Below are 55,913 nucleotides of genomic sequence, written 5' to 3'. Positions count from 1 at the left end.
GTACGGGTAGTACTCGACCCACTTCGGCCGGCTGTTGCCCCAGCCGAAGTTGTACGGGCCGGTCTTCAGGGTCTGGTCGAAGGAGACGTACTGGCGGTTCTCCGCGATGTAGTACTGCCCGTAGTCCTTGGTGTAGCTGCCGGCGAAGCGGGTGAAGCCCTTGGCCACCCAGCCGTTGTCACCGTTCTCGACGTCGTCGCTGAAGACCGTCGAACCGTCGGCGGTCACCGAGATGTCGTCGACGGCGAAGCCGCGGTAGTGCAGGCCACCGTCGGTGGTGTTGTGGAAGCGGACCTTGACGGCCTTGCCGGCGTAGGCGTCCAGCGAGAAGGACACGTCGCCCCAGGCGGCGGTGAGACCGGTGAGGGCCGCGCGGCCGCCGGCGTCCTTCGTGATCGGCTTGCCGTTCCAGGTGCCGTCCAGGGCGGTCCAGTTGGTGCCGCCGTCGGTGGAGACCTCGGCGAAGGCGTAGTCGAAGTTCGCCTCCAGCTCGTACCAGGCCTTGGCGTTCAGGCTGGCCTTGGTCTTGCCGGTCAGGTCGATGTCACGGGTGAGCGTGACGTTCAGGTTGTCGTCGCTGCCGCTCCACCACTCGCTCTTGCCCGAAGCGGGCTTGTTGATGTCGGTGGGGATGGTCTTCTTCGGCAGCTCGACGACCAGGGCCTGCGGGAGGCTGCTGTTGTACTCGACCGGGCCGATGTGGTGGGTCGACTCGGTGCCGGCCTTGGCCTTGTCGAACTTCAGCCAGCCGAGCTTGAGCTTGCTCCAGGCGTCGAGGTCGTTCGGCATGTCGCCGATGGCGCCCTTGCCCTCGCCGAGCCAGGAACCGGAGGACATCAGCGACCAGAAGCCGACCGAGTTGTCGATGCCGGTGCCGGCGGTGTCGTAGAGGTCCGGCAGACCGAGGTCGTGGCCGTACTCGTGGGCGAAGACGCCGAGGCCGCCGTTCTCCGGCTGCATCGTGTAGTCGCCGATCCAGAAGCCGGAGTCGCCGACCTGGACGCCGCCGAGCTTGTTGTCGGCCGGGCCCGCCTGGCCGTTCAGGTTGCCGTAGGCGTACGCGCGGTGGGCCCACAGGGCCTTGCTGCCCTGCTTGCCGCCGCCGGCCGACTTGTCCTCGCCGGCGTGCACGATCTGGAAGTGGTCGATGTACCCGTCGGGCTGGTTGAAGTTCCCGTCGTTGTGGGAGCCGTAGCGGTCCCACTGGTCGTACGACGCCAGGGTGGCCTTGAGCTGCTCCTTGGTCTGCCCCTTGGCCAGCTGGTCCTTGTACCAGATGTCCACGGCGTCGCGGATCAGGTCCTGGGCGCTGTCGCAGACGTTGGAGCCGCAGTAGTCCGAGCCGTACCGGGCCTCGTTCCACGGCACCCGCACCCAGTCCGAGACCACGCCGTCGACCGAGTAGCGGCCCGAGGACTGCTTCTCGTAGAAGGTCTTCAGCGAGGGCTTGTCCTTGGAGAAGTACAGCTCCTGGAAGTGCTGCTGGTTGTAGTCGGCCTGCCAGGCGGTCGAGTTGTCGTTGGCGCGGTCCGGCTTCTCGATCTCGTTGTGCTTCGGGCCGGGCTCACCGCCGTACATGACCTTGCCGTCTTCGGTCTTGGTGGTGTTGTCCACCTGGTCGCCGAAGTCGACGAGGATGGTGAAGATCTTGTCCGTGCGCTCGCGACCGAGCTCCACGTACTTGTCCTTGCCCAGCTTGATGCTGCTGCTGCCGTTGTGCTGCTCGACCTGGGCGGTGCCCGCGATCAGCTGCTCGGTGGCGGCCTTCTGCTCGGCCTCGACCTTCTCGGTCAGCGGGCCCGGCAGGTTGTGCTCGATGTTGGCGGACTGGACGGCGTCGGCCGGGTCCCTGGGTGCGGGAGCCGAGCCCGCGGCGACGGCGGTGGCCGGGAACAGGCCCGCGCCGAGCGTGACTATGACCGCTGCGGCCGTGGCAGCCGCAGCGGATCTCCTGATGTTCTTCAACGTTCTGACGTCCTCCCCGACCGGGGCCAGCTCTTGGCCAAAGCCCGGCAAACCAAAATGAAAGACAGGTGGACGTCATTTGATACAAGCGTGGACAGAAAAGATAGCCCTTGACCATGACATGGCCACGGCGCTATCCTGCGCAACTTCCGATCAGCTGACCATATGTCAACCGTATGTCCGTTAAAGCTTACTGAGAAATCGGACGCACCCGCACCAGCCCGCCGCGAGGCCATCCGCCCTCGTCCACGGGCGCCCCCGGTCCGGCCGGCCGGAACGCGCCGAGCCCCCGGCGCGGACGCCGGGGGCTCGGTAGCTGTGAAGTTGTCTGTTAAATGTTGCTACTTCGTCAGGTCCGGGCCGGACGAGGCGACCGCGGCCGGGGTGTCCGCGACGGCCGACTTCTCCTCACCGCGGAAGGTGAACTTGGCCTCCTTGCCCTCACCCTCGACACCGACGACCACGATGTGGCCGGCCCGCAGCTCGCCGAAGAGGATCTTCTCGGAGAGGTGGTCCTCGATCTCGCGCTGGATGGTGCGGCGCAGCGGCCGGGCGCCCAGGATCGGGTCGTAGCCGCGCTTGGCCAGCAGCTTCTTGGCCTCGACGCTGAGCTCCAGGCCCATGTCCTTGTCCTTGAGGCGGCCGTCCACCTTCTCGATCATCAGGTCGACGATCTGGATGATGTCTTCCTCGGACAGCTGGTGGAACACCACGATGTCGTCGACGCGGTTCAGGAACTCGGGGCGGAAGTGCTGCTTGAGCTCCTCGCCGACCTTCGCCTTCATCCGCTCGTACCCGGTCGTGGAGTCACCCGTGGCCGCGAAGCCCAGGTTGAAGCCCTTGGAGATGTCCCGGGTGCCGAGGTTGGTCGTCATGATGATGACGGTGTTCTTGAAGTCGACCACGCGGCCCTGGGAGTCGGTCAGGCGACCGTCCTCCAGGATCTGCAGCAGCGAGTTGAAGATGTCCGGGTGGGCCTTCTCGACCTCGTCGAAGAGGACGACGGAGAACGGCTTGCGGCGGACCTTCTCGGTCAGCTGGCCGCCCTCCTCGTAGCCCACGTACCCGGGGGGCGAACCGAAGAGCCGGGAGACGGTGTGCTTCTCGGAGAACTCGGACATGTCGAGAGCGATCAGCGCGTCCTCGTCGCCGAAGAGGAACTCGGCGAGCGTCTTGGACAGCTCGGTCTTACCGACGCCGGACGGGCCGGCGAAGATGAACGAGCCGCCGGGGCGCTTCGGGTCCTTGAGGCCCGCACGGGTGCGCCGGATGGCCTGGGAGAGCGCCTTGATGGCGTCCTTCTGGCCGATGACGCGCTTGTGCAGCTCGTCCTCCATGCGCAGCAGCCGCGAGGTCTCCTCCTCGGTCAGCTTGAAGACCGGGATGCCGGTGGCGGTGGCCAGGACCTCGGCGATGAGCTCCTCGTTGACCTCCGCGACGACGTCCATGTCGCCGGCCTTCCACTCCTTCTCGCGCTTGGCCTTGGCCTGAAGGAGCTGCTTCTCGTCGTCGCGCAGGGACGCGGCCTTCTCGAAGTCCTGCGCGTCGATCGCGCTCTCCTTCTCGCGGCGCACGTCGGCGATCTTCTCGTCGAACTCGCGCAGGTCCGGCGGCGCGGTCATCCGGCGGATGCGCATTCGGGAGCCGGCCTCGTCGATCAGGTCGATCGCCTTGTCCGGCAGGAAGCGGTCCGAGATGTAGCGGTCGGCCAGGGTGGCGGCGGCGACCAGCGCGGAGTCCGTGATGGAGACCCGGTGGTGGGCCTCGTAGCGGTCGCGCAGACCCTTGAGGATCTCGATGGTGTGCGGCAGCGACGGCTCGGCGACCTGGATCGGCTGGAAGCGGCGCTCCAGCGCGGCGTCCTTCTCCAGGTGCTTGCGGTACTCGTCCAGGGTGGTCGCACCGATGGTCTGCAGCTCGCCGCGGGCCAGCATCGGCTTGAGGATGCTGGCGGCGTCGATGGCGCCCTCGGCGGCGCCCGCGCCGACCAGGGTGTGCAGCTCGTCGATGAACAGGATGATGTCGCCGCGGGTGCGGATCTCCTTGAGCACCTTCTTCAGGCGCTCCTCGAAGTCACCGCGGTAGCGCGAGCCGGCCACCAGGGCGCCCAGGTCCAGCGTGTAGAGCTGCTTGTCCTTGAGCGTCTCCGGGACCTCGCCCTTGACGATCGCCTGCGCCAGGCCCTCGACCACGGCGGTCTTGCCCACGCCGGGCTCGCCGATCAGGACCGGGTTGTTCTTGGTGCGGCGGGACAGCACCTGCATGACCCGCTCGATCTCCTTCTCGCGCCCGATGACCGGGTCGAGCTTGGCCTCGCGGGCGGCCTGGGTGAGGTTGCGGCCGAACTGGTCCAGGACCAGCGAGGTCGACGGGGTGCCCTCGGCGGGCCCGCCGGCCGTGGCCGACTCCTTGCCGCCGCCGGTCTGGTAGCCGGAGAGCAGCTGGATGACCTGCTGGCGCACCCGGTTGAGGTCGGCGCCCAGCTTGACCAGGACCTGGGCGGCGACGCCCTCGCCCTCGCGGATCAGACCGAGCAGGATGTGCTCGGTGCCGATGTAGTTGTGGCCGAGCTGCAGCGCCTCCCGGAGCGACAGCTCCAGGACCTTCTTCGCCCGCGGGGTGAAGGGAATGTGGCCGGACGGGGCCTGCTGCCCCTGGCCGATGATCTCCTCGACCTGCTGGCGCACGGCCTCAAGGGAAATCCCGAGGCTCTCCAGGGCCTTGGCGGCGACGCCCTCGCCCTCGTGGATCAGACCCAGGAGGATGTGCTCGGTGCCGATGTAGTTGTGGTTGAGCATCCGGGCTTCTTCCTGAGCCAGGACGACAACCCGCCGCGCGCGGTCGGTGAACCTCTCGAACATCGTTTATCGCTCCTCAGAGCGGTCGGGCAGTTCGGGGTCGGTCCCCGCCCTGTCCTTCCGCATGCTAGTCCCGCTCAGCGGCGCGGCCCACGGATTCACTCCCCGGTACGGGAGCGAGATGCTGCGCGACCAGCCGACACCAATCCCAACCTGATGCTGGGAAACGGTGTTCCCACAGGTGGCCCGGATGCACCGGATACCGCTACGCCATCGGCGAACAAGAGCCGCCGGGGCGGAGCCGGGCCGTCTCCGGCCGGTCACGCATACTGCCCCTGGACGGGTCGAAGAACCCGTCCACCTGCATTCATACCCGGTATCGGGGCGCTTCTCGCGCAGTTTCCGCGGTGGCGGTGTTCGCCTGGCGAGAAGTCGCGTCGCGGCGACGGCGGTTCGGCACGGCCGGTGCGGCAGGCACGCCGCCCGGTGGTGCCGGCGTTACCGCTTCGCCCTTACAGCGTTGCACAGCTCGTGATTGTTCCGCCGCCCGAACCCGCGCCCCGGACGCCCCCCGGTACCGGTGGCCCTGCGGCCCCCGGGGTGCGCGCCGCGGGGCGCGGAGGAGAGTCCTCCGCGCCCCGCGCGTGTGTCGTCGGCGCCGTGTGCGGCCGCCGGGGCCCCGCATCCGCTCCGGCGTTCCGGCGGCGCCGGGGTCAGGACGCGTTGGCCTTGTCGTAGGCCTCGCGGACGGTGCTCGGCACCCGGCCGCGGTCGTTGACCTCCATGCCCTGCTCCTTGGCCCACGCGCGGATCTTCGCGGTGTCCGGCGCGCTGCCGGAGGGGCGCGGCGCGGTGCCGCGACCCGGGCGCCGCGGGCCGGCGAGCCGGCCGCTCTGCTTGCGGCCCTTCTCCACGTACGGCGCCAGCAGACCGCGCAGCTTGTCCGCGTTGACGCTCTTCAGGTCGATCTCGTAGGCAACGCCGTCGAGCGCGAACGTCACCGTCTCGTCCGCCGAACCACCGTCGAGATCGTCTTCAAGAATGACCTGCACCCTCTGTGCCACGGGCTTCCCTTTCCGCTAAACGACCCATTGCCTAAGGAAAGGAAAGCGCCTTTCTCCGGAAAACACAAACCCTTGACCGGCGCGGAGCCGCTCAGAGGTGCAGCAGCATGCGCGAGTTGCCCAGTGTGTTGGGCTTCACCCGCTCCAGGTCAAGGAACTCCGCGACACCTTCATCGTACGAGCGGAGAAGTTCTTCATAGACATCCGTAGCGATCGCCGCCGGGTCTGTCGTACCATCATCGGTTTCCTGAAGCTCTCCGATCTCGACGAAACCGTGTTTCGCGAAGAACGGAACCTCGAACGTCAAGCAGAAAATCCGACGGACGCCGAGCCAGCGCGCGGTCTGCAGCAGCTTCTCCAGCAGCAGATGTCCGACCCCGAAGCCCCGGCAGGACGGATCGACGGCGAGCGTGCGGACCTCGGCCAGGTCCTCCCACATCACGTGCAGGGCGCCGCAGGCCACCACCGCACCGGTGTCGTCGCGTTCGGCGACCCAGAACTCCTGGACGGATTCGAACAGTGTGACTGTGGGCTTGTCGAGCAGAATGCCGTCGCGCGAGTAGGCGTCGATGAGCCCGCGTACGGTCCGCACGTCCGTGGTCCGCGCACGGCGGATGGTGACCTCCATGGCCGGGACGTTATCGTGTCGCGCCCGGCGGGGTCTCCCCGGTATCCGGTCCCGGCTCCGCGGATTCGGCGGGGGGCGGATCCGGCGGGAACAGAGCGGTGACCCGCAAGGCGTCCCGCAGCGCCTCGCGCTGCCCGGGCGACATCAGGCCGAAGAAGTGCACCAGGGCCGCGGCCGGATTGTCACTGGTGGCCCACGCGTCGTTCATCAGCGCCGCGGTGTACGCCTCGCGGGACGAGACCGGTTCATATCGATAGGCCCGGCCGACCCGCTCGCGGCGCAGCCAGCCCTTTCTGTGGAGCTTGTCCAGGACGGTCATCACCGTGGTGTACGCGATTTCGCGTTCCGACTGCAGATCCAGGAGAACCTCGCGAACCGTCACCGGCCGGTTCCACTGCCACACCCGGGTCATGATGGCGTTCTCAAGTTCACCGAGTTGCCGGACCATAGTGCGGCCAGGATAGGGAGTGAATGGGGCAAATCTTGTGAAGTGCGCCAAACCGGCGCGCCGCCACCCCCGGAATCGGGAATGGCGGCGCGCCGGTGGTTCGGCGGCTGACGGTGTCAGTCGCGGGTTCGCTCGCGGGTCAGTCGAGGTCTTCCTTGGCCTTCTGGGCTCCGCCCTGGCTGCGGATGATGGCCCGCACCAGGAATCCGAAGCCGATCGCCATGACCAGCGGCGGCACGATCGCGCTGACGTAGTCCATCAGTCACTCCTCCTCGGTCTTCTCCGCCGTCGCGGCGGAAGCCTTCGCCTCCGGCTTCACCAACGGGAAGAGCACGGTCTCCCGGATGTTCTTGCCGGTCAGCAGCATGATCAGGCGGTCCACCCCGAGGCCGAGGCCGCCGGTCGGCGGCATCGCGTACTCCAGGGCCCGCAGGAAGTCCTCGTCGATCTGCATCGCCTCGACGTCGCCGCCGGCCGCCAGCAGGGACTGCGCGGTCAGGCGGGCGCGCTGCTCGACCGGGTCGACCAGCTCGGAGTAGGCGGTGCCGATCTCGGTACCGAAGATCACCAGGTCCCACTTCTCGGCCACGCCCGGCACCGAGCGGTGCTGGCGGGTCAGCGGGGAGACCTCGGTCGGGTAGTCCTTGATGAAGGTCGGCCGGACGGCGTTCTCCTCCAGCAGGCGCTCGACCATCTCCAGCACGATCTGACCGTGGCCCCAGTCCTTGTCGAACGGGATGCCGTGGTCGAAGGCCAGCTTGCGCAGCTCCTCGACGCCGGTCTCCGGGGTGACCTCGACGCCCAGGCGGGCGGAGATGCCCGGGTAGACGGAGACCTCCTCCCACGGCTCGGCCAGGTCGATCTCGTGCTCCACGCCGTGCGCGTCCAGGCCCTTGATCACCGTGGTGCCCAGCGCGTCCCGGGCCGCGTTGACGATCGTCTCGCGGATCAGCTCGGCCTGGGTGTCGTAGTCGCCGTACGCCTCGTACGACTCCAGCGAGGTGAACTCCGGGTTGTGGGTGGAGTCCGCGCCCTCGTTGCGGAAGTTGCGGTTGATCTCGAAGACCTTCTCGGCGCCGCCGACCACCAGCCGCTTGAGGTACAGCTCGGGGGCGATGCGCATGTAGAGGTCGATGTCGTACGCGTTGATGTGCGTCTTGAACGGGCGGGCGTTGGCGCCGCCGTGCACCGGCTGCAGCATCGGGGTCTCGACCTCGATGTAGCCGCGGTCCTCGTAGGTGCGGCGGATCGAGCGGACCACCTTGCTGCGCAGGTGCAGGATCTCGCGGGCCTCGGGGTTGACGATCAGGTCGACGTACCGCTGGCGGACCCGGGCCTCCGGGTCGGTCAGGCCCTTGTGCTTGTCCGGCAGCGGGCGCAGGCACTTGGCGGTGAGCTCCCAGCGGTCCACCATCACGGACAGCTCGCCGCGCTTGGAGGTGATCACCTCGCCCTCGACGCCGACCTGGTCGCCCAGGTCGATGTCCGTCTTCCAGGCCGCCAGCCGCTCCGCTCCCAGCTTGTCCAGGGAGAACATCACCTGGAGGTCGCCGGTGCCGTCGCGCAGCGTGGCGAAGCAGAGCTTGCCGCCGGTGCGGGAGAGGATCACCCGGCCGGTGACGCCGGCCCGCTCACCGGTCGCGGTGTCGGGTTCCAGGTCCGGATGCTTGGCGCGCAGGTCCGCGATGGTGCTGGTGCGGGGGAAGCCGACCGGGTAGGGGTCGACACCGGCCGCCCGGAGCCGGTCCAGCTTCTCGCGCCGGACGCGCATCTGCTCGGGAAGGTCGTCGGTCGCGGGGATGGGGCTCTGATCGCTCACCCCACAAGGGTAGCCAGCCACACACCGTGCTCCGCCACGGGATAACGCAGGAGGGGGGCCGCGTCGGCGGTCCCCCTCCTCGGGTGCGGGCGGCTCAGCCGGTGCCGGTGGCGAGTTCGATCTCGTCCGGGTCCGGCGCGGCCGGGGGCGCGGGGTGGGCGGGGGGCTTGGGGCGGCGCCCGAAGAGTTCGGCCGGGGTGGGCATCCGGTGCGGGCGGGGCGGGTTCTGGGGGGCGGTGGGCCGCTCGGCGGGGGAGTCGGTGCTGCTCATCGTGATCCGTCCTCCAACAGGGGTGGGGAGACTGCTCGGGGGTGCGGCGGGGCTCGGTACGACGACGAGGTGGCGGGGCTGCCCGGTGGTGAGGGCGAGCCGCTCGCGGACGGCGGCCTCGGCCAGCGCGTGGCAGCGGCCGGCCAGCCGGGAGCGGCGGGCGCGTTCGCCGTGGCCGCACGGCTGGCGGGTCAGCCCGCGCAGCGCGGTGAGGTCCTCCGGGCCGGGCAGGTAGCCGTCGGTCACGGCTTCCTCCAGGCGTTCCAGGTAGCCGGGGGCGCTGCCGGGCAGGGCCGCCCGGTAGCGCCCGAGGTCGGCGAGCAGGAAGGCGCGCAGCCGGCCGCCCTCCTGGACGGCCTCGTCGATCGCCTCGGTCAGACGCAGCGCGTCCTGGACGTCCTCCGCCCACAGCTCGGCGCCCGGGCCGGCGAACACCGGACGGTCGGGGAGCTGGAGGTGGACGGGGACGGCGGGGTGCAGGGCTTGGGCGAGGGCGCGGCGCAGCACGCGGACTTCGTCGGCGCTGAAGGCCATGCCGCCGCGCGATCCGTGTGGCGTAGGCATGGGCTGACACTACGTGAGGAATATCCGATTTGTCGGTAGCGTCGCGCCGACGCCCCACGTTCGGCCCGGCGGAATCGGCCGCGGGAGTGGGGGAGGACGCGCGTCGGCGCCCCCCGGACGGACCGGGGGCGCCGACGGGGGGCCCCGGGGGCCGGTCAGGCCGGGCGGTTGCGCTCGAAGACCAGGCGCAGGCCGATCAGGGTGAGCCAGGGCTCGTGGACGTCGATGGTGGAGGCCTCGCCGAGGACCAGGGGGGCCAGGCCGCCGGTGGCGATCACCTGGACGTCGTCCGGGTCCTTGGACAGCTCCTTGGCCATCCGGTCGACCAGGCCGTCGACCTGGCCCGCGAAGCCGTACAGGATGCCGGACTGCATGCCCTCGACGGTGTTCTTGCCGATCACGTTGCGGGGCCGGGCCAACTCGATCTTGCGCAGCTGGGCGCCGCGGACACCGAGCGCCTCCACCGAGATCTCGATGCCGGGGGCGATCGCGCCGCCCACGTAGTCGCCGCGGGCGTTGACGGCGTCGAAGGTGGTGGCGGTGCCGAAGTCGACCACGATGCACGGGCCGCCGTACAGGTGGTTGGCGGCCAGGGCGTTGACGATCCGGTCGGCGCCGACCTCCTTGGGGTTGTCCATCAGGACGTGCACCCCGGTCTTCACGCCGGGCTCCACGATCACCGCGGGGACGTCGCCGTAGTAGCGGCGGGTCACCTCACGGAGCTCGTGGAGCACGGCGGGAACGGACGAGCAGATCGCCAGGCCCTCCACCGTGGCCTCCCGGACCGCGGTGTGGTTGCCCATCAACCCCTGTAGCAGCACTGCCAGTTCATCGGCCGTGCGGCGCGAATCGGTCGAGATCCGCCAATGTTCCACCACGTCCTCGCCGTCGAACAGGCCGAGCGTGGTCTGGGTGTTGCCGACGTCGATGGTGAGGAGCATGGGGCGCTTTCTGCGAGTCGGGACGAGAGGTCAGGCGCGCAGGTCGAGGCCGATGTCCAGGATCGGCGAGGAGTGGGTGAGCGCGCCCACTGCCAGGTAGTCGACACCAGTCTGGGCGACCTCGCGCGCGGTGGCCAGGGTCAGGCCGCCGGAGGCCTCCAGCTTCGCCCGGCCGGCCACCAGCTCGACGGCCTCCTTCAGCTGCGGGACGGTGAAGTTGTCCAGCAGGATCAGGTCGGCCCCGGCCGCCAGTACCGGCGGGATCTGCTCCAGGGTGTCGACCTCGATCTCGACCGGCAGGTCGGGGTAGGCGGCCTTGACGGCCCGGAAGGCCTCGGCGACGCCGCCGGCCGCGACCACGTGGTTGTCCTTGACCAGGGCGGCGTCGGACAGGGCCATCCGGTGGTTGGCGCCGCCGCCGCAGCGCACCGCGAACTTCTCCAGCGCGCGCAGGCCCGGGGTGGTCTTGCGGGTGTCCCGGACGACGGCGCCGGTGCCCTCCAGGGCGTCGGCCCAGGCGCGGGTCGCGGTGGCGATGCCGGACAGGTGGCAGAGCAGGTTGAGCGCGCTGCGCTCGGCGGTGAGCAGGTCGCGGGTGCGGGAGCGGACCGACAGCAGGACCTGGCCGGCCTCGACCCGGTCGCCGTCCTGGACGTGCCGCTCGACCTCGAACTCCTCCTCGCAGATCAGCGAGACGACCGCCTCGGCGATCCGCAGGCCGGCCACCACGCCGGCCTGGCGGGCGGTGAAGTCGGCGGTGGCGACGGCCTCGGCGGGCACGGTGGCCACCGAGGTGACGTCCTCGCCGCCGGCCAGGTCCTCGGCCAGTGCCAGGGTGGCGATGTCCTCGACCTCGATCGGGTCCAGTCCGGCCTGCTCCAGCAGCTCGGCCAGCTGCGGGTCCAGGCCGGTCTCGTAGCCCTCGCCGTCCCCGCAGGCGCAGCCGTCGCCGCAGCCGCCCTGGGCGTCGGCCAGGGGGAGTTCCTCGTGGGAGTGGGTCATGGTTCTACTGCTCCTCAGGGGTGCTGACGGGGCCGCCGGAGGCGGTGAGGGTGGTGATCAGGTGGCGCCGCCAGTGGGCGTCGTCGCGCTCGGGGAAGTCCTCGCGCCAGTGGCAGCCGCGGGTCTCCTCGCGCTGCGCGGCGGCCGCGACCAGCGCGGTGGCGACCAGCAGCAGGTTGGCGGCCTCCCAGGTCTCCACCCGCGGGTCGGCGGGCTTCTCCTCGGCGACGTGCGCGTGGGCCTGCTCGGTGAGCAGGGCCAGCCCGGCGGCGGTGCCGGCCATCGTGGCGGCCGAGCGCAGCACGCCCGCGCCGCGCGACATCAGCCGCTGGATCTCGGCGCGCGACTCGGGGGCGGGCAGCGGCACCGGCCGTGCGGCGCGGGCGGCGGCGACGTCCACGGCGCGCTCGGGCAGTGCGCCGCGGCGGTGCCGGTCGGCGAGGTCGGCGGCGATCCGCTCGGCGAAGACCAGGCCCTCCAGCAGCGAGTTGGAGGCCAGCCGGTTGGCGCCGTGCACCCCGGTGCAGGCGACCTCGCCGCAGGCGTACAGGCCGGGGACGCTGGTGCGGCCGTGCCGGTCGGTGCGGATGCCGCCGGAGGCGTAGTGCGCGGCCGGGGCGACCGGGATCGGCTCGGTGACCGGGTCGATGCCGTGCGCGCGGCAGGAGGCGAAGATGGTCGGGAAGCGCTGCTGCCACATCTCGGCGCCGAAGTGCCGCCCGTCCAGGTACATGTGCTCGGCGCCCTGCTCCTGCATGCGCCGGGTGATCGCCTTGGCGACGATGTCGCGCGGGGCCAGTTCGGCCAGCTCGTGCTGCCCGAGCATGAAGCGGGTGCCGTGCGCGTCCACCAGGTGGGCGCCCTCGCCGCGGACCGCCTCGGAGACCAGCGGCTGCTGGCCCTCGGCCTCCGGGCCGAGCCAGAGCACGGTCGGGTGGAACTGGACGAACTCCAGGTCGGTGACGGCGGCGCCGGCCCGCAGGGCGAGCGCCACGCCGTCACCGGTGGAGACCGCCGGGTTGGTGGTGGCGGAGAAGACCTGGCCCATGCCGCCGGTGGCGAGGACCACCGCGCGGGCCCGGACGGCGCCGACGCCGTCGCGCTGGCCCTCGCCCATCACGTGCAGGGTGAGGCCGGCGGCGTGCCCGTCGGCGTCGGTGAGCAGGTCGAGGACGAGGGCGTGCTCGATCAGCTCGACGCCGGGGTCGTTGCGGACGGCTTCCACCAGGGCGCGCGATATCTCGGCGCCGGTGGCGTCCCCGCCGGCGTGCGCGATCCGGCGGCGGTGGTGGCCGCCCTCGCGGGTGAGCAGGATCTCGCCGTCGGCGCCGCGGTCGAAGGCGGCGCCGACGGCGATCAGCCGGCGGACGGCGTCCGGGCCCTCGGTGACCAGGGTGCGCACGGCCTCCTCGTCACAGATCCCGGCGCCGGCCACCAGGGTGTCGTCCAGGTGCTGCTCGGGGGTGTCGCCCTCGCCCAGGGCGGCTGCGATGCCGCCCTGGGCCCAGCGGGTGGAGCCGTCGTCCAGCATCGCCTTGGTGACCACCATGGTCCGCAGGCCGGCCTTGCGGGCGTTGAGGGCGACGGTGAGGCCGGCCACCCCGGAGCCGACCACGACCACGTCGGTGGTGGCGGTCCAGCCGGGGGCCGGGGCGGTGAGGCGGTGCGTGGCGGACATGGCGTCAGTGGCTCCTTCAGCGCGCGGCGGTCGGGGCCGCGCCGTTGCCGTCACCGTACGCCTCGTCGCCGCGGAGCAGTCCGGTGCCCTCCGGGGCCTCGGCGGGGTCGCCGCCCAGGCCGGTGATCCGGTTCCGCTCGTCCACGAAGACGATGCTCGGTTCGTAGCCCTTGGCCTCGGCCGTGTCCATCTGCCCGTAGGCGATGAGTATGACCAGGTCGCCGGGGTGGACCAGGCGAGCGGCGGCGCCGTTGATGCCGATCACGCCGGAGCCGCGCGGGCCGGCGATGGTGTAGGTCTCCAGCCGGGCCCCGTTGTCGATGTCGACGATGTGGACCAGCTCGCCGGGGAGCAGGTCGGCGGCGTCGAGCAGGTCCTCGTCCACCGTGACGGAGCCGACGTAGTGCAGGTCGGCCTGGGTCACGGTGGCCCGGTGGATCTTGGACTTGAGCATGGTGCGGAGCATTGCGGGTCACGCCTCCTGTGAGTGCATGCCTGAAAGGGGAGCTCTTGCCGAACGGTTCCGTGCCGGGTGGCCGGTTGCCTAGCGGCAGATGACGTGGACGTTGTCGATCAGGCGGGTGGAACCCACCTTCGCGGCGACGGCCAGCACCGCCGCGCCCTGGAAGTCGTCCGCCGCTTCGCTGAAGTCGTGCGGGTCGATCAGGGCGAGGTAGTCGAGGGTGATGCCTTCGGCCGCGTCCAGGACGGCCGAGGCGGCCTCGCGGACGGCCTTCGGGCCCTGGGCGGCGGCGTCCCGGCCGGCGAACAGCGCCTTGGAGAGGGCGAGGGCCTGCTCGCGCTCGTCGGTGGAGAGGTAGCGGTTGCGCGAGGAGCGCGCCAGCCCGTCCTCCTCGCGGGCGGTCGGCACCCCGACCACCTCGACGTCGAAGTCCAGGTCGGCGACCATCCGCTGGATGATCGCGAGCTGCTGCGCGTCCTTCTCGCCGAAGAACGCGAAGTCCGGGTCGGTGATGTGCAGCAGCTTGGCGACGACGGTCAGCACGCCGTCGAAGTGGCCGGGGCGGGTGGCGCCCTCGAAGCGCTCGCCCATCGGGCCGGCCGACAGGCGCACCTGCGGCCGGCCGTTCGGGTACACCTCGTCGACGGAGGGCGCGAACACCACGTCGGCGCCGTTCTCCTCGGCCAGCTTCACGTCCTCGTCCAGGCTGCGCGGGTAGCGCTCCAGGTCCTCGGCCGGGCCGAACTGCAGCGGGTTGACGAAGACCGTCACCGCCACCCGGCCCTCCTGGCCGACCTGCTTGCGGGCGGCCCGGATCAGCGCGGCGTGGCCCTCGTGCAGCGCGCCCATGGTCATCACGACGGCGTTGTCGACCGGGCGCTCGTCCGGCCAGAACGCGGCCTCGAAGTCGTCCACGGTGCGGGTGACGACGGCCCGGTGGACCTTCGGCGCCCGCTGGGTCCTGACCGGCTGCTTTCCGCGTGCCATTAGCGATTCTCCTCGTTCAGTACGTCCAGCAGCGCCGCCGCCGACGCTTCGTCGATCGTCCCGTTGGCGAGCGCCCGCTGCGCGGTGGCGCGGGCCATCGCCCGGTAGGCCGCCGGGATGTCCGGGGACACCGTACTGAGCTGCGCCAGGTGGCGCCGCACGGTGCCCGCGTCGCCCCGGGCGACCGGGCCGGTGAGGGCCGCGTCGCCGGAGCGCAGGCTGTTGTCCAGGGCGGCGCCGAGCAGCGGGCCGAGCAGCCGGCCGGGCTCGGCGACGCCGGCCGTGCGCAGCAGGTCCATCGCCTGCGCGACCAGGGTGACCAGGTGGTTCGCGCCGTGCGCGAGGGCCGTGTGGTAGAGCGGGCGGACCTGCTCCGGCACCCACTCCGGCTCGCCGCCCATCTCCACCACCAGCGCCTCGGCGACCGGCCGCAGCTCCTCGGGGGCGGTCACCCCGAACGGGCAGCCGGCCAGCCGGTCCAGGTCGACGGAGGTGCCGGTGAAGGTCATCGCCGGGTGCAGCGCCAGCGGCAGTGCCCCGGCCAGGGTGGCGGGCTCCAGGATGCCGACGCCGTGCGCGCCGGAGGTGTGCACCAGCAGCTGCCCGGGGCGGACGGCGCCGGTCGCGACGAGGCCGGCCACCAGGTCGGCCAGCGTGTCGTCCGGCACGGTGAGCAGCACCAGGTCGGCGGCGGCCAGCACCTGCGGCGGGGTGACGATCCGCACCCCCGGCAGCAGCGCCTCGGCGCGGCGGCGGGAGGTGGCGGACACCCCGGAGGCGGCGACCACGGTGTGCCCGGCGAGTTGCAGGGCGGCGCCCAGCGCCGGGCCGACCCGGCCGGTGCCGACCACGCCGACGGCCAGCCGGGCCGGGCGGTTGCCGGGGTCGGTCGGGTCGTCGGCGTAGCCCGGGTAGCTCGGGTCGTTCAGGTGGCTCGGATCGCCGAAGCCGTCGGCGAGCGGGGCGAACCCGCCGTCGGCGGCGTGGTCGGCACTGTCGGACGTGTTCACGGCCCGGCCCTCGTCCTTAGCTCCTCGTTCCGGTCCTCTTCGGGTACCGGACGTACCGGCCCATTCTACGGGCGCTCAGCCGGTCCTCCACGGGGTGCTCCACGGGATGCCCGGGGATGCCCGGGGATGCCCGGGGGCGCTCAGTCCGTCGCCCCGGCCCGGATCAGCCCGGCCTCGTAGGCGAGCACCACGGCCTGGACCCGGTCGCGCAGGCCGAGCTTGGCGAGGATCCGGCCGACGTGGGTCTTCACGGTGGCTTCGGAGAGCACCAGCCGGGCCGCGATCTCGCCGTTCGACAGCCCCTGGGCGACCAGCAGGAACACCTCCCGCTCCCGCTCGGTCAGCGGCCCGAGGGCGTCCGCGCCGGGCGCGCTCTGCGGAGTCGGCAGCACCTCGGCGAAGCGGTCGATCATGCGGCGGGTGGTGGTCGGCGCGACCACCGCGTCCCCGCCGTGCACGGCGCGGATCGCGGCCACCAGCTCGGTCGGCGGGACGTCCTTGAGCAGGAAGCCGCTGGCGCCGGCCTTGAGCGCGGCGAAGGCGTACTCGTCCAGGTCGAAGGTGGTCAGGATGAGCACGTGCGGGGCGTTGGGCACGGGGCTGCCGTCCTCGGCCAGGCAGATCCGGCGGGTGGTCTGCACCCCGTCCAGGCGCGGCATCCGCACGTCCATCAGGATCACGTCCACCTCGGTGTGCCGCAGCTGCTCCAGGGCCCGGGCGCCGTCGCCGGCCTCGGCGACGATCTCGATGTCGCCCTGCGACTGCAGGATCATCCGGAAACCGGTGCGCAGCAGTTCCTGGTCGTCGACCAGCATCACGCGGATGGTCAAGGTGGCTCCTTCAGGGGGCGTCGGGGGGACCGGGGGGTTAGTGGGCCGCCTTGAGCGGCAGGATGGCGCGGATCCGGAAGCCGCCGCCGGGGCGGGGGCCCACGTCGAGGCTGCCGCTGACCATGCCGACCCGCTCGCGCATGCCGATCAGGCCGTGGCCGAGGCCGTCCGTGCCGCCGGTGGCCAGTTGCTCGTCGGTGCTGCCGCGGCCGTCGTCCTCGACGAGGACGGCCAGCTCGCGCTCGCCGAAGTCGACCGCGACCCGGGCGTGCACGTCGGGGCCGCCGTGCTTGCGGACGTTGGTCAGCGCCTCCTGGACGATCCGGTAGACCGTCAGCTCGACGCCGCGCGGCAGCTCGCGCGGATGCCCGGAGGTCGCGTAGTCCACCTGAAGCCCGGCCGTGCGGACCTGCTCCAGCAGCTCCGGCAGTTCCTCGACGCCCGGCTGCGGCACGTACTCCTCGGCGGTGTCGGCGGTGCGCAGCACGCCCAGCAGGCGGCGCATCTCGACCAGCGCCTGCCGGCCGGTGGACGCGATCGTGCCGAGCGCCTCCTTCGCCTGCTGCGGCGAGTTGTCGAGCACGTACGCGGCGCCGTCGGCCTGGACGATCATCACCGAGACGTTGTGCGCGACCACGTCGTGCAGCTCGCGGGCGATCCGGGCGCGCTCGGCGGCCACCGCCACCTTGGACTGGGCGTCCCGCTCGCGCTCCAGCCGGGCGGCACGGTCCTCCAGCTCGGTCAGGTAGGCCCGGCGCACCCTGGTCAGCCGCCCCCACGCCCAGCACAGGATGAACGGGGTGCTCATCAGCAGCGTGATCAGCGCCGCCTCGCCGAAGGAGTACGGGCGGGTGTGGAAGTCCCCGGCGCCGTTGGAGACCGTCTTCAGCGGGTGGAGCTGCCAGAACACCAGGGGCCCGGCGGCCAGCCCGGCGACCAGCGCCAGCCGGGACGTCCACTTCTGGCCGAAGGCGGCGCCGGTGTACGCGAACACCAGGTAGGCGATGGAGGAGGCGGCCGGGAGGACGTCGGCGGCCACCTGGCCGAGGCCCAGGCCGGTGGCGGCGGCCACGGTGACGTCGGGGAAGCGTCGGCGGAAGACCATGAGCGCGGGCAGCAGCACCGCGATCAGGATCTGTGCGTCGAAGCGCCAGCCGTCGCTGGAACTGTCGTTCGGCAGCAGGCTGGCGAAGAGCACCATCGCAGCCCAGGCGGCGTCGACCACCACGGGGTGACGGCGGAGCCAGGCGTTGAGTCGATGCACGTCTCCAGCCTAGGCAGTCACCTGGCGTGTTCAGGTCCGCCGGTAGGGCGATCCGTCCTACTCCGTAGGTCGGAGACGCACCGTACCGGTGGGGAGGGCGCGCCCGGCTCCGGGTAGCGTCCCGCGCTATGACTTGGATGCGGTGGGCGCCCGCCATGGAGCAGGCCCTGTACGACCCGGACGGCGGCTTCTACCGCAGGCCGGAGGGCCCCGCCGGGCACTTCCGCACCTCGGTGCACGCCTCGCCGAGGTTCGCCCGCGCGGTGGCCCGGCTGCTACTGGAGGTTGACGCCGCCCTGGGCCGTCCGGAGGAGCTGGCCCTCGTCGACGTCGGGGCCGGACGCGGCGAACTGCTCACCGGGGTGCTGGCCGAACTGCCCGGCGAGGTGCTGGCGCGGCTGCGCCCGTACGGCGTGGAGATCGCGCGGCGCCCGGCGGGCCTGCCGTCCACAGCCCTGTGGACGGACGAGGTGCCGCGCGGCCTCACCGGGCTGCTGTTCGCCAACGAATGGCTGGACAACGTGCCGCTGGACGTCGGCGAGGTCGACGAGGACGGGGTGCTGCGCTACTGGGAGGTGGACACCGCGACCGGCGGGGAACGGCTCGGCGGGCCCGCCTCGGCGGCCGACGCGGCCTGGGCCGAGCGCTGGTGGCCGGTCGGGCACCCCGGGGACTTCGTGGAGTTCGGCGGCCCCCGGGACGCCGCCTGGGCGCGGGCCGTCGCCGGGCTGGAGCGCGGCCTGGCCGTCGCCGTCGACTACGGGCACACCGCCGACCGGCGCCCGCTGTTCGGCACCCTCACCGGCTTCCGGGGCGGCCGCGAGGTGTCGCCGGTGCCGGACGGCTCCTGCGACGTCACCGCGCACGTCGCCCTGGACTCCGCGGCGGCGCCCGGCCTCCACAGCCTGTGGACAACCCAGCGGGACGCCCTGCGCGCCCTCGGCGTGAGCGGCGCCCGGCCGCCGCTCGCGCTCGCCTCCACCGACCCGGCCGGCTACCTGCGGGCGCTCGGCGGGGCCGGCGAGGGCGCCGAACTGACCGACCCGGCCGGGCTCGGCGCCTTCGGCTGGCTCGCCCAGGCCGTCCGCATGCCGGTACCGGAGGCCCTGGCCGCCCTGCCGGGGTGGCAGACTCTGACCTCATGAGGGAGACCACGGTCGGCATCGGGGCGGGAGCCGAGAACTTCACCGGCGAGGCGGGCACCACCGACATGGTGCTCAACATCGGCCCGCAGCACCCCGCCACGCACGGCGTGCTGCGACTGCGGCTGGTGCTCGACGGCGAGCGGATCATCACCGCCGAGCCGGTGATCGGATACATGCACCGGGGCGCGGAGAAGCTGTTCGAGGCCCGCGACTACCGGCAGATCATCATGCTGGCCAACCGGCACGACTGGCTCTCCGCCTTCGGCAACGAGCTCGGCGTCGTCCTCGGCGTCGAGCGGATGCTCGGCATGGAGGTGCCCGAGCGGGCGGTGTGGATCCGCACCCTGCTCGCCGAACTCAACCGGGTGCTCAACCACCTGATGTTCCTCGGCTCCTACCCGCTGGAACTCGGCGGCATCACCCCGATCTTCCACGCCTTCACCGCCCGCGAGGACCTCCAGCACGTCCTGGAGGAGGCCTCCGGCGGGCGCATGCACTACATGTTCAACCGGGTCGGCGGCCTCAAGGAGGACATCCCGGCCGGCTGGCTCGGCCGCGTCCGCACCGCCGTCGCCACCGTCCGCTCCCAGCTGCCGGTCTTCGAGGACCTCGTCCTCGGCAACGAGATCTTCCGTGCCCGCACCGCCGGCGTCGGCGCCCTCACCCGGGCCCAGGCCGAGGCGTACGGCGTCAGCGGGCCGATCGCCCGCGCCAGCGGCCTCGATTTCGACCTGCGCCGCGACGAGCCCTACCTCGCGTACGGCTCCGACGAACTGCGGCAGGTGCTCACCGTGGTCACCCGCGAGGAGGGCGACTGCCTGGCCCGGTTCGAGTGCCTGCTGGAGCAGACCCTCAACTCGCTGGACCTCGCCGACGCCTGCCTCGACAAGATCGCCACCCTGCCGCCCGGCCCGGTCAACCAGCGGCTGCCCAAGGTGCTCAAGGCCCCCGAGGGCAGCACCTACTCCTGGACCGAGAACCCGCTCGGCATCAACGGCTACTACCTGGTCTCGCGCGGCGACAAGACGCCGTGGCGGCTCAAGCTGCGCTCGGCGTCCTTCAACAACGTCCAGGCGCTGACCGAGCTGCTGCCCGGGACGCTGGTCGCGGACATGGTGGCGATCCTCGGGTCGATGTTCTTCGTCGTCGGGGACATCGACAAGTAGGGCCCGGCCCTTCGCGGGCCGGGCCCGCGCGGGCCCGGTGCTTCCCGGGCTCAGCCCTTCTTCGGCCGCTTGGCCGGGTCGGCCGGGTGCGGGGCCACCTTGCGGTCGCCCTTGGTGGCGATCCGCTCCGCGCACAGGCCGGCCAGCACGTCGTACGCCGCCCTGCCCATCAGCTCGGTCAGCTCGGGGCGGTAGCTGACGTACACCGGGTCCGGCCCCTGGTGCGCCGCCGGGCTGCCCGTGCACCACCAGTGCAGGTCGTGGCCGCCCGGGCCCCAGCCGCGGCGGTCGTACTCGCCGATCGAGACCTGGAGGTAGCGGGTGTCGTCCGGCCGGTCGATCCAGTCGTAGGTGCGGCGGACCGGCAGCTGCCAGCAGACGTCCGGCTTCGTCTCCAGCGGCTCCCGGCCCTCCTTGAGCGCCAGCGCGTGCAGCGCGCAGCCGGCGCCGCCCGCGAAGCCGGGGCTGTTCACGAAGATGCAGGCCCCGTTCACCCGGCGGGTCTGGCGGTCGCCGTCCTCGTCGAGCATGGTGACGCCGCCGTCGGACGTGATCCGGCCCGCGGCGTCGGTGCCGTGCGCGAAGTTCTCCCACAGCTCGGGCGTCAGCCGCTTCGCGTGGCCGAGGACGCGCTTCTCGTCGTCCTCGTCCGAGTAGTGCGCGCCCAGCGTGCAGCAGCCGTCCGACTCGCCGCGGCCCTCGCGGATGCCGTGGCAGCCCTGGCCGAAGACGCAACCCCAGCGGGAGGTCAGCCAGGTGAGGTCGCAGCGGAACACCTGCTCCTCGTCGTCGGGGTCGGCGAACTCGACCCAGGCGCGCGGGAAGTCGAGCGGGACCTCGTCACGGGGGATCCCGCCGAGCGGGGCCTCGCCGCGCAGGGTCGGCATCGCCAGGTCGACGGGGGCGGGGGAGGCCTTGGACTTCTTCTTGGACGTTTCTGCTGGTGCCACCCGGCAAGGGTAGAGCCTTCGGGGCGGCCTGCCCGGACCCGTCCGGGTGATCCGGGGTGCGCCGCGGCGCCGGTGGCGGCCGGCCGACCGCAGGCTGGAGGGAACCGGGCGGCACTGTCGGGTTGTCAGATCAGTTTGATGATCTCGCGTTGACCCGTATTGGATGCCCTGGAACACCCCGGATCACCACTGGAGCACCGAGCCGTGACCGCCTCGCCCCGCGCCGCCCAGACGGCCGTCCTCGCCGCCCTCGCGGTCCTGGCCGCCGGGTGCGCCTCCGCGCCCGCGCTGCGGGCCCGGTCGGCCGCCGCCGCTCCGCTGTGCGACGCCCCGGTGGTGATCGGCCACCGGGGCGCCCCGCGCAACGCCCCCGAGAACACCATGGCCTCCTTCGAGACCGCCCTCGACCAGGGCGCCGACTGGCTGGAGACCGACGTCCAGACCACCAGGGACGGCGTCCCGGTGCTGATGCACGACCCCACGGTGGACCGCACCACCAACGGCAAGGGCGCCATCGCCGACCTGACCGCCGCCCAGATCGCCGCCCTGCGGGTGACCGTCGGCCCCGGCCCCACCGAGCCCGTCCCCACCCTCCAGGAACTGCTCAAGCGCCTCTCCGACAGCAACGCCACCCTGCTGATGGAGATCAAGTGGCAGCGCGCCGAGGACGTCACCCGGATCGCCCGGATCGCCGCAGCCAGCGGTGCCCGGGTCGTCCTCTACTCGTTCTCGGCGGAGCACCTGCGCCAGGCCCACGCCGCCGCGCCCGCCCTGCCGGTCGTGCTGATCCAGGGCTCCGCCATCGCCGAGGACCCGGGTGACCTGCCGCTGCGCGGCATCGCCCTGGACGCGGCGCTGGCCAGCGCCTCCCGGATCGCCGCCGAGCGCAAGGCGGGCCGCGAGGTGTACGTCTGGACGCTCGACGACGAGGAGTCCTGGCAGCTGATGTCGGCCCGGGACGCCGACGGCCTGATCACCGACACCCCGGGCCGGGCCCGCCGCTGGGTGGACACCAACTGCCGCCCCGAGCGCCGGGCCGGACCGCGCGGCCACTGACGCGTCCGGTCGCCGGAGGCGGGGTACGGCCGGGACCGGTGTGAAGACGGTCGAGACCGGTTTCGCCCGGGGCCGGATCGCGTAGCGTGGAGAGTTATGCGACTCGGTGTACTCGACGTAGGTTCCAACACCGTCCACTTCCTCGTGGTGGACGCCCATCCGGGTGCCGCCCCGCTGCCCGCGTACTCGCACAAGGCCGAACTGCGGCTGGCCGAACTGCTCGACGGCGACGGCGCGATAAGCGAGGCAGGCGTCGAGCGGCTGGTCGGCCACATCGCCTCGTCGCTGCGGGTCGCGGAGGACAAGGGCGTCGTCGACATCCTGCCGTTCGCCACCTCCGCCGTCCGGGAGGCCGCCAACGGCGAGGAGGTGCTGCGCCGGGTCGCCACGGAGACCGGGGTGGAGCTGCGGGTGCTGTCCGGGCAGGACGAGGCCCGGCTCACGTTCCTGGCCGTCCGGCGCTGGTTCGGCTGGTCCTCGGGCCGACTGCTCAACCTGGACATCGGCGGCGGCTCGCTGGAGATCGCCTGCGGCCTGGACGAGCAGCCCGACGTCGCCTGCTCGCTGCCGCTGGGCGCCGGCCGGCTCACCGCCCGCTGGCTGCCCGGCGACGTCGCCGACCCGGACGGGCTGCGCGGGCTGAGACGCCACATCCGGGCCGAGATGGCCACCGTCGCGGGCGAGGTCGCCCGGCTCGGCGCGCCGCAGCACGCCGTCGCCACCTCCAAGACCTTCAAGCAGCTGGCCCGGATGACCGGCGCCGCCCCCGCCGACGCCGGCCCGTACGCCGACCGTCGGCTCACCCGCAGCGGGCTGTCCGCCTGGCTGCCGCGACTGTCCTCGATGACCGTCGAGGAGCGGGCGCGGATCCCCGGCGTCTCCGAGGGCCGCGCCAAGCAGTTGCTGGCCGGGGCGCTGGTCGCGGACGCCGCGATGGACCTGTTCGGCCTCGACGAGCTGGACGTCTGCCCGTGGGCGCTGCGCGAGGGCATCATCCTGCGCCGCCTGGACGCCATGGACGGCTCCGCCGACCGCCGCCGCCCGGCCCTCACCCCGTAGGGCCCCCGCGCCGCAGGGCTCCACACCGTCGGCCCCATGGCCCGTCCGGCGGCTCCCGCCGGGGCCGGCCGGGGATCCGGTCCCGTTCGGAGCGCGGTCCGCTTACGCTGTCTCCCGTGGCGCAACCAGCGGGCGAGGACGGAACGCGGGAGGGCCGCGCTCCCGGGGACGGGCAGCCGCGGCCGGACGGCCCGCGCCGCAAACTCGGCAAGGCCGTCAAGGGCGCCACCGGGGCGCAGGCCGCGAAGGCCGTCGAGGCGGCCCGGCGCACCGGGCGCAAGAGCGCCGCGCGCAAGGCCACCGAGAAGCCGTCCGCGCCCGAGGCGAAGCAGCCCGCGGGAGGCGCGTCCGAGGCGAAGACGCCCGCCGGGACGAAGTCTGTCGGGACGAAGTCCGAAGTGAGCAAGCCCGCCGGGACGAAGCCCGCGGGGACGAAGCCCGAAGCGAGGAAGTCCGGAACGCGGAAGGCCGCCGCGACCGCCGCCCCCCGGGAGACCCGCACCGCCCGGGCCGCCGGCGCCGCCAAGGCCGCCGTCCAGTCTGTGCGCTCGGTCAAGGCCGCCCGCCGCGACGCCGCCCGCCCGCCGCTGCTGCGCACCACCGACCGGCTGGTGCTGCCCTCGCACCCGGCCCTGCACATTCCCGACACCAAGGTGGTCCTGTCCACCGCGTCGGTGTACCCGGCGGGCACCGCCGTCGCCTTCGAGCTGGCCGCCAAGCTCGGCTACGACGGGGTCGAGGTGATGGTCTGGAACGACCCGGTCAGCCAGGACATCGAGGCCCTGCGCCGTCTCTCCGACGCCCACCAACTGCCGATCCTGGCCGTGCACGCGCCGTGCCTGCTGATCACCCAGCGGGTGTGGACCACCGACCCGTGGACCAAGCTGGTCCGGGCCCGGGCGGCGGCCGAGAAGCTCGGTGCGAGCGCCGTCGTGGTCCACCCGCCGTTCCGCTGGCAGCGCCAGTACGCCCGGGACTTCGTGACGGGCATCAACCGGATGGCGGGCGAGACCGACGTCCGCTTCGCGGTGGAGAACATGTACCCGTGGCGCTACCGCGACCGCGAGGTGCTGGCCTACGCCCCGGGCTGGGACGTCACCGACGAGGAGTACCGGCACTTCACCATCGACCTCTCGCACGTCGCCACCTCCCGGATCGACGCGTTCGCCATGGTCGAGCGGATGGGCGACCGGCTCGCCCACATCCACCTCGCCGACGGCAGCGGCTCCGGCAAGGACGAGCACCTGATCCCGGGCCGCGGCAAGCAGCCCTGCGCCGAACTGCTGGAGCACCTGGCCCGTACCGGTTTCGACGGCCACGTGGTGCTGGAGGTCAACACCCGCCGCTCCGCGTCCCCCGCCGAACGCGAGGCCGACCTGGCCGAGGCGCTCGCCTTCACCCGCTTGCACCTGGCCACCCCCTCGCGCGTACGCTGAGGAGCCGCGCCCGGCTGGGTGCGAACTTCCTTGCGTAAGGGGAGAGATGACGGATCAACAGGACTTCCGGGAGATCGCCGAGAGCTTCGGCGGGGTCGCCGCCGAGTACGACCGGGCCCGCCCCGGCTACCCGGACGGGCTGTTCGAGGCGCTGGAGCGGTTGTCCGGTCGCAGCCTCAAGGGGGCCCGGGTGCTGGACGTCGGCGCCGGCACCGGCATCGCCACCCGGCTGCTGGCCGCGCGCGGCGCCGACGTCGTCGCGGTGGAGCCCAACGCGGGCATGGCCGCCCAGTTCCTGGCCTCCTCGGCGGGCCTGCCGCTGGTCAGGGCCGGCGGTGACGAACTGCCGTTCCACGACGACTCCGCGGATCTGATCAGCTACGCCCAGTCCTTCCACTGGACCCGCACCGAACGGGCCATCCCCGAGGCGATCCGGGTGCTGCGGCCCGGCGGCGCCCTCGCCGTCTGGTGGAACGTGCACGACGAGACCGTGCCCTGGGTCCGGGCCCGGGTGGAGCGGCTGAGCGCCGCGCTGCCCAACTACCACGGCTACGGCCGGATCGCCGAGTTCACCGCCCTGCTGGCCCCGGCCGGGCTGAGGGTCGAACGCGCGGTGCTGCGCTGGGAGCGGCGGATCACCGTCGACCACGTGCTCGACGACCTGGTCTCCCGCTCGTTCATGGCCGCGCTCTCCCCCGCCGAGCGCGAACCGGTGCTGGCCGTCGAGCGGCAGGCGATGATCGCCGAGTTCCCGGACGGCCGGGTGGTCGAGCCCTACGTCCTGGAACTGGCGGTGGGGATCACCCCGGCCTGACCTGCACCTCGGCCTGACCCGCGCCCGGACGGCCCGCCCGCGTGACCGCATCGCGGACGGACCGTCCGCCGCCTGGACGGCGGGCGTAGGCTCGGTAGCCACAGCGGCCCCCGCATCCTCCTACCGGCGGGGCGCCGGCGAGAGCCCCGAAGGAGTGGAGCACAGTGCCCGAGCTGAAGTCCCGTACGGTCACCCACGGTCGCAACATGGCAGGCGCCCGGGCGCTTCTCCGGGCCGCCGGCGTAGCCCGCGAGGACTTCGGCAAGCCGATCATCGCGGTCGCCAACTCCTTCACCGAGTTCGTCCCGGGCCACACCCACCTCCAGCCGGTCGGCCGGATCGTCTCCGAGGCGATCAAGCAGGCGGGCGGCATCCCGCGCGAGTTCAACACCATCGCCGTGGACGACGGCATCGCGATGGGCCACGGCGGCATGCTCTACTCGCTGCCCTCGCGCGACCTGATCGCCGACTCGGTCGAGTACATGGTCAACGCGCACTGCGCCGACGCGCTGATCTGCATCTCCAACTGCGACAAGATCACCCCGGGCATGCTGATGGCCGCGCTGCGCCTGAACATCCCGACCGTCTTCGTCTCCGGCGGCCCGATGGAGGCCGGCAAGGCCACCCTCGTCGACGGCACCGTGCGCAGGCTCGACCTGATCGACGCGATCTCCCAGGCGGCCAACGAGAACGTCTCCGACGAGGACATCGCGATCATCGAGGAGAACGCCTGCCCCACCTGCGGCTCGTGCTCCGGCATGTTCACCGCCAACTCGATGAACTGCCTCACCGAGGCCATCGGCCTCTCGCTGCCCGGCAACGGCTCCGTCCTCGCCACCCACACCGCCCGCAAGGCCCTGTACGAGCGGGCCGGGCGGACGGTCGTCGAGATCGCCGACCGCCACTACGGCCAGGACGACGCCTCGGTGCTGCCCCGCGCGATCGCCACCCGCGCCGCCTTCGAGAACGCCATGGCCCTGGACATCGCCATGGGCGGCTCGACCAACACCATCCTGCACCTGCTCGCCGCCGCCCAGGAGGCCGAGCTGGACTTCGACCTGCGGGCCATCGACGCCGTCTCCCGCCGGGTCCCCTGCCTGTCCAAGGTCGCGCCCAACGGCTCGTACTACATGGAGGACGTGCACCGGGCCGGCGGCATCCCCGCCATCCTCGGCGAGCTGTACCGCGGCGGAATGCTCAACGAGGACGTCCACACCGTCCACTCCGACTCGCTCGCCGAGTGGCTCAAGACCTGGGACGTGCGCGGCGGTTCGCCCTCCGCCGAGGCCGTCGAACTGTGGCACGCCGCCCCCGGCTGCGTCCGCTCCGCCGAGGCCTTCTCCCAGTCGGAGCGCTGGGAGTCGCTGGACACCGACGCCGCCGGGGGCTGCATCCGCAGCGTCGAGCACGCCTACTCGATCGAGGGCGGCCTCGCCGTCCTGCACGGCAACCTCGCCGAGGACGGCTGCATCGTGAAGACCGCCGGCGTCGACGAGTCGATCTGGACCTTCAGCGGCCCGGCCGTGGTCGTCGAGTCCCAGGACGACGCCGTCGAGGCGATCCTCGCCAAGCGGGTCAAGGAGGGCGACGTCGTCGTCATCCGCTACGAGGGCCCCAAGGGCGGCCCGGGCATGCAGGAGATGCTCTACCCGACGTCCTTCCTCAAGGGCCGCGGCCTCGGCAAGGCCTGCGCGCTGGTCACCGACGGCCGCTTCTCCGGCGGCACCTCCGGCCTGTCCATCGGCCACGCCTCCCCGGAGGCCGCCTCCGGCGGCACCATCGCCCTGGTCGAGGACGGCGACACCATCGCCATCGACATCCCGGGCCGGAGCATCTCCCTGGAGGTGCCCGACGAGGTCCTGGCCGAGCGCCGCCGCGCCCTGGAGGCCGCGGGCGGCTACCGCCCGAAGAACCGCGACCGCCAGGTCAGCCAGGCCCTGCGCGCGTACGCCGCGATGGCCACCTCCGCCGACAAGGGCGCCGTCCGCGACGTCACCAAGCTCGGCTGAGTCCCGCAGCACCGCAGGAGCCGTCCCGCAGGCCGGGGCGGCTCCTCGCGCGTTGGGTGATAATCGACCCCGTGAGCGAGCAGCCCCCCACCCCCGCACCCAAGCCCGCCGGCGCCCCCGAGCCGGAGCCGATCCGCTGGTTCGGCACCAGCTGGGTGAACCGGGACAACGGCTACTGGCTGCGCCGCGTCGCCGTGTCGGCCGGCGCGCTGGTCACGACCGCCGCCGCCGTCCTGCTGCTGCGCTTCGGCGTCGAGGGCGTCGCCCTCTCCGACGGCGGCGGCTTCCTGAACGGGCTGCTGACGGCCGCGATCGCGGTCTGCTCGATGATGTGCGTCATGCGCACCTGGAAGGTCCTCACCGAGGGCAAGGACCAGTTGAGCGGCTGGATGGCCGAGGACAAGTCGCTCGGCGCGGTCTGGCTTATCGGCGGCGCCGGCAGCCTGGCCGCCTACTTCGCCCGCAGCCTGGTCGAGGCCCCCGGTGAGGCGGTCAGGCGCTCCTCGTACGAGCGGGCCGTCGCCCAGTACGAGAAGCGCCAGGCGGGCCGCAGCGGCCGGCCCGGCGCCAAGGCGCCGGGCCGGGGCAAGCGCCGGGGCTGAGCCTCAGAGGCGGCTGGCCGCGCCGCACTCGTCGGCGGTCGACAGGTCCTTGCGGCGGTCGTACGGGTCCGTGGTGGGGCCGGTCGGACGGCTGCCCGGGGCGTCCGGCGACTGCGCCGCGAACTGGTCGAACTGCGGGTGGTAGTAGCCGTCGTAGACGTCGCAGGACGAGTTGGCGGACTCCGAACCGCCGCCCTCGCCGAACACGAGCTTCTTCGGGTTGGTCCGGTAGCGGGCCGGGTCGTAGAAGCGGAAGTTCTCGACCCGGCGCACGATCGTGCGCGTGGTCCAGGTGTCCCCGGTCACGTCGGCCGCTGGCACCAGCAGACCCACCGGCTTGGCCGTGCCGTCCTTCGGCGCGGCCGGCTTCGTCGGCGGTTGTCCGCCCGTCGGCGGCTGGGGTGACGCGGCGCGCTTGGTGGCGTCCGGGCCGGGGCGCATCGCGTACACGTAGCTGAAGTCGGCGTGGACGAGGAGGCCCTTGTCCCCGTCGCCCTCGAAGGTGATCCGGCCCTGCACCTTGACCGCGTCGCCCACCTGGACGGCCTCGCGCTGGTCGAAGCGGCTGAACCAGGTGGTCGGGTCGGTGTCCTTGGAGGGTTTCGCCAGCGCGTTGATCGCGCGGTCCCGGTCCTCCCGGTCCAGCAGCGCCAGGGCGGCTTCCGGCCGGCCGCCCGCGATCACCTGCGGGTCCAGGTTGGCGGCGGTCAGGTAGTCCTTGACCAACTGCAGCTGGGCGCCCACCTGTTCGGCGGAGAACACGCCGGTGGCCCGGGCGTCGGGCAGGACGAAGGCCTCGGCGCCGTTCGGCCAGCCCTCGGCGATGGAACCGGCCCACGGGTGGTCCACGGTCGGCTGCTGCTCGTCGACCTTCGGCGGTGCGGCGGTCGGCTTGGCCGTCTCCGGGGCGACGGTGGGCGCGGGGGCGTGGGCCGTCGAGGAGTCGCCGCCGTAGTGGTCGGAGTACCAGCTGCGCAGCCCGTCGAGGTTCAGGGCCGCGAGCAGCACCGCGATGGTCAGCACGACGTACAGCGGCGCGCGCCAGTCCAGCCGGCGGCGGCGCGGGCGCGGGTTGCCCCACGGGTCGGTCACCGGGGGCTTCGGCGTGCGGCCGAACCGGCGGCCGGCCTTGGCCGGGCCGTCGTCGACCGAGCGGCGGCCGCCCGGGTCGACCGGCGGGGTGTGCTTCCACCGGGCGGCCAGCATCCGGGTGCGCCCGGACTGCTCGGTGACGGCGGCCCCCTTGACGAACTCCTCGTCCAGGACGAGGTCTGCGAACGGGTCCTTCCCGCCCGCTCCGGACGGGTCGGACCCGCCCGGCTCGCGGCCCTCGGCGGGGCGCGGTTGTGGATCTTCGGCTGTCGGCATCGCGCCAGTATGCCGACGGGGTGTGACGATTCGTCGATCGGGGGCACACCTTGTGGTGAACTCGTGTGCGGGCGCGGTGATCCGTCCCGGTCTGTTCCGTTCCGGCCGTTTCCGGCGCGCTCTGCGGGGGCGTCAGTCCTTGGTGCGGGCCTGCTTCACCGATCCCACGATCCCGGCGACGGCCAGCAGGATGCCGGCCGGCAGCAGCGCCAGGAAGAACGCGCCGAACAGGCCCGCGTCCCCGAGCAGCAGTTGCGCCAGCATGTCCAGCACCAGCAGCCCGCCGGCCGCCGGGAGGGCCGACTGCCACGGGTGGTCGTTCGCCCAGCGGCGCAGCCGCCGTTCGGAGGTGTCGCGGCGCAGCTGCCCGCCGACGGTGCCGACCAGGAAGAAGAAGAACAGGGCCCAGCCGGCCGGCCCGGCCAGCATGCCCAGGGACCAGTGCCCGGAGATCGCGTCGATCCCCAGGGCGGTCGCACCCACCACCGCACCGACCCCCGCGGCCGTCCGCCACGGTCCCACGGTCGCCGAGGCGACGGCGAGTTGCCGGTTCTCACGTCGGGACATTTCGTCGTGTGCCATGACTCCACGGTGCTCCCGTGCGGCGCCGGAGGCCATAGGGGAAACCCCCGAGATTCTCCCTAGGGACGAGGTGGGGCAACCCGTCGCCGACCACGGGCTGGACGGTCCCTGCGGGTGCCCCCGTGCGGTGCGAGGATGGCCGCAGTACCGAGGTAAGGAGCGGCCATGGGCGCCAGCGCAGCACACGGACAGAAGATCGCCTTCCTGGGCACGGGCAAGATCGGCGAGGCCCTGCTCTCCGGCCTGCTGCGGGCCGGCAAGGACCCGGCGGACGTCCTGGTGACCGCCCGCCGCCCCGAGCGCGCCGCCGAACTCGCCGCCCGCTACGGCGTGGTGGCCGCCTCCAACGCCGAGGCCGCCAAACTCGCCGACACCCTGATCCTCGCCGTCAAGCCGCAGGACATGGGCACCCTGCTGGAGGAGCTGGCCCCGCACGTCGGCGCGGACCGGCTGGTGATCTCGGCCGCGGCCGGCATCCCCACCGCCTGGTTCGAGGAGCGGCTGGCGGCCGGCACCCCGGTGGTCCGGGTGATGCCCAACACGCCGGTCCTGGTGGACGAGGGGATGAGCGTCATCTCCGGCGGCTCGCACGCCACCGAGGAGCACCTGGAGCGGGCCGAGGAGATCTTCAGCTCGGTCGGCAAGGCGCTGCGGCTGCCCGAGGCCCAGCAGGACGCGGCCACCGCGCTCTCCGGCTCCGGCCCGGCCTACTTCTACTTCCTGGTCGAGGCGATGACGGACGCGGGCATCCTGCTCGGCCTGCCCCGGCAGGTGGCGCACGACCTGATCGTGCAGTCCGCGATCGGCGCCTCGGTGATGCTGCGCGACTCCGGCGAGCACCCGGTGAAACTGCGCGAGGCCGTCACCTCCCCGGCCGGCACCACCATCGCGGCCATCCGCGAGCTGGAGAACCACGGGGTGCGGGCCGCGCTGCTGGGCGCCCTGGAGGCGGCGCGGGACCGCTCCCGGGAGCTCGCCTCCGGGGGGAAGTAGCCGGCTGGGTAGGCTCGACGGCATGGCCTACGACCTGGTGATCTTCGACAACGACGGTGTCCTGGTGGACAGCGAGCCGCTCTCCAACCGGGTGCTGGCCGCGTACCTGACCGAACTCGGCTACCCGACCACGGTCGAGGACTCCTACCGGGACTTCATGGGCTGCGCCGCCCACCGCATCCACGACGTGATCGCCGAGCGGTACGACGCCGCGACGCTGCCGGAGGGCTTCGACGAGCTGTTCCACGGCCGGGTCTTCGACGCGTTCGGCACCGAGCTGACGGCCGTCCGGGGTGCGGAGCAGCTGCTGAAGGAACTGCGGCAGCGCTCCGTCCCCTACTGCCTGGCCTCCTCGGCGCACCACGTGTGGATCCGCACCGCGCTGGACGTCACCGGCCTGCGCGGGTACGTCGCCGAGGAGCGGATCTTCAGCGCCCAGGACGTCGGCGTGGGCAAGCCCGCGCCGGACCTCTTCCTGCACGCCGCCCGCACCCTCGGCGTCGACCCGGCCCGCTGCCTGGTCGTCGAGGACAGCCCCAACGGCGTGCTGGCGGCCCGGGCCGCGGGCATGGACGTGTACGGCTACACCGCGCTCACCGACCCGGCGAAGCTGACCGCCGCCGGGGCCACCGGGCTGATCGCCGACCTCTCCGAGGTCACCGCCCTGCTCTGACCCGCCCTGCTCTGACCCGCCCTGCTCCGACCCGCCCTGCTCCGACCGGTTCCGCCCGGCCCTTCCGTCCGGCTGCGGAAAGTCCCTGCGCGACCCCTCCCGCAATCGCGGTCCACCGCCTACGCTCTCGCCAACATCGTCGTACCGGCCAGTAGCGAGGTTCGCCATGAGTGCCGCGTCACCCGCGATCCCGCCCGGCCTGCGCGCCGGGCGGGCCGCGCTCGCCGTCAGCTTCCTGCTCCAGGGCACCACCTTCGCGCTGCTGGTCACCTGCATTCCGGAGATCCAGCACCGGTACGGGCTGAGCGACGCGCTGCTGCCGCTGTTCCTGGCCGCGGTGCCGATCCTCGCCGGGGTCGGCTCGATCACCTCCGAACAGCTGGTGAAGCGCACCGGCGCGCGGGCCGTGCTGCGGGTCGTCCAGCCGCTGGTCTGCCTCAGCCTCGCGGGCGCCGGCCTCGGCGACACGCTCTGGCAACTCGCCGTCGCGCTCGGGGCGTTCGGCCTGCTGGTGGGCGCGCTCGACGCGAGCATGAACATGCTGGGGGTGGGCCTGCAACACCGCTACGGCCGCTCGATCATGATCGGCTTCCACGCCGCGTTCAGCCTCGGCGGCATCCTCGGGGCGGCCCTCGCCGGCCTCGGCTCGCACTACGGGCTCGGCCTGCCGGTGCTGTTCGGCACGGTCGCGGCGGTGATCGCCCCGCTGGCCCTGCTGACCGGCACCCGATTCGCCGGACCGGCCGAACTCGGGGACGCCGTCCGGGAGGCCGCCGAGGCCGCCGCGCGGTCCATCCCCTGGCGGCCGCTGCTGCCGCTGTGCCTGGCGATGGCCTTCGCGTACATCGCGGACGCCTCGGTCTCCAACTACAGCGTCAAGTACCTCACCGACGGCCTGGGCAGCGCCGCGGACGTCGCCAAGCTGTCCTACCTCGGCTACATGGTCGCGATGCTGCTGGGCCGCGCGCTGGGCGACCGCGCGGTGCAGCGCTGGGGCGCCGTCCCGGTGGTCCGGGCCGGTGCCGGGCTGGCCGCGCTCGGCTTCGCGCTGGCCGCCGCCGCGCCCGCCGCCTGGGTGGGGATCGCCGGGTTCACCGTGCTCGGCTTCGGCATCTGCGCCATCATCCCGCAGGTGTTCGCGGCCGGGGGCCGGCTGTTCCCGGCCGACTCGGACGCCGCGGTGGCCCGGCTGAACCTCTTCAACTACGTGGGCTTCCTGATCGGTTCGCCGCTGGTCGGGACGATCGCCGACGCGAGTTCGTACCGCTGGGCGCTGCTCGCCCCGATGCTGCTGGTGCTCGCCGTCCTGCCGCTGGCCGAGCGCTTCGCCCCGGCCCCGGCGCTCGCCCCCGCCACGGTGTGACGGGGGCGGGGGCGGGGGCGAGCGGGGGCGGGAAGGGAGGTCAGCCGATCACGGTGGCCAGCTCGGGCAGGCCGTTGGCCCACAGCTGGTCCTTGATGCCACCACCCGACTGGTAGTACTCGTAGTAGACGTACGGTGCCCAGTTCAGGGTGTACGGCCCGGTCCAGGTCGGGGCCGAGGTGATCTGGACGGTGACCGCGACGGTGCGGGTCTCGCCCGGGGCGATCGGCGCCCGGAAGTGGAAGTTCGCGTTGTTCCCGTTGACGGCGCAGTCGGTGGAGTCGCCGGAACACCCGGTGACCGTGAACGCGCCGGCCTCCTGGTTGGCCGGCCAGATCGGCTGGATGAACTCGTAGGCGAAGTAGATGTCGGTGGTCTCGGTGTTGGTGAGCGAGAGCGTCAGGGTCAGCTGGTCGCCCGCCGCCGCCGTCTTCTTGTCGACGGCGAACGAGCTGCCGCTGACCGCGGCGGAGGCCGGCTGGGCGGCAAAGAGCAGGCCAAGTCCCAGTAATGCAGCGAGAATTACCCCAAGGCGTTGCGCGCTGAATGGCTTCATGGCGGAGAGGATATGAAGTCGTGAAGGTTTTGTCTGTAGGGCCTCCGCGGGGGCCCTGAGCCCCGCCCCCGGCGCGCCCTGGACAAGGCCCGGCCACCCCCACCCGCTACGGTGGAGGCCATGCCCGACGCCGAGCGTGACACCCCCTGCGGCCTGCACCTCTTCTGGGACGAGGCCGTCACCGCCTACGACTTCGGCCCCGGCCACCCGATGGACCCGACCCGGCTGGCGCTCACCATGCGCCTGGTCGAGGCCCTCGGACTGGACGCCGGGCCCGGGGTGACGGTGCGGGCCGCACCGCCCGCCGGCGAGTCCACCCTGCGGCTGGTGCACACCCGGGAGTACGTCGAGGCGGTCAAATACGCCGCCGCCCACCCCGACGAGTCGGATCCCCGGCACGGGCTCGGCACCGACGACAACTGGTCCTTTCCCGCCGTGCATTCGGCCTCCGCGCTGATCGCCGGTCAGTCCGTGGCCGCCGCCGAGGCGGTCTGGCGCGGGGAGACCCCGCACGCCGTGAACTTCGCCGGCGGGCTGCACCACGCGATGCCCGCCAAGGCCTCCGGCTTCTGCGTCTACAACGACCCGGCGCTGGCCGTCGCCCGGCTGCTCGAACTCGGCGCCGAGCGGGTCGCCTACGTCGACGTGGACGTCCACCACGGCGACGGCGTCCAGCAGGCCTTCTGGAACGACCCCCGGGTGCTCACGATCTCGCTCCACGAGCACCCCGCCACGCTCTTCCCGCAGACCGGCTGGCCCACCGAGACCGGCGGCCCGGACGCCCCCGGCTCCGCCGCCAACCTGCCGCTGCCGGCCGGCACCGGCGACGCCGGCTGGCTGCGCGCCTTCCACGCCGTGGTGCCCGAACTGCTCACCGCCTTCCGCCCGCAGGTCCTGGTCACCCAGCACGGTGCCGACACCCACCTGGAGGACCCGCTCGCCCACCTCGCCGTCACGCTGGACGCCCAGCGGATGATCGCCGAGGAACTGCACGACCTCGCCCACCGGCTCACCGGCGGCCGCTGGATCGCCACCGGCGGGGGCGGCTACGCCGTCGTGGACGTCGTCCCGCGCACCTGGACCCACCTGGTCGCCACCGCCGCCGGACGGCCCGTCGACCCGGCCACCGAGACCCCCGAGTCCTGGCGCGCCGAGGTCTACCGCCGCACCCGCCGGCCCGCCCCGCTGCGGATGACCGACGGCGCCCGACCGGTCTGGCGCGACTTCGACGCGGGTTACGATCCGGCCGACCGACTCGATCAGGCCATCCTCGCCAGCCGCCGCGCGGTGTTCCCCCACCTCGGCCTCCTGGCCTGAGGCCGGCCTCCCCGCCCAGGTGCGGGTGGGCCGTGCGTACGCCCACTCCCGCGTTCCGCCGAGTGACTACGTACTGCAACAGTCCTATCTCTCACCGTACGAGGACCGCACCTCCCCTCTTCCCACTGGTACCACCCATAACTACTCTGGGGATACACGTGTGCCGGTGGAGTCACCGGAGGGGAAGCCGGTGCCTTGCACACGGGTGAAGGGTCGGGTGATGGTCATGAGTTCCGGCGAACGCCCCTTGCAGGAAGTCGTCTTCCTGACCGTGGCGGAGGTTGCCTCGGTCATGCGGGTGTCGAAGATGACGGTGTACCGGTTGGTGCACAGCGGAGAGCTGCCGGCCATCAGGGTCGGGCGGTCCTTCCGGGTGCCCCAGCAGGCGGTGCACGAGTACCTCAAGGAGTCCTACGTGAGGCTTGAGAGCGCGTAGTTCCGGGTGGGCGGGGGTGGGGCCGCAGCTGCGGATCCCACCCCCGTTCGCCGGGGATTCCCCGCGAGTTTCCCGGTCACCGGGAGCACGATTACGGCCCTGGGCCCGTGGACGGTAGGCTAGGCCGTCCGTCAGTCGTATGGACTCCGTCTCTCACGGGCGAGAGTCTCAGTGAGCGAGGGTTGTTCCGTGGGCTCTGTCATCAAGAAGCGTCGCAAGCGTATGGCCAAGAAGAAGCACCGCAAGCTTCTGAAGAGGACCCGCGTTCAGCGTCGCAACAAGAAGTAAGCGCCCCCGGCCGCGCTCAGCGCGCCCGGCGCTTCCACCGCCCGCCCAGGCCTCGGCCTGGGCGGGCGGTGTCGTTTCACGGCCCGGCAGGGCGGCACGGTACGGTGCACGCAGGCCGCTCGGGCCGAGGGAATGGGGTGCACACCGTGGGCGTGGTCGTGCTCGTCACCGGCGTGGCACGCCATCTCGGTGCCCGCTTCGCCGCCGAGGTCCGCCGTCGTCCGGGTGTGGACCTGGTGGTCGGCGTGGACGTGCAGCCGCCCCGGCTGCCGGTCGAGGAGCCGGACGGACCGGCCGCCGAGTACCGCTTCCACCAGCTCGACCTGCGCCGCCCGGCGGTCTCCCGGGTGATCGCCGAGCACCGGGTCGACACCGTGGTCCACCTCAGCGTCAGCGCCACCGGCCTGGGCTCCACCAACCGCTCCGCGGTGAAGGAGTCCAACGTCATCGGCACCATGCAACTGCTCGGCGCCTGCCAGAAGGCGCCCGGGGTGCGCCGGTTGGTGGTGAAGTCGACCACCGGCGTCTACGGCTCCGCGCCCCGCGACCCGGCGGTGTTCACCGAGCGGATCCAGCCGAAGAACCCGCCCGGCGGCGGCTTCGCCAAGGACGCGGCGGAGGTCGAGGGCTACGTCCGCGGCTTCGCCCGGCGCCGCCCGGACGTCGCGGTGACGGTCCTGCGCTTCGCCAACATCGTCGGCCCCGGCGCGGACACCCCGCTCAGCGAGTACTTCGCGCTGCCCGTGCTGCCGACCGTCCTCGGCTACGACCCCCGGCTCCAGTTCGTGCACGAGGACGACGCCGTCGCGGTGCTCTGCCGGGCCGCCGCCGAGGCCGAGCCGGGCACCGTCAACACCGGGACCTTCAACGTGGCCGGGGAGGGCGTCCTGCTGCTCTCCCAGTGCGCCCGCCGGCTCGGCCGGCCGACCGTGCCGCTGCTGCTGCCCGCGGTCAGCTGGATGGCCGGGCTGGCCCGGCAGACCCGGCTGCTGGACGTCTCGCCGGAGCAGCTGCGGCTGCTCACCCACGGCCGGGTGGTGGACACCGCGCGACTGCGCGAGACGCTCGGCTACCGCCCGGCGTTCACCACCCCGGAGGCCTTCGCCGACTTCGCCGCCGCGCAGGGGCCCGGCCTGCTGCCGCCCGAGCGGCTGGCCGCCGTCACCGACCGGCTGGCCGCCCTGCTCGGCCCGGTGCGGGCCCCGGCCGCCGGCGTCCCCACCGTCCGTACCGACCGCCCCCGCCGACCCAGGAGCTGAACCCGCGATGAGTGCCGCAGCCGAGAACGCGCCGGGCGAGGCCAGGGTCATCCCGATCGAGTCCGCCCCCAGCTGGACCTCGCCCGACGACCCCGGGCCCGCCGACCGGCTCGCCGACGCCGTCGGCGGGGCGTTGTCCGGGCAGCTCGGTTCGGCGGCCACCAGACTGTTCGGCAAGGGCTGGGAGGGCCGGGCCGCGGACGGGCTGGCCTTCCTGCGCCGCCGGATCACCGGCGACTACGAGGTGGACGAGTTCGGCTTCGACCGGGAGCTCACCGAGGAGGTGCTGCTCGCCCTGCTGCGCCCGCTGGCCGAGAAGTACTTCCGGATCGAGGTCCAGGGAGTCGAGAACATCCCGGCCGAGGGCGGCGCGCTGATCGTCGCCAACCACTCCGGGACGATCCCGCTGGACGCCCTGATGACCCAGGTCGCCATCCACGACCACCACCCGCACCACCGGCACCTGCGGATGCTCGCCGCCGACCTGGTGTTCGTGCTGCCGGGCGTCAACGAGCTGGCCCGCAAGGCCGGCCACACGCTGGCCTGCAACGAGGACGCCCAGGCGCTGCTGGAGCGCGGCGAGGTGGTCGGGGTCTGGCCGGAGGGCTTCAAGGGCATCGGCAAGCCGTTCGCCGAGCGGTACAAGCTCCAGCGCTTCGGGCGCGGCGGCTTCGTCTCCTCGGCGCTGCGCGCGAAGGTGCCGATCGTGCCGTGCTCGATCGTCGGCGCCGAGGAGACCTACCCGATGATCGGCAACGTGAAGACGCTGGCCCGGCTGCTGGGCCTGCCGTACGTGCCGATCACGCCGACCTTCCCGTGGCTGGGGCCGCTGGGCGTGCTGCCGCTGCCGACCAAGTGGACCATCCGGTTCGGGGAGCCGATCGCCACCGATGGGTACCCGGCGGAGGCGGCGGACGACCCGATGCTGGTCTTCGACCTGGCCGACGAGGTGCGCGAGACGATCCAGCACACGCTCTACAAGCTGCTGGTGCAGCGGCGGTCGGTGTTCTTCTAGGTTTCCCGCGACCTTCGGGGGCCTCCCGTGGCCTCCGAGGCACGGCCGAGGGCCCCGGCGATCCCTGGAACTCCAGGGATCGCCGGGGCCCCGCGTCGTCCGGTCAGCCGCCGAGGAGCCGCAGCCCGGGCAGCAGGCCCGGGATCAGCGGGGGCACCTCGACGCCCTGCGGCTGGCCGGCGGCCGGGGCGCTGGGCGTGCCGGAGGGCGGCTGCGGTGCCTGCGGCGGGGCCGGGGCGGCGCTCGGCGAGGTCCTGCCGCCGGTGAGCCCGCTGGTGAGGTCCCCGACGAGCCCGTTGACGGCGTCCGGCGCGCTGCTGGGCAGGGTGCTCGGCAGGCCGCCGCCCTTGGCGCCGGTGCCGCCGGGCGTGCTGGCGCCGGTGCTGGCGGGGGCCCGCTCGGTGCCGCCGGGGCGGTTGTTGCCGCCGCTGGTCGCGCCGGTGGCACCGCCCTGGGCCGGGCCGTCGCCGGGCGCGGGGCCGGAGCCGTTCGCCGGGGTGTCGGCGGGGGCGCCGCCGGTGGCCGGGCCGGCCGTGTCGCCGCCCGCTCCGGTGCCGGCCGGGCCACCGCTCTTGGCGGCGGGCTGGGCCAGGCGCAGGGGCGCGACGTCCTCGCTTATGTCGTCGAAGAGCTGGTCGACCAGGTGGGCCTGCTGGGTGAGCTGGACGGGCAGCTGGCCCGCCAGTTCGGTCCAGCGGCCGTCCTCGCCCTGGGCGAAGCCGGCCAGGGCGCGCATCGGGCCGAGCGAGCCGTTGCTGCGGTAGACCGAGCGGAGCAGCTCGCGGCCCTTGATGGCGTCGGCGTGCATGTCGTCCAGCGCGCGGCGGACCCGTTCGACGGTGCCCGGGCTGAGCCCGGTGGCCGGGCCGGGGTGGCCGACCAGGGTCTTGGCCTCGCCTAGCCTGGTGGCGGCGTTGTCGAGCAGCAGTTCGCCGCGCTCGGAGTCGGTGTCCGCCAGGTCGAGCCTGAGCCCTTCGAGGCCGCGCTTCATGCCGTACAGCGTGTCCCCGGGGAGGGCGTTGGAGCTGGCGGCGGCGGCGCCGGCGAGGCTGCCGACGGCCAGTCCGGCGACCAGCCCGCCGATCGCGAACCGGCGGCTCCAGCGGCCGCGCGGCGCCGTCCGGATGGCCCGGTGCCGGCGTTGGCGGGGCACCGTGGCGCCCGGTCCGCCGGCGAAGGCCTGCTCGAACGCGGCCATCAGCTGGGCGCGTTGGACGGTCCGTACCTCCGGGTCCAGCGCCGGTCCGGGCATCGCGCCCAGTGCGTCGGTCAGGCCGACCAGTTGGGCCATCGCGACCGGACCGGCGCCGGTGGCAGCGGTGTTCGCCGATTCGGCGTCCGCTGCGCCGCGCTGCTCCGCCCGGTGGGCCTCCAGCGCCTCGGCGAAGGCCTTCGCCCGTCGGTGCTCCAGCACGTTTGCCGTCACGGGCCACACCTCCCTTCGTCGTTGTCGACACCCCGGCCTGCCGGACGGTTGCCTCGGCGGGCCAAAGCCACTCCATCGGGTGACAGGTCGCAATTCGGCTTGACCGTACGCCTGGTGGGGACTTGCATGCTGGCCAACGAGTGGTGCGGGCGGTGGGTTACGCACGGCTGATCATCGGATCGACCGTTCACCCGGACGTGTCGGTCGGGTGCGGACGGTGACGGCCCGTCGGGCCGCCCGCCGGCTATGCCGCCCCCGGTCACCGCGGCCTCACCGGGCGTCCGGCGGCAGCAGTCGGGCCAGGGTGCGGACGGCGCGGTACTGGAGGGTCTTGATGGCACCCTCGTTCTTGCCCATGATCCGCGCGGTCTCGGCCACCGAGAGCCCCTGGAGGAAGCGGAGCGTCACGCACTCCTGCTGCTGCGGGTTGAGCCGGTGCACCGCGTCCAGCAGGGCGGCGTTGGAGAGCGACTCCAGCACCGACTCCTCCGGGCTGCGCTCGCACTCGTTGGAGTCGAGCATCTCGCCGGTGGTCACCTCCAGCCGGAAGCGGCTGGACTTGAAGTGGTCGGCGACCAGGTTGCGGGCGATGGTCACCAGCCAGGCGCCGAAGTCCCGGCCCTGCCAGGTGAAGGTGCCGATCCGGCGCAGCGCGCGCAGGAACGTCTCGCTGGTGAGGTCCTCGGCGGTGGCCCGGCTGCCGACCCGGTAGTAGATGTAGCGGTAGACGGTGTCCGAGTAGTGGTCGTAGAGCCGGCCGAAGGCCTCGCTCTCGCCGGCCTGGGCCCGCTCGACCAGCTCCATGATCGGGTTGTGCTCGGTCTCGTAGCCGGGGCTCGGCGCGGTCCGGGCGCGGCCGCGGCCGACGCCGGTGCTGCCGGTGCGGCCGCGCGAGCCGGTGCCGGTGGAGCCGGCGGCGGTGGTGCGCAGCGCCAGGCCGGAGCCGTGCGGGTGTCCGAACGGGGCTCCGGCGGGCACGAGTTGGGGCGAGGCGGCGAGCTGGCTGCGGAGCAGGTTGCGCAGCAGGTCCAGGCCGGTGGAGATCTGCCGGTCGGCGACGGGGCGGCCGCGGAGGCCGGTGCGGGGGCGCAGGGGCGCGGACGACGGGCGGGAGGGTGCAGGCGCGTCGTTCCGGACGGGTGGGTACACGGGACTCCCAGAGGCAGAACTGTGGACGGATCACCTCCGCCTGCGCGGAGAGCACTCCCGCGCCGCCCGTTCGAGCGGGGCGCGTGGGTGACGTGCATCCAGGAGAGAATAACGCTTTGTGCAATGACAGCTACACCGTGTGGTCGAAGTGGTCGTTTGGGATCCATTTATCGCGCATATTCGGCTGACACTGACCGGACCTGTCATCGTTCATCCGGCTCAACGTGACCGTTCGGGCGCCCAGGGTGACCAATTCGGCGGTCAGGCCGGTGGTTTCCCAGTCTTGAGGCCCGGCAACCCCCGACTTTCCCGGTCTGGCGAACGATCAGAACCAGTCACCGGGTGACAGGTTCGTTCATTGGGCCGGAAAGCCGTACCGGAAACGGGAGTTCGCCCGTACGAGGGGCCAGGTCAGAGGCCTGGTTGACGGCTGGTCGCCCGCGTGGGGAGGCCGTGGGGAGGCCGCGGGCAGGCCTGTCGGCTGGGGGCGCGACCGGGGGTGGCGGAAGCCCGTCAGGCACAGCGGCGGCGGCGGTTCAGGGCCACCCCGGCGGCCGCCGCACCCGCGAGCACCCCGAGCGCGGCCGCGGCCGGCAGTCCCACCCGGGCCGCCTTCCGGCCGGTCCGGAAGTCCCGCACCCGCCAGCCCTGGGCCCGGGCGTGGCGGCGCAGCGCGCCGTCCGGGTTCACCACGTACGGGTGGCCGACCAGCGAGAGCATCGGGATGTCGTTGGCCGAGTCGCTGTACGCGGCGCAGCGGTCGAGGTCCAGCCGCTCGTGCCGGGCCAGCGCGTGCACCGCGGCCGCCTTGGCCGGGCCGTGCAGCAGCTCGCCGACCAGCCGGCCGGTGTACCGGCCGCCGTCGGCCTCGGCGACGGTGCCCAGGGCGCCGGTCATGCCGAGCCGGCGGGCGATCACCCGGGCCACCTCCAGCGGGGCGGCGGTGACCAGCCAGACCCGCTGGCCGGCGTCCAGGTGCATCTGGACCAGGGCGCGGGTGCCGGGCCAGATCTTGTCGGCCACGACCTGCTCGAAGACCTCCTCGCAGATCGCCTCCAGGTCGGCGGTGCTCTTCCCGGCGACCAGGCCGAGCGCGGTGTGCTGGGCGTCCGAGATGTGCTCCGGGTCCTCGGCGCCGTTCAGCCGGAACCAGGCCTGCTGCCAGGCGAACCGGGCGATGTCGCGGCGGGTGAGGAAGCCGCGCCGGTAGAGGCCGACCCCGAGGTAGAAGATCGCGGCTCCGCGCAGGATGGTGTTGTCGCAGTCGAAGAACGCGGCGGCGCGCGGGTCGCCCGGCTCGGGGGTGTGGTTCTCGGCCGGGGCCTTGGGCGCCTTGCCGGGCCTGCCCGCGGTGGGCGCGGCGCTCCCGGCGCTCTCGGCGCTCTCGGTGCTCCCGGCGGCGACCTCGGCCGGAGCGGTGCTCCCGGCGGGCGCGGTGCTCTCCGCGGGGGCGGTGGCCGACTCCGGCTCGGCCTGCAGCGCAGCTGCCGCCGCCTCGGCGGCAGCCTCGCCCGCCAGGGCGCTCCGCTCGGTGGTGGAACGCTTCGCCTGGGTGAGCCTTCGGAGCACGGCCATGTCATCGAGCATAGCCAGCCGGGCGCGCGGCGGCCGTGACGGCGGCGTGCCCGCGCGGTGAACACCGGGCGGTCCCGGGCGCCGGCGGGGCGGCCGCCGGGCGGGCGGACAATGGCCGGGTGAGCCCACTGCTGCGACGTGACAAGAGCCCGAAGCCCGCGCCGGCCGACCGCACCGTGACCCTGGTCGGCAAGCCCGGCTGCCATCTGTGCGACGACGCCCGGGAGGTGATCGTCCGGGTGGCGGGCGAGCTGGGCGCGACCTTCGAGGAGAAGGACATCACCCAGGACGAGGAGTTGTACCGGCGCTACTGGGAGCAGATCCCGGTGACCCTGATCGACGGGCGCCAGCACGACTTCTGGCGGGTCGACGAGCGCCGCCTGCGCGCCGCCCTCGGCGGCTGACCGCTCCCGCGCACCGCCGCTGCCGCCCCGCCACTCGGCGGGGGCGGTTCGCCGAATCGTTGTCAAAGACACCCCGGTCCGGCTTGGGCCGGGGCCGGTTGGTCGGCTTACGATCGAACGCGTTTGCGCCCGAGGGGGGCTGAGCACGCGAGGAGTGCCGCCATGCTTCCCGGCCCGACCCCTGGGACGCCCGAAGCCCCGCCGGGCGCCAGGGGCTTCGCCGTGGTGGACGTGGAGGCGACCGGCCGCAGCCCGTGGCGGCACCGGGTGGTCGAGATCGCGGTGGTCCTGCTGGACGAGCGGCTGCGCCCGGAGGGGGAGTTCGCCACCCTGCTCGACCCGCTGGGCCCGGTCGGTCCGACCCACGTGCACCGGATACACCAGGCGGACGTCGAGGGCGCCCCGCGTTTCCGGGAGATCGCCCCGCGGCTGCTGGAGCTGCTGGCCGGCCGGGTGCTGGTGGGTCACCACGTCAGCTGCGACCACAAATTCCTGGATCGCGAGTTCGCCCGGATCGGGGTCGCGCTGCCGCCCGTGCCGCTGCTGTGCACGATGCGGCTGGCCCGCGCCCACCTGCCGCAGGCCCGCGGCCACGGCCTGGCGGCCTGCGTGGAGGCGGCGGGCCTGGGCTGGTACCCGGCGCACACCGCGCTGGGCGACGCCCGGGTGACCGCCGAGCTGCTGCGGCACTGCGTCGGCGTCCCGTCCTGCCCGCCGGACGACTGGGCGGGCCCGCTGCGCGAGGCGGCCCGGGTGCCCTGGCCGCGGCTGGGCCGGGCCCGCTCCCGCCCGTCCGGCACGCCCGTCCCGCTGGTGCGCCGGGAGGCGCCGTACGGCCCGTGGCTGCCCGGGGTGCCCGCCCCGGCCGTCCTCCTGACGGAGCGCGGTGCTATGGGCTCGACGGCGTGATGCGCATCACTGTGTGGGGACAAAACGGACACCATCTTTGTGCACACGTTCACAAACGCATAGCCTGGCTGCCAAAGCCCAGCTTCACCCACAGGAGCACCGTGGCAATCGGCCGATCACCACAGAGCAGTTCGCAGACGCCCGACCAGGGCGCCGCGCGCCGACCCTCGCGTGCCCGGGGCATCCCGGAGGCGACCGTCGCCCGCCTCCCCCTCTACCTGCGCGCGCTCACCGCGCTCTCCGAGCGTTCGGTGCCGACGGTCTCCTCCGAGGAGCTGGCCGCCGCCGCCGGCGTGAACTCGGCGAAGCTGCGCAAGGACTTCTCCTACCTGGGCTCCTACGGCACCCGCGGCGTCGGCTACGACGTCGAGTACCTCGTCTACCAGATCTCCCGCGAGCTGGGCCTGACCCAGGACTGGCCGGTCGTCATCGTCGGCATCGGGAACCTCGGCCACGCCCTCGCCAACTACGGCGGCTTCGCCTCCCGCGGTTTCCGGGTGGCCGCCCTGCTGGACGCCGACCCGAACGTGGTCGGCGGCAGCGCGGCCGGCCTGCCGGTGCGGCACATGGACGAGCTGGAGTCGATCGTCGAGAGCCAGCACGTCTCGATCGGTGTGATCACCACCCCGCCCGGCGCCGCCCAGCAGGTCTGCGACCGGCTGGTGGAGGCCGGCGTCACCAGCATCCTCAACTTCGCCCCGACCGTGCTGACTGTCCCGGACGGCGTGGACGTGCGCAAGGTCGACCTCTCCATCGAGCTGCAGATCCTGGCCTTCCACGAGCAGCGCAAGGCCGGCGAGGAGCCGGACCGCACCGAGTCGGTGCTGGACCGCGCCCCGGGCCCGGTCCGGGCGGCGGCGGCCAAGCTGCGCCGCGCGGCGGGCGGCAGCGGCAAGGGCCGCGGCACCGCCGAGACCGCGGCCAAGGACCAGGCCGAGCAGGGCCAGTCCGGCAAGGGCGGGGAGGGCGATCTCCCCGCGGTGATGCCCGCATGAGCGAGCGAGTCAGCCGCAGGACGCAGGTCGTGCGAAGCGCCCGCCGAGCGGTGCGGGGCGGCATGAGTACGGACAACCGTGGGACCTGGGGGCGGGCGTGAGTCTTCTCGTCGTTGGACTGAGCCATCGCACGGCGCCGGTCGGCGTGCTGGAGCGCGCCGCGCTGACCGGTGAGGTGCCGACCCGGCTGCTGCACGACGCGGCCGCCACCGCGACCGTCGCCGAGGCCGCGCTGCTCAACACCTGCAACCGGATCGAGCTGTACGCGGACGTGGACAAGTTCCACGCCGGCGTTGCCGAGCTGTCGCTGCTGCTCGCCCATCACAGCGGGGTGGACCTGGAGGAGCTGACCTCCCACCTCTACGTCCACTACGAGGACCGCGCCGTCCACCACCTGTTCTCGGTGGCCTGCGGCCTGGACTCGATGGTGGTCGGCGAGGGCCAGATCCTCGGCCAGCTGCGCGACGCGCTGGCCACCGCGCAGGAGGAGCACACCGCCGGGCGCGGCCTGAACGAGCTGTTCCAGCAGGCGCTGCGGGTCGGCAAGCGGGCGCACAGCGAGACCGGCATCGACAAGGCCGGACAGTCGCTGGTGACCTTCGGCCTGGAGCAGGTCGCGGCGGGCGCGGGCGAGATCGCCGGCAAGCGGGCGCTGGTGGTCGGCGCGGGCTCGATGAGCTCGCTGGCCGCCGCCACCCTGGTCCGCTCCGGCGTCACCGACGTGCTGATCGCCAACCGGACGCCGGCCCGCGCCGAGCGCCTGGTCGAGATCCTCGGCTCCGGCGTGGCCCGCACCCTGGACCTGGCCAAGGTGCCGGAGGCGCTGGCCGACGTCGACCTGGTGATCTCCTGCACCGGCGCGGCCGGCGTGGTGGTCAAGGCCGGGGACGTGGCCGCCGCGGTCGCCGCCCGCACCGCCGACCAGCCGCTCGCCCTGCTCGACCTGGCCATGCCGCGCGACGTCGACCACGCCGTGCACGAGCTGCCCGGCGCCCTGCTGGTGGACCTGGAGAGCCTCTCCCGCGCGCACGCGGCCACCCCCGGCGCCGGTGACGTGGACCAGGTCGGCCGGATCGTCGCCGACGAGGTGGCCGCCTTCGGCGCCGCCCAGCGGGCCGCCCGGATCGCGCCGACCGTGGTCGCGCTGCGGGCGATGGCCTCCGGCGTGGTCTCCGCCGAGCTGGGCCGGCTGGACTCCCGGCTGCCCGACCTGGACGAGCGCTCCCGCGCGGAGATCACCCAGACCGTCCGCCGCGTCGTCGACAAGCTGCTGCACGCCCCGACCGTCCGGGTGAAGCAGTTGGCCGCCGAGCCCGGCGGCGCCTCCTACGCGGACGCGCTGCGCGAGTTGTTCGACCTCGACCCGGCGGCCGTGCACGCCGTGTCGGGCACACCCGTCGGCGGCCCCCAGCCCTCGGGCGGGGGCACCAGATGAACCGTCAGCCATCCCACGAGTACCACCGGGACGATCACCTCATGAATGGTCAACCGATCACGGAGCAGACTCCGGCCGCCACCGCGACCCTGCGGCTCGGCACCCGGCGCAGCGCGCTCGCCATGGCCCAGTCGGGCATGGTGGCCCGCGAGGTCACCCGGGTCACCGGGCGCCCCGTCGAGCTGGTCGAGATCACCACCTACGGCGACACCTCCCGGGAGGCGCTGGCGCAGATCGGCGGCACCGGCGTGTTCGTCTCCGCCCTGCGGGACGCGCTGCTGGAGGGCCGGATCGACTTCGCCGTGCACTCGCTCAAGGACCTGCCCACCGCCGCCCCGGAGGGCCTGGCGCTGGCCGCCGTCCCCGAGCGCGAGGACGCCCGGGACGCCCTGGTCGCCGCCGAGGGCCTGACCCTGGACGAGCTGGTGGAGAAGCTGGCCGGCGCCGGCCGCCCGGCCCGGATCGGCACCGGCTCGCCGCGCCGGATGGCCCAGCTGAACGCCTGGGCCACCGCCCGCGGCGCCGCGCTGGAGACCGTCGCGATCCGCGGCAACGTGGACACCCGGATCGGCTACGTGACCAGCGGCGAGCTGGACGCGGTGGTGCTGGCCACGGCCGGCCTCAACCGGCTCGGCCGCAGCGCCGAGATCTCCCAGCACCTCGACCCGGAGCTGATGGTTCCGGCCCCCGGCCAGGGCGCGCTCGCGATCGAGTGCACCAGCGCCGACACCGACCTGACCGCCGCGCTCGCCGCCCTGGACCACGCCCCCACGAGGGTCGCCGTGGTCGCCGAGCGGGCCCTGCTGGCCACCCTGGAGGCCGGCTGCTCGGCTCCGGTGGCCGCGCTGGCCACCTGGGTCCGACCGAACGAACTGCGGCTGGAGGGCGTGGTCGGCGACCCCGACGGCGCCGCCCTGCTGAAGATGTCCGCCAACGGTCCGATCGTCCTCGACGAGACCGCCGAGCAGCACGCGACGGCCCTCGGCCGCGCGCTGGCCGCCCGGCTGCTCGACGCGGGCGCGGCCACCCTGATGGGGGAGCGAGCCCGATGAGCCCCACCGCCGCCACCGAAACCCCGTTCCCGGGCGGCCAGTCCGCCACCGGACGGTGCACCTTCCTGGGCGCGGGCCCCGGGGACCCGGGGCTGCTGACCCTGCGCGCGGTCGAGGTGCTGTCCTCGGCCGACATCCTGGTCGCCGACCCGCTGACCGCGGTGGCCGTGCGCACCCACTGCCCGGCCGGTGTGCAGGTGCACACCCCGGCCGCCGAGGGCGCGGACTTCGACCTGGCCCGGCTGGTCGCCGAGGCCGTGCGGGCCGGCAAGCACGTGGTCCGCACCGTCGACGGCGACCCGGGCCTGGACGGCTGCGCCGCCGAGGAGATGCTCAGCTGCGCCGGCGACGGCATCCCCTTCGAGGTGATCCCGGGCGTCGCCCAGTCGGTCGGCGTCCCGGCGTACGCGGGCGTCCCGCTGCGCGGTGCGGCCGGCACCGACGTGCGCTTCGTGGACGGCACCGCGCTGCTGGCCGGCAGCCCGGTGGACCTGGGCGCGCCGGAGACCACCCTGGTGGTCCGGACCACCCTGGGCCAGCTGCCGGCCACCGCGGGCGCCCTGGTCGCCAACGGCCGCAAGCCGGAGTCGGCGCTGAGCGCCACGCTCTCCGGCACCACCACCCGCCAGCGGACCTTCACCTCCACCCTGTCCGGCATCGCCGCCGACCTGAAGGCCGCCCGGGTGCTGCCCTCGCCGGTCTCCGCCCCGGTGGACCCGGCGACCTCGGTGATAGCCGTGGTGGGCGAGCAGGTCGCCCACCGGTCCTCGCACTCGTGGTTCGAGACCAAGCCGCTGTTCGGCTGGAACGTGCTCGTGCCGCGCACCAAGGAGCAGGCCACCGGCCTGTCCGAGCAGCTGCGCTCGTACGGCGCGGTGCCGCAGGAGGTGCCGACCATCGCGGTCGAGCCGCCGCGCACCCCGCAGCAGATGGAGCGGGCCATCAAGGGCCTGGTCACCGGCCGCTACGAGTGGATCGCCTTCACCTCGGTGAACGCGGTCCGGGCGGTCCGGGAGAAGTTCGAGGAGTACGGCCTGGACGCCCGCGCGTTCGCCGGGATCAAGGTCGCGGCGGTCGGCGAGACCACCGCGCAGGCCCTGGTGGACTTCGGCGTGAAGCCGGACCTGGTGCCCTCCGGCGAGCAGTCCGCGGCCGGCCTGCTGGAGGACTGGCCGCCGTACGACCCGGTGTTCGATCCGATCGACCGGGTCCTGCTGCCGCGCGCCGACATCGCCACCGAGACCCTGGTGGCCGGCCTGGTCGAGCTGGGCTGGGAGGTCGACGACGTGACGGCGTACCGGACGGTGCGCGCTTCGCCGCCGCCGGCCGAGACCCGCGAGGCGATCAAGGGCGGCGGCTTCGACGCGGTGCTCTTCACCTCGTCCTCGACCGTGCGGAACCTGGTCGGCATCGCGGGCAAGCCGCACAACGTCACGGTCATCGCCTGCATCGGCCCGGCCACCGCCAAGACCGCCGAGGAGCACGGCCTGCGGGTCGACGTGATGGCCCCGGCGCCGTCGGCGGCCGCGCTGGCCCAGGCGCTGGCAGACTTCGGGGCCAGGCGCCGCGACACCGCCACGGCCGCCGGCGAGCCGGTCTACCGGCCCAGCGAGCGCCGTCCGGGTTCGCGCCGCAAGGCCCGCTGACACCCTCGGGACCGGGGGCGGCGATCCGTCGCCCCCGGCACTGCACAACCGTTCGGAGAGAGAAGCCGTGTCCGCTGAATTCCCGTACGTACGCCCGCGCCGGCTGCGCCAGAGCCCGGCGATGCGCCGCCTGGTCGCCGAGACCCGGCTGCACCCGGCGGAGCTGATCCTGCCGCTGTTCGTCCGCGAGGGCGTCAGCGAGCCCGTCCCGGTCACCTCCATGCCGGGCGTGGTCCAGCACACCCGGGACACCCTGCGCAAGGCCGCGGTGGAGGCGGCCGAGGCGGGCCTGGGCGGCCTGATGCTGTTCGGCGTGCCGGCCGTGCAGGACGCCACCGGCAGCGAGGGCACCAACCCGGACGGCATCCTCCAGCAGGCGATCCGCGACGTGGTCGCCGAGGTCGGCGACGCCCTGGTGGTCATGTCCGACCTCTGCCTGGACGAGTACACCGACCACGGCCACTGCGGCGTGCTGGCCGCCGACGGCAGCGTGGACAACGACGCCACCCTGGAGCGCTACGCCGAGATGGCCCGGGTGCAGGCGGACGCGGGGGTCCACCTGGTCGGCCCGTCCGGCATGATGGACGGCCAGATCGGCGTGATCCGGCGGGCGTTGGACGAGGCCGGGCACCAGGACGTGGGCATCCTCGCCTACACCGCCAAGTACGCCTCGGCGTTCTTCGGGCCGTTCCGCGAGGCGGTCGGCTCCTCGCTCAAGGGCGACCGCAAGAGCTACCAGCAGGACCCGGCCAACGCCCGTGAGGCGCTGCGCGAGCTGGAGCAGGACCTCGCCGAGGGCGCCGACCTGGTGATGGTCAAGCCGGCCATGGCCTACCTGGACATCCTGCGCCAGGTCGCCGACGCCTCCCCGGTGCCGGTCGCCGCGTACCAGGTGTCCGGCGAGTACGCGATGGTCGAGGCGGCCGCGGCGAACGGCTGGATCGACCGGGAGCGGATGATCATGGAGACGCTCACCTCGATCCGCCGCGCCGGCGCCGAGCAGATCCTCACCTACTGGGCGGTCGAGGCCGCCGCGATGCTCAAGTAGTCGGCGGTCACTCGCCCGCTCGCCTCAGGCTCGCTCGGGGCGGTGCGGGCAACGAGAAGGCCGGGCCGTTCCCCGTGGGGGCGGCCCGGCCTTCCGGGTTCTACTTCCAGCCGTTGATGTGCGCGAAGCCCTCGCCGCCGCCGATCACGTCGGTGGAGGTGGCGGCGCCGCCGCCGAAGCCGCCGGCGATGACGTCGCTGGTGTGGCCGACGCCGAAGCCGGCACCGGCCACGAACGGCTGGTCGCCCGAGGCGACGAACTCGCCGCCGCCCGCGAAGCCGACGTGCGCGAACGCCGGGGTGGCGGCACCCGCGAGCGCCAGCGCGGCGGTGGCGGTCAGTGCGGCCTTGGCCAGCTTGCTCTTCATGGAAATGCCCTCTCTTTCGGAGCGCCCCGGCGGGCGCTGCCTCTGACACGTGATCACATCCGGCCGTTCGGGTCGGCACCCCACGCGCCGGTCCGAACGTCCGCTCACCCGGCCGGTCCGCGCCTGTTCGGCGGCGGCCGGCCGGACACCTCGCCCGTGGCGCCTCGAGCGCCCGTAGCGCCCGGAGGGCCCGGGGAGACGTACCTCCCCGGGCCCTCCGTCCGTGCCGTGCCCCTTGATCAGCCGATCAGGTGCGAAACGCCCGCGTCGCCCGAGGACTGGGTGTTCTGGCCGACGTTGCAGATCTGCTTCGGGGTGCTGTTCAGGATCGGCACCTCGACCGGAACCGCGACGCCGACCACGGCGACGGCGATGTTGTGGACCTCCGGCAGGCAGATGTTCGCGTTGTCCAGGGTGTGGAAGTTCGGGCTGCCGTTGCCGTGGGTGCCGGTCTGGTTGGTGCCGCCGTTGCCCTGGACGGAGGTGGCGGCGCCGTCCGAGTCGACGATGGCGGAGGCCGAGCCGGCGGACATCGCGATGGCGGCGGCGGCCAGGCCGGCGGCGGCGAGGGACTTCTTGATCATTTCCGGTTTTCCTCTCGAGGGGTGAATCGGGGAGCGATTCGAAGGGTGGTTCAGGGGAGTGCAGCTGGGGGAACGGTCAGCCGATCAGGTGGGACACGCCCGCGTCGCCGTGGCTCTGGGTGCCCTGGCCCTGGGTGCAGTACTGCTTGCCACCGCTGTTGGCGATCGGGACCTCGACCGGGACGGCCACGCCGAGCACGCCCACCGCGATGTTGTGGATCTCGGGGAGGCAGACGTTCGCGTTGTCCAGGAAGTGGAAGTTCGGGCTGTTGTTCCCGACCGTGCCGGTGAAGTTGGTGCCGCCGTTGCCCTCGATGGAGGCTGCGGCGCCGTCCGCGTCACCGATCGCCGAGGCGGGCGCGGCGGCGGCGGCCAGCGCGGCGACGGCCAGGCCGGCGGCGGCGAAGGACTTCTGGATCATGGGGAGATCCCTCTCTGAAATGCTCTTGGTTTCCGTGCGTACAACGCGTAGAACGCTCAGACCCGGTCTGCAGTCACTGACGTCCAGATCAAAGAATGACGGCACGGAAGGTTACGGGGATTTTTGAAAAGAGTCCGGGAGGCGCGTCGAAGAGTGGTTTCCGGTCGGATTATTAGGCCGAACCGGTTAACCGCCGCAATCCGTACTCACGGTCACTCGTTGAGGCAGATTGCTTTCCGGCTGCGCCCCGCAGCCCCTCCCTTCAGGGATCTCCAGTACGGACAGGCAGAACGGTGAAAAGCATGAAGTTCTCCAAGCGGGCCGGCGCGATGCTGTTGGCGGTCGGTGCGGGCATGCTCGCCTCCCAGGGAGCGGCCAGTGCCGCCCCGGTCAGCCCCGACCAGGTCGGTGCCCTGGAGGACAAGCTGGCCACCCAGCAGGTCCCGGCGGACGTTCCGCTCACCCCGCTCGGCAGCCGCGTCACGGCCGGCATCCCGACCTCGCTGCTCCTGCCGCCGGCGCCCGGCCGCACCACCAGCACCGAGCTCATCCCGGACCGGCTGGTCCCCGAGCTGCAGACCGGGAAGGTCGGCCCGAGCGCCAAGGCCCAGTTGCCGCTCCCGCTGGTCGACCAGGGCGCCGACCTCGGCCAGGTGCTGCTGGAGGCCCCGGCCGCGCCGCTGCACGCCGACACCCCCGGCCTCGCCGTCGGCAAGCCGCTCGCCCTCGTCCAGGACGGCACCGGCCAGCTGGCCGACGGCCGGCTCAAGGTGGGCGAGGTGGACCCGCGACTGGTCACCGGCACGGTGCAGGCCGTTCCGGGTGCCACTGCCAGCCTCGGCGACGACGACCACCCGATCTCGGTCACCGACAAGGTGGGCGACCTGGCCGCGACCACCACCGCGACCACCACCGGCGTGGTGCAGCAGACCGGCCTGACCGACCTGACCCAGCTCTGAGCCCAGCGGCTCCGGGCACGGTGGAGCCCGGCACCCCGGACGCGACCGGGGTGCCGGGCTCCCGCCTGCGCCGGGCGGCTCAGCCCGGCAGCACGCCGGTCAGCCCACCGACCAGCGGGAGGTCCCGGATGCCGCCGCCCGCGCTCAGCGGGCCGGTCAGCCCGCCGGTGCCGACCGGGGCCAGGCCCTGGTCGGGCTTGACGGTCGCGCCGTTGTTGAGCACGTCGGCCGAGGAGTTCGCCCACGGGTCCAGGCGCAGGTCCTTGACCGGCGCGAGCCCGTAGCCGAGGCCGGAGGTCGTCCCGTTCAGCGCCTGACCGACATCGGTCTTCGCCAGCTTGGCCGGGCCCGACGCGGGGGCCGAACCGGTCGTGGTGGCGGCCTGCGCCGAGCCGGTGCCGAGCAGCACCGTGGCGCCGACGGCGACGACCAGGCAGGCCCCGCTCTTCTTCGAAACCATGCGGATCACCCTTCGGTGGATCGGGGGCCGGACGGCCACCGGCCGCCCGGGGATGCCGAACTGCCCCCCGGCCGGCTGGTCGGGGGGCAGTACGGCCGGAACGGGTGCCGATCGGGGATCAGCAGTCGTCCGCGGGCGGCGGGGGGAGCTCCACGTTGGCGCAGCTGTTGCCGAACGCCGGGTTCAGCAGGCCGACGATGTTGATGGAGTTGCCGCACAGGTTGACCGGGATGTGCACCGGGATCTGGACCTGGTTGCCGGAGACGACACCGGGGGAGCCGGCGGCCACGCCCTCGGCGCCGGAGCTGGCGGCGGCGGACCCGGCCGCGCCGAGCACCAGGCCGGCAGCGGCGGCGGACAGGACGGCGGCCTTCTTCACGTTCTGCATGGGGGTTGATCTCCTCGATCACACACGGGTGGAGCGTGCCGCGCCCCGGCGTCGCGGGGCGCGGCACTCGGTGAATCAGCTGTCGACGGTGCGGCGACGGCCGGTTCAGCCGGCGTTGACGCAGGTGTTGCCGAACGCCGGGTTGAGCAGGCCGATGACGTTGATGGAGTTGCCGCACAGGTTGATCGGGACGTGCACCGGGATCTGGATCTGGTTGCCGGAGAGCACGCCGGGGGAGCCGGCGGCCACGCCCTCGGCGCCGGAGCTGGCGAACGCACCGCCGGCGGCACCGAGGACCAGACCGGTGGCGGCCAGGGACAGGACGGCGGCCTTCTTGAAGTTGCGCATGTCTTTCCTCCGTTTTCTGCCCGACGGATGGGAAATGTCGGGAGCCGGGCGAGCACGAATACTCACCCGCTGGCTTCTGGGGATTGCCGTGATTGTCACTCCGGCGGCGCACACCGGCGTGTTTCGCCCATGGCTCGGGCGTCGACGCGGCCGCCGCGTTCTTCCAGCACCTCGCGAACAATTCCCGCACGGCCGGGAGCGGTTCGGGCGGAGGTGCGACCAGGGGAATTCCCGGTCAGGCGCTGAGGCAGTTATTGCCGAACGCCGGGTTCAGAAGGCCCACCACGTCGATCGAGTTGCCGCACACGTTGAGCGGAATGTGCACGGGCACCTCCACTGAGTTGCCCGAGACCACGCCGGCCGAGCCGGCCGCGACACCCTCGGCGGACGCGCCGTGCAGGTGGTGGGCGGATGCGACGCCGGCGCCGGCGGCGAGCAGGGCGGCGCTGGCCGCGGTGCCGACGACGCCGTGGGCGAGCTTGCGCATGGGCGGTACTCGATTCGTGTGAAGGGGACCGGGTGGATCGTGTTCCGCCAGAGAGAACGAGGCACCGCGCGAGGGGAAACGGTCCGGTCCGCTGATCACCCGAATGCCGGTCGCCGTCCCCGTTGGGCCGGATGGGTGACAGTGCGTCCACTGTCGCAACCGGCCCGGGTGGGTGTCGTTCTTGATGTCGCACTCCCCGTGCATCTCTGTATGAACAGTCAGGAGGCTCGTATGAGCATCAAGAAGACCGCCGCCGTCGGCGCGGCCGTGGTGGGCATCGTGGCCGCCGGCGCCGGCACCGCGATGGCCAGCTCCGGCGCCGAGGGTGTCGCCGCGGGTTCCCCCGGTGTCATCTCGGGCAACCAGGTTCAGGTTCCGGTTCACGTGCCGGTCAACCTGTGCGGCAACACCATCGACATCATCGGCCTGCTGAACCCGGCGTTCGGCAACCACTGCGCCAACCTGGGCTGATCCTGCTCCCGGTTCGGCCGGTACGAGCCGCCGTTCCGCGCTTCCCTCCTGGGGCGCGGGGCGGCGGCTCTCCGCATGTCCGGGGGCGTGTCGGGGCGTCAGGTTCCGGCGGTGTCGCAAGCCTTGTTGCGTTACTTGTCAGTACCTAGAATATGAGACCTGCTCACCTTTCTTGCTCCGCGCCGCTCGGCGCCCGGCCGGGCGGCCCCCCACCCCCCCCCGCAAGGAGTCGCGTGTGATCAGGTCCCGACTGACAGCGGCGCGGCGGCCCCGGACGGTGGCGCGCCGCTCCCCGTACGGCGCACTGCTCGCCACCGGCGCCCTCGTCGCCGCCCTCGGCCTGGCCGGCGCCCCCGCCGCCCTCGCCGACCCGGCCCCCGCGGCCGGCGCCACCCGCCCGGCCGCCATCGTCGCCCTGGGCGACAGCGCCATCTCCGGGGAGGGCGCCGGCACCGACACCAACGACGGCTACTTCCCGGAGACCGACAGCCCCACCAACTACTGCCACCGGCACCCCAAGTCGGAGATCTTCGTCACCGACATCCCCGGGGTCACCCCGATCGACCTCGCCTGCTCCGGTGCCCAGACCGGCGACCTGGTCAGCGATCCCGAACTCGCCAAGGTCACCGGCTCCGGCAGCGGCGACTTCGGCGAGCCCAAACAGGACGTCAAACTCGCCGACGCGGCGGGCAGGTACGACGTGAAGATGGTCGTCGTCACGATCGGCGCCAACGACGACTTCGACTTCAGCGGGATCATGATGCACTGCCTCGCGCAGTACTTCCCGATCCCCAAGGACCAGGGCTGCCGCGACACCATCGGCAGCGACGAGATCGTCCAGCGCGCCAAGCGGGTCCAGCCCAAGGTCGTCGCCGCGCTCCAGAACATCCGGCAGACCATGCGGAAGGCGGGCTACGCCGACTCCTCGTACCAGCTGGTCTACCAGTCGTACTTCAATCCGATCACCCCGGACATCCGGCGCAACGACTACCTCGGCAAGGTCGCCGACGGCTGCCCGGCCTTCCCCGAGGACCTGGCCTGGGGCCACAACTGGGTGGTGCCGACCTTCAGCGACGCGCTGCGCGGCGCCGCCGAGCAGGTGCCCGGCGTGCGCTACCTCGACCAGCGGCGGGTCGCCTTCGGCCACGAGGTCTGCGCGGAGTGGACCAGTTCCCCGTACGAGTACAGCAACGGGGACGTCATCAACCTCGCCGAGTGGGCCCGCAACGGCTGCGACTCGCAGATCGGCATCCCCGGGCTGTGCATGAACATGGTCCGCCAGTCGTACCACCTGAGGGTGGCCGGCTACCGAGGCGAGGGCGTCTGCCTCGGCCAGTTCTTCGCCAAGCCCGAACTGGCGCAGGCCTACTGCACCCTCAACCAGCAGAACACCACCTCCATCCAGCCGCTCACCCCCGGGCAGCCGTTCGCGGACGTCCCCGAGGACGGCTCCTGGTACCAGCTCACCAACGCGGCCAGCGGCAACGCGCTCGACCTCACCGGCGGCGGCACCTACGGCGACTCCACCAACGGCCGGGCCGCCATCACCTATCCGGCCACCGGCGGGCTCAACCAGTCCTTCGTCCTGGAGGCCAAGGCCGGCGGCAGCTACGAGCTCGACTTCAGCGGCAACCGGGACATGTGCCTGGACGCCAACGCCGCCTCCACCACCGCCGGCACCCGCATCCAGCAGTGGCGTTGCAACGGCGGCGGCAACCAGCACTGGGTCCTCAAGCCGGCCGGTGGTGGCCGCTACAAGATCGCCGACTCCCAGGACCCGACCAAGGTGATCGCCCCCGGCACCACCCTCGACGCCAAGGGCAACCCCGCCGTCGAACTCGCCACCGACACCGGCGCCGCGACCCAGCTCTGGCAGCTCACCAAACTCGGCATCGTCTACCTCCACGGCTGATCCCGGGCACCTCCGCGGCGGGGGGCCCCCCCCCCCCCGGGGGGGGGCCCCCCCGGGG

Annotated in this window: 54 protein-coding genes and 1 pseudogene (1 of these 55 running past the window's edge); 26 read left to right on the top strand and 29 right to left on the bottom strand. The window is 73.0% G+C overall.

Going from position 1 to position 55,913, the window contains the following annotated elements; genetic code table 11:
* The 15 genes and pseudogenes from AB0P03_RS32850 to AB0P03_RS32780 form a co-directional block, all read right to left on the bottom strand.
* Positions 1 to 1,965 carry the 5' portion of an immune inhibitor A domain-containing protein gene (locus AB0P03_RS32850; RefSeq protein ID WP_363632232.1) on the bottom strand. It extends 393 nt beyond the left edge of the window, so 1,965 of the gene's 2,358 nt are visible here — the first part of the coding sequence; its start codon is at positions 1,963 to 1,965; its stop codon lies beyond the left edge, outside the window.
* Between the two features lie 341 nt (positions 1,966 to 2,306).
* Complete coding sequence (locus tag AB0P03_RS32845; RefSeq protein ID WP_350878400.1) at positions 2,307 to 4,826, bottom strand: ATP-dependent Clp protease ATP-binding subunit; 2,520 nt, start codon at positions 4,824 to 4,826, stop codon at positions 2,307 to 2,309.
* A gap of 650 nt (positions 4,827 to 5,476) precedes the next feature.
* The gene (locus tag AB0P03_RS32840; protein WP_350878401.1) at positions 5,477 to 5,827 is read right to left on the bottom strand and encodes an Lsr2 family protein; all 351 of its coding nucleotides are present in this window, start codon (positions 5,825 to 5,827) and stop codon (positions 5,477 to 5,479) included.
* Between the two features lie 91 nt (positions 5,828 to 5,918).
* Entirely contained in the window at positions 5,919 to 6,455 is a 537-nt protein-coding gene (locus AB0P03_RS32835) for an amino-acid N-acetyltransferase (RefSeq protein ID WP_350878402.1), read from the bottom strand.
* Positions 6,456 to 6,465: 10 nt separating this feature from the next.
* Positions 6,466 to 6,903: a BlaI/MecI/CopY family transcriptional regulator gene (locus tag AB0P03_RS32830; protein ID WP_363589010.1), complete on the bottom strand. Its 438-nt coding sequence runs from the start codon at positions 6,901 to 6,903 to the stop codon at positions 6,466 to 6,468.
* 262 nt (positions 6,904 to 7,165) lie between these two features.
* Positions 7,166 to 8,701: pseudogene (lysX, locus tag AB0P03_RS32825) on the bottom strand (bifunctional lysylphosphatidylglycerol synthetase/lysine--tRNA ligase LysX); the annotation flags it as partial.
* A 115-nt stretch (positions 8,702 to 8,816) separates the two neighbouring features.
* A complete protein-coding gene (locus AB0P03_RS32820) occupies positions 8,817 to 9,557 on the bottom strand; it encodes a hypothetical protein (protein ID WP_363589008.1) in 741 nt (246 codons plus the stop codon).
* Between the two features lie 155 nt (positions 9,558 to 9,712).
* Positions 9,713 to 10,498: a type III pantothenate kinase gene (locus AB0P03_RS32815; RefSeq protein WP_363589006.1), complete on the bottom strand. Its 786-nt coding sequence runs from the start codon at positions 10,496 to 10,498 to the stop codon at positions 9,713 to 9,715.
* Positions 10,499 to 10,528: 30 nt separating this feature from the next.
* A complete protein-coding gene (nadC, locus tag AB0P03_RS32810) occupies positions 10,529 to 11,500 on the bottom strand; it encodes a carboxylating nicotinate-nucleotide diphosphorylase (RefSeq protein ID WP_063348830.1) in 972 nt (323 codons plus the stop codon).
* A gap of 4 nt (positions 11,501 to 11,504) precedes the next feature.
* Positions 11,505 to 13,178 (bottom strand): L-aspartate oxidase, encoded by a 1,674-nt coding sequence (locus AB0P03_RS32805; protein WP_363617793.1) that lies wholly within the window; start codon positions 13,176 to 13,178, stop codon positions 11,505 to 11,507.
* Between the two features lie 16 nt (positions 13,179 to 13,194).
* Complete coding sequence (gene panD / locus AB0P03_RS32800; RefSeq protein WP_350878411.1) at positions 13,195 to 13,644, bottom strand: aspartate 1-decarboxylase; 450 nt, start codon at positions 13,642 to 13,644, stop codon at positions 13,195 to 13,197.
* 78 nt (positions 13,645 to 13,722) lie between these two features.
* Positions 13,723 to 14,628, bottom strand: a complete 906-nt coding sequence (gene panC / locus AB0P03_RS32795; RefSeq protein WP_363587740.1) for a pantoate--beta-alanine ligase — start codon at positions 14,626 to 14,628, stop codon at positions 13,723 to 13,725.
* A complete protein-coding gene (locus AB0P03_RS32790; protein WP_363587795.1) occupies positions 14,628 to 15,557 on the bottom strand; it encodes a DUF2520 domain-containing protein in 930 nt (309 codons plus the stop codon). The genes panC and AB0P03_RS32790 overlap by 1 nt, the downstream gene beginning before the upstream one ends.
* A 221-nt stretch (positions 15,558 to 15,778) precedes the next feature.
* Positions 15,779 to 16,468: a response regulator transcription factor gene (locus AB0P03_RS32785; protein WP_350878413.1), complete on the bottom strand. Its 690-nt coding sequence runs from the start codon at positions 16,466 to 16,468 to the stop codon at positions 15,779 to 15,781.
* Positions 16,469 to 16,505: 37 nt separating this feature from the next.
* Complete coding sequence (locus AB0P03_RS32780) at positions 16,506 to 17,732, bottom strand: sensor histidine kinase (RefSeq protein ID WP_363587743.1); 1,227 nt, start codon at positions 17,730 to 17,732, stop codon at positions 16,506 to 16,508.
* 128 nt (positions 17,733 to 17,860) lie between these two features.
* Between AB0P03_RS32780 and AB0P03_RS32775 the strand changes: the two genes are divergently transcribed.
* Entirely contained in the window at positions 17,861 to 18,877 is a 1,017-nt protein-coding gene (locus AB0P03_RS32775) for an SAM-dependent methyltransferase (protein WP_363587745.1), read from the top strand.
* Positions 18,874 to 20,043, top strand: a complete 1,170-nt coding sequence (locus AB0P03_RS32770; RefSeq protein ID WP_363587747.1) for an NADH-quinone oxidoreductase subunit D — start codon at positions 18,874 to 18,876, stop codon at positions 20,041 to 20,043. The genes AB0P03_RS32775 and AB0P03_RS32770 overlap by 4 nt, the downstream gene beginning before the upstream one ends.
* A 50-nt stretch (positions 20,044 to 20,093) precedes the next feature.
* Here the strand turns inward: AB0P03_RS32770 and AB0P03_RS32765 are convergent, their stop codons facing one another.
* The gene (locus AB0P03_RS32765; RefSeq protein ID WP_363632237.1) at positions 20,094 to 20,930 is read right to left on the bottom strand and encodes a hypothetical protein; all 837 of its coding nucleotides are present in this window, start codon (positions 20,928 to 20,930) and stop codon (positions 20,094 to 20,096) included.
* A gap of 267 nt (positions 20,931 to 21,197) precedes the next feature.
* On the opposite strand from AB0P03_RS32765, the gene AB0P03_RS32760 reads away from it, so the two are divergent.
* The 6 genes from AB0P03_RS32760 (at position 21,198) to AB0P03_RS32735 (ending at position 27,969) form a co-directional block, all read left to right on the top strand.
* Complete coding sequence (locus AB0P03_RS32760; protein ID WP_363587749.1) at positions 21,198 to 22,049, top strand: glycerophosphodiester phosphodiesterase; 852 nt, start codon at positions 21,198 to 21,200, stop codon at positions 22,047 to 22,049.
* 96 nt (positions 22,050 to 22,145) lie between these two features.
* Entirely contained in the window at positions 22,146 to 23,108 is a 963-nt protein-coding gene (locus AB0P03_RS32755; protein ID WP_363587751.1) for a Ppx/GppA phosphatase family protein, read from the top strand.
* A 608-nt stretch (positions 23,109 to 23,716) separates the two neighbouring features.
* On the top strand, positions 23,717 to 24,544 hold the full coding sequence (locus tag AB0P03_RS32750; RefSeq protein WP_363587799.1) for a sugar phosphate isomerase/epimerase: 828 nt from the start codon (positions 23,717 to 23,719) through the stop codon (positions 24,542 to 24,544).
* Positions 24,545 to 24,590: 46 nt separating this feature from the next.
* The gene (locus AB0P03_RS32745; protein WP_363632231.1) at positions 24,591 to 25,358 is read left to right on the top strand and encodes a class I SAM-dependent methyltransferase; all 768 of its coding nucleotides are present in this window, start codon (positions 24,591 to 24,593) and stop codon (positions 25,356 to 25,358) included.
* A gap of 164 nt (positions 25,359 to 25,522) precedes the next feature.
* Positions 25,523 to 27,367 (top strand): dihydroxy-acid dehydratase, encoded by a 1,845-nt coding sequence (gene ilvD, locus AB0P03_RS32740; protein WP_363632229.1) that lies wholly within the window; start codon positions 25,523 to 25,525, stop codon positions 27,365 to 27,367.
* Between the two features lie 71 nt (positions 27,368 to 27,438).
* Entirely contained in the window at positions 27,439 to 27,969 is a 531-nt protein-coding gene (locus AB0P03_RS32735) for a hypothetical protein (protein WP_363587757.1), read from the top strand.
* 3 nt (positions 27,970 to 27,972) lie between these two features.
* On the opposite strand, the gene AB0P03_RS32730 is transcribed toward AB0P03_RS32735, so the two are convergent.
* On the bottom strand, positions 27,973 to 29,337 hold the full coding sequence (locus tag AB0P03_RS32730; RefSeq protein WP_363587759.1) for a hypothetical protein: 1,365 nt from the start codon (positions 29,335 to 29,337) through the stop codon (positions 27,973 to 27,975).
* Positions 29,338 to 29,469: 132 nt separating this feature from the next.
* On the bottom strand, positions 29,470 to 29,919 hold the full coding sequence (locus AB0P03_RS32725; RefSeq protein ID WP_159398487.1) for a hypothetical protein: 450 nt from the start codon (positions 29,917 to 29,919) through the stop codon (positions 29,470 to 29,472).
* Between the two features lie 165 nt (positions 29,920 to 30,084).
* Here AB0P03_RS32725 and proC point away from each other — a divergent pair, with 165 nt between their 5' ends.
* From proC to AB0P03_RS32710, 3 genes are all read left to right on the top strand, one after another.
* A complete protein-coding gene (gene proC / locus AB0P03_RS32720) occupies positions 30,085 to 30,912 on the top strand; it encodes a pyrroline-5-carboxylate reductase (RefSeq protein ID WP_063348845.1) in 828 nt (275 codons plus the stop codon).
* Between the two features lie 22 nt (positions 30,913 to 30,934).
* Positions 30,935 to 31,585 (top strand): HAD family hydrolase, encoded by a 651-nt coding sequence (locus AB0P03_RS32715; protein WP_363632228.1) that lies wholly within the window; start codon positions 30,935 to 30,937, stop codon positions 31,583 to 31,585.
* Between the two features lie 166 nt (positions 31,586 to 31,751).
* Positions 31,752 to 32,948 (top strand): MFS transporter, encoded by a 1,197-nt coding sequence (locus tag AB0P03_RS32710; RefSeq protein WP_363617805.1) that lies wholly within the window; start codon positions 31,752 to 31,754, stop codon positions 32,946 to 32,948.
* Positions 32,949 to 32,988: 40 nt separating this feature from the next.
* Here AB0P03_RS32710 and AB0P03_RS32705 read toward each other — a convergent pair whose 3' ends face one another.
* Positions 32,989 to 33,504 (bottom strand): hypothetical protein, encoded by a 516-nt coding sequence (locus AB0P03_RS32705; RefSeq protein ID WP_363587765.1) that lies wholly within the window; start codon positions 33,502 to 33,504, stop codon positions 32,989 to 32,991.
* Between the two features lie 120 nt (positions 33,505 to 33,624).
* On the opposite strand from AB0P03_RS32705, the gene AB0P03_RS32700 reads away from it, so the two are divergent.
* From AB0P03_RS32700 to AB0P03_RS32680, 5 genes are all read left to right on the top strand, one after another.
* The gene (locus AB0P03_RS32700; protein ID WP_363587767.1) at positions 33,625 to 34,821 is read left to right on the top strand and encodes an acetoin utilization protein AcuC; all 1,197 of its coding nucleotides are present in this window, start codon (positions 33,625 to 33,627) and stop codon (positions 34,819 to 34,821) included.
* A 226-nt stretch (positions 34,822 to 35,047) separates the two neighbouring features.
* Positions 35,048 to 35,257: a helix-turn-helix domain-containing protein gene (locus tag AB0P03_RS32695; RefSeq protein ID WP_063351305.1), complete on the top strand. Its 210-nt coding sequence runs from the start codon at positions 35,048 to 35,050 to the stop codon at positions 35,255 to 35,257.
* A 189-nt stretch (positions 35,258 to 35,446) separates the two neighbouring features.
* A complete protein-coding gene (locus tag AB0P03_RS32690) occupies positions 35,447 to 35,545 on the top strand; it encodes an AURKAIP1/COX24 domain-containing protein (RefSeq protein WP_003948845.1) in 99 nt (32 codons plus the stop codon).
* A gap of 146 nt (positions 35,546 to 35,691) precedes the next feature.
* The gene (locus AB0P03_RS32685) at positions 35,692 to 36,804 is read left to right on the top strand and encodes an NAD-dependent epimerase/dehydratase family protein (protein ID WP_363618043.1); all 1,113 of its coding nucleotides are present in this window, start codon (positions 35,692 to 35,694) and stop codon (positions 36,802 to 36,804) included.
* 7 nt (positions 36,805 to 36,811) lie between these two features.
* On the top strand, positions 36,812 to 37,819 hold the full coding sequence (locus AB0P03_RS32680; protein WP_363587769.1) for a lysophospholipid acyltransferase family protein: 1,008 nt from the start codon (positions 36,812 to 36,814) through the stop codon (positions 37,817 to 37,819).
* A gap of 103 nt (positions 37,820 to 37,922) precedes the next feature.
* Here the strand turns inward: AB0P03_RS32680 and AB0P03_RS32675 are convergent, their stop codons facing one another.
* From AB0P03_RS32675 to AB0P03_RS32665, 3 genes are all read right to left on the bottom strand, one after another.
* Entirely contained in the window at positions 37,923 to 39,245 is a 1,323-nt protein-coding gene (locus tag AB0P03_RS32675; protein WP_363632227.1) for a DUF5667 domain-containing protein, read from the bottom strand.
* 270 nt (positions 39,246 to 39,515) lie between these two features.
* The gene (locus AB0P03_RS32670) at positions 39,516 to 40,337 is read right to left on the bottom strand and encodes an ECF subfamily RNA polymerase sigma factor, BldN family (RefSeq protein WP_363587803.1); all 822 of its coding nucleotides are present in this window, start codon (positions 40,335 to 40,337) and stop codon (positions 39,516 to 39,518) included.
* 570 nt (positions 40,338 to 40,907) lie between these two features.
* Positions 40,908 to 41,969 carry an HAD-IB family hydrolase gene (locus tag AB0P03_RS32665; RefSeq protein WP_363632225.1) on the bottom strand — a complete coding sequence of 354 codons (1,062 nt, stop codon included), beginning with the start codon at positions 41,967 to 41,969 and terminating at the stop codon, positions 40,908 to 40,910.
* A gap of 119 nt (positions 41,970 to 42,088) precedes the next feature.
* Here AB0P03_RS32665 and AB0P03_RS32660 point away from each other — a divergent pair, with 119 nt between their 5' ends.
* From AB0P03_RS32660 to hemB, 7 genes are all read left to right on the top strand, one after another.
* Positions 42,089 to 42,373 (top strand): glutaredoxin family protein, encoded by a 285-nt coding sequence (locus AB0P03_RS32660; RefSeq protein ID WP_063348853.1) that lies wholly within the window; start codon positions 42,089 to 42,091, stop codon positions 42,371 to 42,373.
* Between the two features lie 162 nt (positions 42,374 to 42,535).
* Positions 42,536 to 43,282: a 3'-5' exonuclease gene (locus AB0P03_RS32655; RefSeq protein WP_363632223.1), complete on the top strand. Its 747-nt coding sequence runs from the start codon at positions 42,536 to 42,538 to the stop codon at positions 43,280 to 43,282.
* A gap of 107 nt (positions 43,283 to 43,389) precedes the next feature.
* A complete protein-coding gene (locus AB0P03_RS32650; RefSeq protein WP_363587805.1) occupies positions 43,390 to 44,277 on the top strand; it encodes a redox-sensing transcriptional repressor Rex in 888 nt (295 codons plus the stop codon).
* Between the two features lie 97 nt (positions 44,278 to 44,374).
* Positions 44,375 to 45,712: a glutamyl-tRNA reductase gene (locus AB0P03_RS32645; protein ID WP_363632221.1), complete on the top strand. Its 1,338-nt coding sequence runs from the start codon at positions 44,375 to 44,377 to the stop codon at positions 45,710 to 45,712.
* A gap of 41 nt (positions 45,713 to 45,753) precedes the next feature.
* The gene (hemC, locus tag AB0P03_RS32640; protein WP_363587777.1) at positions 45,754 to 46,764 is read left to right on the top strand and encodes a hydroxymethylbilane synthase; all 1,011 of its coding nucleotides are present in this window, start codon (positions 45,754 to 45,756) and stop codon (positions 46,762 to 46,764) included.
* The gene (locus AB0P03_RS32635; RefSeq protein ID WP_363587779.1) at positions 46,761 to 48,410 is read left to right on the top strand and encodes a bifunctional uroporphyrinogen-III C-methyltransferase/uroporphyrinogen-III synthase; all 1,650 of its coding nucleotides are present in this window, start codon (positions 46,761 to 46,763) and stop codon (positions 48,408 to 48,410) included. The genes hemC and AB0P03_RS32635 overlap by 4 nt, the downstream gene beginning before the upstream one ends.
* A 67-nt stretch (positions 48,411 to 48,477) precedes the next feature.
* The gene (gene hemB / locus AB0P03_RS32630; RefSeq protein WP_363587781.1) at positions 48,478 to 49,458 is read left to right on the top strand and encodes a porphobilinogen synthase; all 981 of its coding nucleotides are present in this window, start codon (positions 48,478 to 48,480) and stop codon (positions 49,456 to 49,458) included.
* A gap of 100 nt (positions 49,459 to 49,558) precedes the next feature.
* Here the strand turns inward: hemB and AB0P03_RS32625 are convergent, their stop codons facing one another.
* The 3 genes from AB0P03_RS32625 to AB0P03_RS32615 all read right to left on the bottom strand — a co-directional run bounded on the left by AB0P03_RS32625 (position 49,559) and on the right by AB0P03_RS32615 (position 50,830).
* Entirely contained in the window at positions 49,559 to 49,825 is a 267-nt protein-coding gene (locus tag AB0P03_RS32625; protein WP_063348859.1) for a hypothetical protein, read from the bottom strand.
* Positions 49,826 to 50,064: 239 nt separating this feature from the next.
* On the bottom strand, positions 50,065 to 50,409 hold the full coding sequence (locus tag AB0P03_RS32620; RefSeq protein WP_363587783.1) for a rodlet layer protein: 345 nt from the start codon (positions 50,407 to 50,409) through the stop codon (positions 50,065 to 50,067).
* A 76-nt stretch (positions 50,410 to 50,485) separates the two neighbouring features.
* Entirely contained in the window at positions 50,486 to 50,830 is a 345-nt protein-coding gene (locus tag AB0P03_RS32615; RefSeq protein ID WP_030232098.1) for a hypothetical protein, read from the bottom strand.
* Positions 50,831 to 51,132: 302 nt separating this feature from the next.
* On the opposite strand from AB0P03_RS32615, the gene AB0P03_RS32610 reads away from it, so the two are divergent.
* The gene (locus tag AB0P03_RS32610; protein WP_363617823.1) at positions 51,133 to 51,789 is read left to right on the top strand and encodes a hypothetical protein; all 657 of its coding nucleotides are present in this window, start codon (positions 51,133 to 51,135) and stop codon (positions 51,787 to 51,789) included.
* Positions 51,790 to 51,868: 79 nt separating this feature from the next.
* On the opposite strand, the gene AB0P03_RS32605 is transcribed toward AB0P03_RS32610, so the two are convergent.
* From AB0P03_RS32605 to AB0P03_RS32590, 4 genes are all read right to left on the bottom strand, one after another.
* Positions 51,869 to 52,249 carry a hypothetical protein gene (locus tag AB0P03_RS32605; RefSeq protein WP_363632219.1) on the bottom strand — a complete coding sequence of 127 codons (381 nt, stop codon included), beginning with the start codon at positions 52,247 to 52,249 and terminating at the stop codon, positions 51,869 to 51,871.
* Between the two features lie 118 nt (positions 52,250 to 52,367).
* Entirely contained in the window at positions 52,368 to 52,637 is a 270-nt protein-coding gene (locus AB0P03_RS32600; RefSeq protein WP_063348863.1) for a chaplin, read from the bottom strand.
* A gap of 105 nt (positions 52,638 to 52,742) precedes the next feature.
* Complete coding sequence (locus tag AB0P03_RS32595; protein ID WP_363587789.1) at positions 52,743 to 52,985, bottom strand: chaplin; 243 nt, start codon at positions 52,983 to 52,985, stop codon at positions 52,743 to 52,745.
* Positions 52,986 to 53,220: 235 nt separating this feature from the next.
* Entirely contained in the window at positions 53,221 to 53,472 is a 252-nt protein-coding gene (locus AB0P03_RS32590) for a chaplin (RefSeq protein WP_363374899.1), read from the bottom strand.
* A gap of 231 nt (positions 53,473 to 53,703) precedes the next feature.
* Here AB0P03_RS32590 and AB0P03_RS32585 point away from each other — a divergent pair, with 231 nt between their 5' ends.
* Positions 53,704 to 53,943: a chaplin gene (locus AB0P03_RS32585; RefSeq protein ID WP_363587791.1), complete on the top strand. Its 240-nt coding sequence runs from the start codon at positions 53,704 to 53,706 to the stop codon at positions 53,941 to 53,943.
* 235 nt (positions 53,944 to 54,178) lie between these two features.
* On the top strand, positions 54,179 to 55,855 hold the full coding sequence (locus tag AB0P03_RS32580; RefSeq protein ID WP_363632217.1) for an RICIN domain-containing protein: 1,677 nt from the start codon (positions 54,179 to 54,181) through the stop codon (positions 55,853 to 55,855).
* Positions 55,856 to 55,913: the final 58 nt, after the last annotated feature.

Origin of the sequence: Kitasatospora sp. NPDC088779, from assembly GCF_040685395.1 — a bacterium.
Classification (GTDB): Bacteria; Actinomycetota; Actinomycetes; order Streptomycetales; family Streptomycetaceae; genus Kitasatospora.
The sequence above is the reverse complement of the archived record's forward strand: the minus strand, read 5'-3'. Positions and strand labels throughout refer to the sequence as shown.

Coding starts and splice junctions, on each gene's coding strand:
- AB0P03_RS32845 (WP_350878400.1), bottom strand. CDS start 4,826: ATGTTCGAGAGGTTCACCGACCGCGCGCGGCGGGTTGTCGTCCTGGCT.
- AB0P03_RS32835 (WP_350878402.1), bottom strand. CDS start 6,455: ATGGAGGTCACCATCCGCCGTGCGCGGACCACGGACGTGCGGACCGTA.
- AB0P03_RS32830 (WP_363589010.1), bottom strand. CDS start 6,903: ATGGTCCGGCAACTCGGTGAACTTGAGAACGCCATCATGACCCGGGTG.
- AB0P03_RS32820 (WP_363589008.1), bottom strand. CDS start 9,557: ATGCCTACGCCACACGGATCGCGCGGCGGCATGGCCTTCAGCGCCGAC.
- AB0P03_RS32815 (WP_363589006.1), bottom strand. CDS start 10,498: ATGCTCCTCACCATCGACGTCGGCAACACCCAGACCACGCTCGGCCTG.
- nadC (WP_063348830.1), bottom strand. CDS start 11,500: ATGACCCACTCCCACGAGGAACTCCCCCTGGCCGACGCCCAGGGCGGC.
- AB0P03_RS32805 (WP_363617793.1), bottom strand. CDS start 13,178: ATGTCCGCCACGCACCGCCTCACCGCCCCGGCCCCCGGCTGGACCGCC.
- panD (WP_350878411.1), bottom strand. CDS start 13,644: ATGCTCCGCACCATGCTCAAGTCCAAGATCCACCGGGCCACCGTGACC.
- panC (WP_363587740.1), bottom strand. CDS start 14,628: ATGGCACGCGGAAAGCAGCCGGTCAGGACCCAGCGGGCGCCGAAGGTC.
- AB0P03_RS32775 (WP_363587745.1), top strand. CDS start 17,861: ATGACTTGGATGCGGTGGGCGCCCGCCATGGAGCAGGCCCTGTACGAC.
- AB0P03_RS32770 (WP_363587747.1), top strand. CDS start 18,874: ATGAGGGAGACCACGGTCGGCATCGGGGCGGGAGCCGAGAACTTCACC.
- AB0P03_RS32765 (WP_363632237.1), bottom strand. CDS start 20,930: ATGCCGACCCTGCGCGGCGAGGCCCCGCTCGGCGGGATCCCCCGTGAC.
- AB0P03_RS32755 (WP_363587751.1), top strand. CDS start 22,146: ATGCGACTCGGTGTACTCGACGTAGGTTCCAACACCGTCCACTTCCTC.
- AB0P03_RS32745 (WP_363632231.1), top strand. CDS start 24,591: ATGACGGATCAACAGGACTTCCGGGAGATCGCCGAGAGCTTCGGCGGG.
- AB0P03_RS32730 (WP_363587759.1), bottom strand. CDS start 29,337: ATGCCGACAGCCGAAGATCCACAACCGCGCCCCGCCGAGGGCCGCGAG.
- AB0P03_RS32725 (WP_159398487.1), bottom strand. CDS start 29,919: ATGGCACACGACGAAATGTCCCGACGTGAGAACCGGCAACTCGCCGTC.
- proC (WP_063348845.1), top strand. CDS start 30,085: ATGGGCGCCAGCGCAGCACACGGACAGAAGATCGCCTTCCTGGGCACG.
- AB0P03_RS32715 (WP_363632228.1), top strand. CDS start 30,935: ATGGCCTACGACCTGGTGATCTTCGACAACGACGGTGTCCTGGTGGAC.
- AB0P03_RS32710 (WP_363617805.1), top strand. CDS start 31,752: ATGAGTGCCGCGTCACCCGCGATCCCGCCCGGCCTGCGCGCCGGGCGG.
- AB0P03_RS32705 (WP_363587765.1), bottom strand. CDS start 33,504: ATGAAGCCATTCAGCGCGCAACGCCTTGGGGTAATTCTCGCTGCATTA.
- AB0P03_RS32700 (WP_363587767.1), top strand. CDS start 33,625: ATGCCCGACGCCGAGCGTGACACCCCCTGCGGCCTGCACCTCTTCTGG.
- AB0P03_RS32695 (WP_063351305.1), top strand. CDS start 35,048: ATGAGTTCCGGCGAACGCCCCTTGCAGGAAGTCGTCTTCCTGACCGTG.
- AB0P03_RS32680 (WP_363587769.1), top strand. CDS start 36,812: ATGAGTGCCGCAGCCGAGAACGCGCCGGGCGAGGCCAGGGTCATCCCG.
- AB0P03_RS32665 (WP_363632225.1), bottom strand. CDS start 41,969: ATGGCCGTGCTCCGAAGGCTCACCCAGGCGAAGCGTTCCACCACCGAG.
- AB0P03_RS32655 (WP_363632223.1), top strand. CDS start 42,536: ATGCTTCCCGGCCCGACCCCTGGGACGCCCGAAGCCCCGCCGGGCGCC.
- hemC (WP_363587777.1), top strand. CDS start 45,754: ATGAATGGTCAACCGATCACGGAGCAGACTCCGGCCGCCACCGCGACC.
- AB0P03_RS32635 (WP_363587779.1), top strand. CDS start 46,761: ATGAGCCCCACCGCCGCCACCGAAACCCCGTTCCCGGGCGGCCAGTCC.
- AB0P03_RS32625 (WP_063348859.1), bottom strand. CDS start 49,825: ATGAAGAGCAAGCTGGCCAAGGCCGCACTGACCGCCACCGCCGCGCTG.
- AB0P03_RS32620 (WP_363587783.1), bottom strand. CDS start 50,409: ATGATCAAGAAGTCCCTCGCCGCCGCCGGCCTGGCCGCCGCCGCCATC.
- AB0P03_RS32615 (WP_030232098.1), bottom strand. CDS start 50,830: ATGATCCAGAAGTCCTTCGCCGCCGCCGGCCTGGCCGTCGCCGCGCTG.
- AB0P03_RS32610 (WP_363617823.1), top strand. CDS start 51,133: ATGAAGTTCTCCAAGCGGGCCGGCGCGATGCTGTTGGCGGTCGGTGCG.
- AB0P03_RS32605 (WP_363632219.1), bottom strand. CDS start 52,249: ATGGTTTCGAAGAAGAGCGGGGCCTGCCTGGTCGTCGCCGTCGGCGCC.
- AB0P03_RS32600 (WP_063348863.1), bottom strand. CDS start 52,637: ATGCAGAACGTGAAGAAGGCCGCCGTCCTGTCCGCCGCCGCTGCCGGC.
- AB0P03_RS32595 (WP_363587789.1), bottom strand. CDS start 52,985: ATGCGCAACTTCAAGAAGGCCGCCGTCCTGTCCCTGGCCGCCACCGGT.
- AB0P03_RS32590 (WP_363374899.1), bottom strand. CDS start 53,472: ATGCGCAAGCTCGCCCACGGCGTCGTCGGCACCGCGGCCAGCGCCGCC.
- AB0P03_RS32585 (WP_363587791.1), top strand. CDS start 53,704: ATGAGCATCAAGAAGACCGCCGCCGTCGGCGCGGCCGTGGTGGGCATC.